Here is a 57671-nt window from a genome sequence, read left to right as displayed (position 1 = left end):
AGCAGAAGTAGATGACACCCTCATAGAAGTGCGCCCGCGTTTCCTTCGTCGTTCGCGTTTCGCCGAACTCCCCGACCGTTTCGACGTACTGCTCGATCAGGTCGAGCGCGTCAGCGACTTCCTGCGGGTCATCCGGGAGTGGAGCTGATAATTCGAGGACTGAGTCGTCAACCCGCAACCCGACCGTCTTCTCTTTCTTATCGACGTTGAGGTCGGGATACCCGGTGAAGGTCTCTTTGTACCGTGCGATACCGGCGGGTGTCGCTACGATTTCCCCGTCGTTGATACGGATGTTATTGGCGGACAGCGTGTCGTCCAGATTCGAGATAGCGTCTTCGAGACCCTGCGGAGAGAGGCGCACACGCTTGTCCGGACTGATCTCTGTTGGGTCGGTATCCGTATCTTCGGCAGCGAACACCGCCTTCTCTGCTTCTTCGGCGTCGGTGACGACGTTGTACGTGTTGACTTGGTCGTCGTCAACCGCTTCGTCGAGCCGGGCGTTCAGCTCGGCGACCGGGTCGTCACTGAACTCGTCCCCGCCCAGCCAAATGTCGTAGATCTTCGCCTCTTCTTCTGCCGTGTCAGCGTCCTCGATCTCCTCGGTGAGGTCCTCCATGAACGGCGTCGCGTAGTCCTTGTGGAACGCGTAGAGCCGTTCGAACCACTCGTCGACAGGCGTGTCCCCGTCGGTACGCCAGGCCATGTTGACGTTGGTTTGTTTGCTCCCTTGCCAGGCCTGCTTGGAGAGATTCGCCGACCCACAGATGAGTGTACGAGACCCGTCCTGATTCTCGACGATGTAGAGCTTCGTGTGGAGGAGGACGCGCGCGGAATCGACGGTGTGGATGAGGAGATCGCCGTCTCGTCGCAGTGATTCCAGTTGCGCGGCGATTTTCTTCGCGTTGTTCGTGTTCTTCAGCGACCGCCGGTAGTCATCGTGCTGATTGTCCCCGACGATGACCTCCAGTGAGTCTACTGCGAGGTCCTGGTTCTGAAACATCTTGTAAATGAATGCAGGGGACTGACTGTACGTGACGCAGTAGACGTGCTGGGCGTCACCGAAGTAGTTCAGGAAGCTGTCCCATGATTTGTCGGCAGCCATCTCCAGGTCGGCGGTGCTGCCGTCATCGAACTCGACCGTTGCTTCAAATTCAGTCTTGGTCATGCGAGGGTTACCGGTGTGTCGACGGATGCGTGAGTGGTTGGGGGGGATCTGTGCTGGCGCATGGTCAGATGTACGGGACGCCGCGGATGACGCTCCCCTTGGTGAGATAGCCCTTCATGGCGAAGTCGGCGCACTTGTCGGCATAGTACGTGGTGATGGGAAGCCGGGTGGAGCGGCTCAGCGACCCGACGTGCGCCTCAGACAGCCAGTAGGTTTGCTCCGCGAGCGTGTCGAGGTCTGTCGATCCGTGGCGTTTCACGATCTGTAACGGCCGCGGCGTGCCTGGACTGCCCTCCTTCCCACCGGTCGTGGTCAGGTAGGAATGGTCGCCGTTGTGGACGTGGAAGGCGACGCCTTTGTCCGCGATGTCGAACCGTGATTTCGATTCGTCGTACTCGGCGATGCGGGGGTTCCCGGATTTCCGGATCTCGACGAGGTCGAACCGCTGGATGAGATCGCGGGCTTTGTCGAGACGGTTGATGAGGCTCTCGACGTCGAGGTAGAACTTCCCGTCCCGATGGATGACCACGTGCCGGGGCGGTCGGCCTTCCTCTTCGGCGAAGATTTCCAGGACGTGCTTGATGACGTTCGCTACGTCGTCCTCGTCGAACGTCTCGCCAGCCTGCTTCGTGACGGCCTCGGACGCGAGGATGGTTCCGTCGGCCATGATGACGTTCGCGGCCGCGCCGAGGTGTTGCTTGGTCGCGTGGTCGTAGGTCACGTCGAGGCCGACGAACGCGTCAACGTCCCCCGGGACGTCGTCGATTCGCCACGGCACGCCGCCCGCTTTCCCGATGAGAGACGAGCAGATGTTCCCGCGGTAGTTGTCGTTGCCGAGATTGTCGACGGAGATCATCTGACTCGGCACGCCGAGTTGTCCGAGCCGCCGTTTGAACTCGGGGTACGGGTCGTCGTAGTCCGCTGCTGCGGCCTCGTCTGCATCCGGCACGACGATCAGTGCGGCATCGTAGTCACTCGCTTTCTGCGCGTGCTGGGAGTAATGGAACTCCGAGCCGAGTTCATACGTCTCTTCGTCGAATGCTGTCGGACTCGCGCCGTAGTCTGCGAGTTTATTGAGCAGCGTGAGGACGTACCGGTGAGCCGGATCTTTCTCTTCCTCGGGATACAGCGCGATGATGTCGAACGACTTCGGGGGCTTGTACACGCCGTACCCCTTTCGTTCGAGCCCCCCGGCACCGTAGAATCCGGTCCGTCCATCCCCGAAGCGAAGATTCGGTCGGTTCCGTATCTGGTGTTCTCGGTACCCGGTGTTCGTGGGCTGGGTGACCGGGTCGAAGCCGAAGTACGGGGTCGGGCCGAGCAGGTCGACAAACGATGTGACGACGTTGAACCGTTCTTCGGGTTTCATCCGGCTCTCGTTGTGGATGACGTCCAGGAACGCGTCATCGACGCGGCCTAACTGGTCGAACGTCGGGATGACCTTGCAGTACGCCAGGAGTTGCGGGAAGATCGAATCCTCGCCGCTTCCGTACTGCAGATCAGCGATGATCGGGTCGCCGGCCCGCATCGAGTCGATGACCTCCTGCTCGACGTACTTCTCGTGGTACTCCGACATCGGGACCCCTGGCCCGTCCAGCACATCGTCGTAGTCCATATCGATGATCTCCTTGACCGTCGCCGTGCGAGCACTGTCGTACAGATCCGTGTCGTGCTCGACAGTCACCTCGGCGATATCGTGTCCACGCCGCACCCACTCGGCCGCAGAGAATGTCGATTCTAGATGGTACGCGACGTTCACGCCGCAAATCACGGTCCCGTCAGCATCGACGCGAATCCGGCACTTGTACTTCCGATAGGCTTCGAACAACCCGCTGTTCGCGGTTCGCTGCGGGGTGGGCTCGATGATCGAATCGATCCCGGACACCTCGAAGCGACCAGCAACGGCTCGTTTCACGTCCTGCTTGACGAACTCCTGGAGTGGTCCGTCGTCCGTGTACGAACGCGCTTCCAGTGTCGTCTCGCCTTGGTGCACCGGCTTGACGGTGTACCCGTGAATCGAGATCGTACCGTGGAGTTTCTCGGTCGCGTAGATACGCCGCCGGGACGTATCGGCCGTCGTCACAGGACTCCCTGTCCGTGACTGGTAGTAGTTCGCCGCTTTCGCCGTGAACCCCTCAATCCCGTTCGTGAAATCGTCAGGGTCGATCCCGCCACTCCCAGTCGCCCGGAGTTCGTACTCGTGGACCGGTAGCTCCGGCAGCGACCCGAGTTCGAACTGCAGCAAGTAGTTTCCGTCCGAGAGCGGCTGTTGATGCAGGAGCTCACCGCCACCATCAGCCGTCGGGCGCGAACTACCATCGACCTCGCTTCCGCGAACGAATTCCTCGTGATCGGACGCATCCGATGTCGCCGCGGCAGCACCACTCGGACTCCTCTCCGTTGCCTGCTCGACCGGTTCTTCCGAGGGTACACTACCGGGAGACTCGTCGTTCCCGGCAGTTGCGGGAGGGTCGTCTAACAGCGTGACGGTGAGGTCATACCCCGGATTGAGTTGCATCTCGCCCCGGAACTCGTTCCCGACGACGTTTCCTAGGAGATACCACTCCCCGATCTCCCACTCGAAGTCCGCGACGTCGTTATTGTGGAATACTGTCAGATCTACTGCTGCGCCGTCGACGTCCTCCAGATGGATTTTCCGAGCGATGGCATCGTGCTCCCACTCGTCAATCCCCGTGACGCGCAGCGCGATGTCGATCTCTTTCCCATCCTCGATATCGGCCTTGACTGCCATCTACGCCCACCAACGGACGCCCAGAATAAATAGGTTTCCACTAGGCGAATCTCAAACACGGTAAATCAACTTTAGCGGTAATGAACTCCAAGAAAGCGTCCCGGGCGTGCCAATGAGGCATTTCTGAGGGAGTATCGGACGACACCGAGGATCGGAATTCTGCTACACTGGGTCTGAGAGACAGCAAAACTATAGTAGAATCTGAATAGCGACATTGGGATGCGTGAATATTTGTACTAGCCCATATTAATCGTCTCTATGCTTGGGACAGGGAGCGCAGAAGAGTTCATCGACGACGCCGAACACCACAACCAGTGGTGGAGTGACGGCACCTCTCCAGAACTCTCACAAGCCACAGACCTTACTCCTCGATCTGATTTCCACCGCGTTCTTAAAACGACGAATACCCACTACACTGACGGCGTTGAGAGCCTCGTCTACGCAATTCATGGCCAGACCGGTATCGGCAAAACCACCCTTCTTCACCAACTCGTCGCAGCGCTCCTCAACACGACCGACTTCCCCCAGCAAAACACAGACCTCGAACTCACCTCCGCAATCGAACCGCGGCAAATACTCTATATCCCCTTAGAAGACTCCCTTTACCAGCTCGAACGCGCAGGCGACGGCATCAAACGTCTCAGCCAGGTCATCGACTACTTCCAGACGCACGTCGCACCCCGTCAAGGACATAAGTTCATCCTCCTTGACGATGTCCAAGCCCTTGACCTCGACGAGGATCGGAAAGCGGAGCTACTCGACGTCGTCGACGAGGATACGTATCTATTTCTGACCGGTATCGTCGCATCTCAAGTTAATCTCTCCACGACCAAATCCGCCGACACCGTCGAGGAATTCGAATTGTGGCCGATTCTCCCGATGAAATTCATCGACACTGTTCAAATCGGCGCAGGCCTCGGCGTCGATCTCGATGACGAATTCCGAACCCGGCTCGAACAGTACCAGTCATCAGACTTAGATGGGCCATCGCCGATCAAGACGATTCGAACCGGGCTGTCCGGAAGAGATTCCGAAATCAGTCTCGACACTGCAGTTGAGACTCTCTCAGAACTCTGCTTCGGCATCTTCGACGCGGACGACTGCGATAATCTTCACGACGCCGCGCGCGCATACCTGCGCACGGGCGGCACTCTCCATCAGACAGACGACCTAACGATTCGGAACGAACTCTCCAAATCTCACTTCCTACTCTTCCTGTATAAAGAGCTCGCCAAGTACCGGTCCATCCAACAACCCGAAAACCTCCACCGCCTCAGCGCTATCGCTGCCACCAACGCCGGTGAAGAACTCCAGTACACAGCCCTCAGCGACCAGATCGGCGTCGACAGGCGAACCGTCGATAGCTACCTCGATGTTCTTGATGAGGGGATCGCTGTCACTGAATCGCACGACTACTCCCTGCGACGCTACCGCCGCACCCGATTGTACCTCCGGAACCCACGTCACCTCGTCCTTCTCTCCCAACGACAGGAACACCACGGCTTCGAAGGCTACGATCAGCAAGACACGCTCAACCACGAATTCGAGTACAAACTCGCCCGCACTGTCGCGTTCGACCACGCCAAACGCCTCGCATACACCGTCGGAGCATACGACGTCGAATACACAGAAACCGAATCCGGTCTCGTCGACTACATCCTTCACCGCAACGGACACGTCCTCCCCTTCATCCTCTCCTACCATCCACATACTGGCAACGCCGAAACAATCGCCAAAGACTTCGATCCTGACTCCGGCCAGCATACCGAATCCGCCAGCGAAGATCTTCGAGACTTGGACTACCAGGCACCGTACCGGTTCGTCATCACCGACAGTCTACCAAAGACTATCAGAGAAAACCAGTCATTGGTAGTCAAGACGGACGATACTACTCTTTGCTATCTGCCGTTCTGGTTGTTCTTACTCATTTGCTGAGTCCCGAAATAGTCTCTTGGCCAAAAATCTATATTCTATCAATGTTACGACTAACGCACCACCGACTAATGGAATCGACTATCTCCTGGCTGGATACCACGACCGAGCAACAGGAAAACACACTCGACTTACTGGACAAATTTCGCCGGCGGGACACGAGGGATGAACTCGGGTTTGGTCGCATCCGAGACTCGTTTTCGAACCTGTTCTTCCCAGGAACATCAACAATTCAGACCCGGGTTCGGTATTTTCTATTTATACCCTGGATCTACGCTGAGGTTCAGCAACGAGATCCACCGCCAGATGAGTTCCCCGACACGATTCGTCGGTACGAACAACGCCTGATTCGAGGGCTCCTCCGAGGCGGCGAAGCCGAAGGCGTGATCGGTAGAGAAGCAAAAGAAGACCTCAGTCGGATGCCTAGTACCATCTACTGGGGAGGGTTACGCAGCTGGGATATTCTTCGATTTAACGGCTCGAAATCAGAGTACCATGCCCGCATCCGACGCAACAAAACCAGCGGGTCGGATGTGCGTACACTACTCGAATCGAACTCTGCAATACAGGAATCGGCGTGGCACAAAGGACTTCCAGATGCACCAGAATCATTCCCCCAAGAGGCATCGTTCAACCTACGCGAAACGGAAGCGAATTACCTCCACGACCGCATCATTGAGAGTCACCCCGACTCGCTACTGGCACGACTGTTACGACTAGGCGAACCGCTTCCCAACGTCGATTTCCCCTGGGAAGCGCCCCAGTTTACCGATCTTAGTGACAGGCACCAGGTCTACTTGCTGCATGCACAGAACTTCTCGGAAATCAGCCACGGAGCGGTTCTCCTCTACAACCTGATGCTGGCAGAGAAAAGCGAGGCAGACGACTTACAACAGGAATATATGACTGACCTCTCCGAGTGGCGAGAAATGATAACCGCTCGCAACACGGCGTTTCAGGACTGGTCTCTCAACGAATTCTGGTCAATCGTCGAACAGACGGCTGGGCAAATACCGCAGCGAACTCGGTCGTTTGTCACGGAGTGGATCAAGATCATTCGTGAGAACCCGACAGAGCTGTGGGATCAGTCTGAGGCCCGCCGACTCATTAGTCGGCGTGAGTTACAGTTGAAAGGTCGACGCGCCCGACTCCATCACGCGGACGCGCTCCGGCTTTGGAACGACGGGGCTGGACTGGGCCGGCTCGGATACCGGTGGCCCGTGGCTCGAAGCCACCTCAACGATATCATCAGCAACATGGAGGTCCGATAATTGCTTTCCCCGCAGAATCGTCTGGTCCTCCATGATGCAATCCAACCCCCCCAGGGATTCGAGTTAGCGGCCCTTATCGGGACGACGTACACGCTCGATTTAGGTGCATTGCTGTCTCTCCCGCTCGCATTCGTCTCACACGGATCTGATGACAACTACGACCCGACTGAGGAGAACAGTGTCGATATTCTACATGCGCTTTGGGACACTATGGACCGGATCTATGTCTTTTGCGAGCAGGGACGCATCAAAGGACCGCAAAGTGCCAGCGACCTCTATGGATACGCTGAAGACAGTATTATTGAAGTAGCTCCGCCTACTAACGGGTCATTCCACCCGAAGGTCTGGGTAGCGAAGTACACTGCTCCGAATCAACCAGCCCGCTACCGATTTCTCTGTCTTAGCCGGAACTTGACGTTCGATAGTTCTTGGGATGTGATCTTAAATCTCAACGGCGAACTCACCGATCGTCAGTATGCCTTCGCAGATCAGCATTCGCTCGGCGAATTCTGGGACCAACTCCCCGACTTCGCAGCAACGACGGTTCCAGCGGCACTGGAAGACACGATTGATGAAATAGCACACGAAATTCGCCGGGTTCGATTCGAATCACCAGCCGACGTCGAAGAGGTACAGTTCCACCCCTTGATCGAAGGTGATACCTCACCTTTCCCGGAGTCATACTCTGACATCGCAGTCGTTTCCCCATTCCTCTCACCGAGTCGATTAGAAAAATTGGAACAATCGAGTCGTGACTCAATCTTGGTGTCTCGCCTCAACGAATTAGACACTCTTGACCGAAGTACGATTGATGCGTGGTCGTCAGTATACGGTCTCGCAGCTGGTGCCATCCCTGAGAAGGCTGACGGTGCTCCGGAAGACGAACCAGCCCTCGTGGAAGAATGGTCCGTTACTGACCGCACCGAACTCATGGGCCTACACGCGAAGATTTTCGCTCTAGATCAAGGGTGGGATACAAGTCTATTCATCGGATCGGCGAATGCGACTGCGGCCGCGTTCAGACATAACATCGAGTTTCTCACCGAACTCAAAGGCAAAAAACACGATCTTGGTACACCGGCATTATTCCCCGATGACGCAATAACCGACGCGGATGGATCAACGTCAGGAACACCTGACAAATTCATCGAATTACTCGTCGAATACGACCCCGAAGAAGAGGAAGAGACTGACACGGACGAAACCACACTCGAACATCACTTGGAACATATCCGTACCGCTATCCTCGATATGACGATAGACGTCCAGGCTCAGCACTGTGACGATGGATACTACCTCTCACTCACGACCCCGGAACCTTTGGATATTGAGACTGGGGTCGGCGACGTGGAAGTCGTTTGCTGGCCGCTCTCGGTGCAGAACACGCAGAAGCAGATTTCCGTCACGGAACCGGTTGAAATGGAATTCGGACCACTCGCCAAGCATTCACTGACTCAACTGTTTGCATTCCAGTTGCGTGTCACGGACGGAGACGAGACAAGACAGACGCGATTCGCTCTCAAAGTCCCGATAACAGGACTGCCTGAAGATCGGAATCAAGCAATTATGCAGGACATCCTCTCAGACCCGGAGCGATTTCTTCGACTCCTTTCCCTGCTCCTAGACTGGGACTCCCCAACCGATATTACAGACACTGGTGAACACTTTTGGAACGACGACTCAAATTACACATCGACATCAGGAGCAGGCCCGCCATTGTTGGAACTCCTCGTCGAAACATTGGAGAAAAATCCATCCCGGATCACCCAGCTAGAACAACTGCTCAGGGACTTAGAAACGGACGAGACATCACTCCCATCCGAGTTGAACTCGCTGTTGGAAACTGTACTCGCTGCGCATCGGAGGTTGCAACCGGATGACTGACCAGAACCGCCCGGATCCAACAGAGGTCCTCTCGACGCTCAAGGACTTCCAATCGAAGACGACGAAATACGCGTTTCAACGTCTCTACGAGGATGATGATTCGAGCGGCCGGTTCCTCGTGGCTGACGAAGTCGGGCTCGGGAAAACACTCGTCGCCCGTGGTGTGATTGCGCTGGCGATTGACCATCTGTGGAGCGACCTCGATCAAATCAACATCGTCTACATCTGCTCAAACAGTGATATCGCTCGCCAAAACATCGACCGACTTGCCTTGACCGAGCGAACAGAATTGGCAGGCCGGCTCACACTCCACCCTCTCTACGCTCACAAATTCCGAGAGCAGAAAGTCAACTTCTTCTCGTTCACACCTGGCACATCACTAGACCTAAAATCGAGCCTCGGCCGCATGGAAGAACGAGTTCTTCTGTATCACTTGCTTCAGGATCCGTGGGAGTTCAGTGGGAAAGCCCCAATGAATGTTCTTCAAGGATACGCCTCGGTGGATCGGTTCCGTCGTGCAATCCGGAATTTCAACGACCATATCGACGAGACAATCCACCAGCAGTTCATCGACCGCCTCGCTGAACGGACAGCCCTCCACGAGGAATTCGAAGCACTATGTGACGTATTCAGCCAATACAACAGCCGAGTCACCGACTCGCAACGACAGCGACGCGCCGAGTTAGTCGGCGAACTGAGAGCATTACTCGCCGAGTTGTGCGTACAGGACTTACAGCCCAACCTAATCATTCTTGACGAATTCCAGCGGTTCCGACACCTGCTCGAATCAGGTGAGGACGAACATGAACTCGCTCGCCGACTCTTCAACTACAGCGACGGCCGATCAGAAGCCAAGCTCCTCTTACTCTCTGCCACTCCGTACAAGATGTACACGACGTACGACGAACCGGATGAAGACCATTACAAGGAATTTCTGCAAACAATCGAGTTTCTCGCCACTGAGGAGAACTACGAGCGGATTAATGACTTGCTCACCGAGTACCGACGTGGGCTCTATTATGTGGATCAGGAGGGAACAGACGCCGTTCTCGACGTCAAAGACGAACTTCAGAACCGTCTCTGCCGAGTGATGGCGCGAACCGAACGGTTAGCACAGTCGCAGGATCGGAACGGCATGCTTACGGAAATCCGTTCAACGTCACCGACGATTCTCCCCCAGGACATTGAGGCGTATGTAAAAACACAGCATCTCAGCCGCCAGGTCGGTGGGCAAAACACCCTCAACTACTGGAAATCCGCGCCGTACCTCCTCAACTTCATGGACGACTACAAAGTGCGTGATCAACTTGATGACGCACTCGCCTCGTCAAATCTGGATCAGGATGTCACTCGCAAACTCGCTGAGACTACACCGTACCTCCTTGACTGGGACGACATCCACCACTACAACGAACTTGACGCGCAGAATTCCCGACTCCGGTATTTATGGAATGACGTTATTGACACCGGCCTGTGGAAGTTGCTCTGGCTTCCCCCGTCGATCCCGTACTACACGTTCGGCACTCCGTTTGATGACCCTGGGCTTCAGGCTACCACGAAACGACTTATTTTCTCCCACTGGAGAGTCGTCCCGAAAACTATCGCTTCACTAACGAGCTACGAAGCCGAACGCCGCATCACGACAGCCGCTCACCCAGACGCGACCTACGACTCCAATAACCGAAGTACTCGCGGGAACCTCCTTCGAATCACTGAGGACTCCGACGACCGACTGACCGGACTACCACTGTTCACCCATCTCTACCCGAGTACTGTTCTTGCGACAACTGCCGATCCCCTCGACCTCTCACGTAACCACCATAACGATGATACCCAACCACTATCAGTCGTACTCAACAAAGTTCGCACACAAGTCGAGACCCAGCTCGAACCCATTCTTGACAATGTATCCCCGGATCCCGAAGACGCCGTAGACGAACGATGGTACTGGATAGCCCCCCTTCTTCTGGACCGAGAACATCATCCGGATGCCGCGGACTGGATCCACCAAGAATCACTCGTAGATGATTGGATGCCAAACTCACTCGTCACTGGTGACACGGCCCCAGAGTACTGGGCAGACCACGTCGAAGCCTTCCGCGACCTCTCCACGACCTCCGAGTCCCTTGGTACACCACCTGATGACTTACCACATGTCCTCGCACAGACCGCACTCGGCAGTCCTGGCATCTGTAGTCTGCGTGCGCTCTCTCGCGTCGTTGACGACGAATCCGTCAAAAATCCATCTATCCGAACCACTGCCTCACGCGTCGCCTGGGCCTTTAGGTCACTCTTCAACCTACCTGAAACCACGAGCCTCCTCCGTTACCTTATCGACAACCAATCCTACTGGCGGCAGGTCCTCGAATATAGCGTTCATGGAAATCTCCAAGCGGTTCTCGACGAATACGCACACCTCCTCTTTGACATAGGGTACGAAGAGTTATCACCGGCGACCGCAGCAGAGAAAGTCGGAGAGCGTATAATCACCGCCGTCGGGCTACGGACTACGACGACTGCTCTCGACCAGTTCCATGTTAACGACGGCGAAGCAACGACGACACGCAAACGTCTTCGAACCAGATTCGCCTTGCGGTTCGGTGACGCTCCTGCGGCTGATGTTTCTGAAACTACGCGTGAAGACGACGTTCGAGAAGCGTTTAATTCCCCATTCTGGCCGCACGTTCTCGTCTCAACCTCAATTGGCCAGGAAGGTCTCGACTTTCATCCATACTGCCACGCCGTCGTGCACTGGAACCTCCCACGTAACCCCGTAGATCTAGAACAGCGGGAAGGCCGCGTCCACCGATTTAAAGGCCATGCCGTCCGCAAGAACCTCGCATCTACCTACCACACAGCTGGCCTTACCACAGAACGAGGTGATCCCTGGCAATCGATGTTCTCCCACGCTGCAGCTGACCACGAATCAGATCACTCAGCCGTCGTTCCATATTGGATTTTCAATGGTGACGGCGTCGCACAAATCGAGCGACATCTTCCTTTCCTCCCCTATACCAGTGAAGCGCAAACAGTCGACCACCTGAAACGAAGTCTCGTCATTTACCGAATGGCTTTCGGCCAACCCCGACAAGAGGACTTAATCGAGTTCCTTGGTAACCGACTTTCAGCAGATCAAATCGAAACACTCGCCGACGACCTGATTCTGAACTTAGAACCACCACGGTAGTGCACCGTCTCGATGAACGGCCTCAACCAAGAAATCGACTTAAGCCAGGTTTCTATGGGTCGTAGTTCTGGCGGTAAAGACTCTGGTTGTCTCACTCTTCACCTGACTTACTCACCTCGGTGATGAGATTCCCGAACCGTCTGAGCAAGACTTCTGCATTCTCCTTACTTGTCGTCGGCTGGTACTGGCCATCTTCATACTCTGCCAGTTGGATGCTTGGGTGAGCCAATAGATGGAGTGACTGTTCAATGACGTGCTGTTCCGGAACACGCTCCTCAACGTACATACCTTTCAAAATCAACCGGAGGCGGTCAGCGGTTCCTTCTTCTGGATCTGCTCGTTGAAGTGCTTCCATCACGGCAAGCAAGTCCTCAGTACCACCAAGTCGAGTCCGTAGTTCATCATCGATCTGATCAAGTCGGTCATCTTGGAACGCACCCGGTTCGGTGAGATGCGTTGAGAGTGCTTCCGGCGGAATCCCATAGGCATCACGCCGCTCTAAGAGCGCCTGGAGGTGATCGGTTGCAAGGAGGACGATTCCTTGTCGGTCCGCATCTTCAATTGCTGCCGGGGTGAAGCCAGGTGCAACAACAATCGCTTGGTCGGCTGAGTGTCGCTCTTTATGCCCCTGAATTCGTGTTGCGTCCGGTGAGGCCAACGTCCCACTGCTTCGCGCCTTCACCTCGATGACCGCGTGAATTGGAGCCGTGATTTCAACGTCCGTATCATCTCCGCCTTCAATCCATCGCGCTTCAAACCCTAACCGAGAGAACGCCTTGGCGACCAGCTCTTCCAACTCCTCATATTGGTCACCATCCCGACTCGCCGCAACAATACGCTCTCCCAGATTTAGTTCTTGTTCCTCTTCAGACTCCTCCTGCGACGGCTCCTCATCGAACTCATGAACCCGGACACCGCTCCCCGTCAACTCATTAATCGCGGTTTCAACGGACTCATACGCATCCTCTATGTCGCGGATACGCGAATCCGACACACGACTGAACCCCTGCGGGATATAATTGTCTTGGTACCCCGCGAGCTCGTTGAATGACTCAACATCCACATCAATCTCCTCCACACCAGTCAGGAACACCAAATACCGCCACGGACTCTCGGGATCCCACGGATTTCCTTCAGTACGCCAGAGATGCTCCGCCAAGTCAAGATCATCACGGGTCCGAACCACCGTTGCCTGCGCGATGTACCGTCCACCCCGGTAGATTAACGCGATGTCCCCGCCCTCCACGAATTGCCATTTGGAATCAACTGTTGTCCCCCAGAGATGCACCTTTCCAGTCTCTGAATCCGTCACAGCATCAATTTCGGCGTCAGAAAGATACCCTTCAAACTCTGCCGGGTCATGCCCCCCCTTCACAGACTGTAGATAATCCTGATAGGCGTCCTCACGTCCAGCTGTGATAATGGCAATCCCCGTCATTCGTAAGTAAGTGAACAACTACCCGGTCAGGAGAAAAATCATTGGGATAGATAGGGATGCTATCGGTTACTCTGTGGTCTGGATTTCGGTAGGAATGTCAGAATTGCTCATTCCTGAAGTATCGGACTCTGGAGCAGCATCCACAACAAACATGCTACTGTCCGACCCGCATTACGTCTAGGAGGTCTGTTAAGATGGGCACACTTGTCATCGACATTGAAACCGCGAGCCCGTTCGAAGAGCCACCCGACAACTCGAACGACACTCAGTATTTTGAATTCTTTGCCGTCAGCCTCGCATACGCGGATGACCTGGACGACACACCAGAAACCGATGTGTTGTTTCGGAGCGGCGACTGGGACGACCAGTATACGATTGACCTCTACGAGCGCCTCTTCGAGTGGTGTGGTGACCGCAGCGTAGATCTCCTCCTCACGTACAACGGCACCTGGTTCGACGGCACGCACTTGCTGAACTGGGCCCGCGATATCGACGATAGTGCTGACCAAGACTTCTTGACACGCACAGAGACCTTGTTCGAGAACCACGTTGATGTCGCGCTCGCGGCCGCCGACGAGTACGAATCCGAGCTCTGGGACGACCAGCACGTCCTTCCTGACTGGAAGGTCTACGACCTTGCTGGGATCGACAACGACAGCGTCTGGTACGACGACTACGATTTCCCTGACACCTATCTCTCTGAGATCGAGGGGAAAGCCGTCCAAGGCAAGCACATCGGGCAAGTCCTCGGCGACACATACGTGCAAAACGTCAAAGCCGGCATCGAACACACCAGCGTCCACCGCGAACTCACACAACTCCTCAAAGACTACTGCATTAGCGACGTCGCGGATCTCATCAACCTTTACACCGCACTCGGTGGTCTCAGACTCGACGACACCTACCGTCGGACCGCCGCCGACATCGCCTGACCTCTCTTCACCCTCGTATTTTGATGTTCAGAACTACTGGAACGGTTTTGAATCGAGGCGCTCCGAGTCCGTTTTCTCACTCGGTTCAGAATTCGCCGAAATTCGATTAAAAAGTCTGTCTGGGGCCGTTGCCCAGGTGGCCGGTTCCATCCCGTATTGAGATGTGTATCAACCATTGCTGACCGGATTTGGTCGGTCGGTCGCAATCTGTACGATTCACTACTCACACCCACTCAAGCGCCGCGTTGTGCTGCGCAACATACTGCGGCTTCAAGCCATCATCCGGAATCGAGATCCGTTCCCCTGCACGGTCGATGATCGTCCGTTGGAGCAGGTCACTTCGAGTATCGAAGTTCGGATTCACGCACAACCGGTAGTCCTGATCGATAGTGAATAGCTCTCGGTCGAAGGCTGCGTGATGCGTCTTACTGAGCGCCAACACGTTCGAGAGATCAGCCCTGTATTCCGGGTAATCACTCCACGACAGGATATGCGCCACGTCCAACAGGCCGGGATGATCCACCCCGGAAACTGGACACGTCCGGTCGTGCCGGGACAGTACAGTCGCACGGAACTCCGGATCGACTGACCGGGCCTGAACCGTCGTTTCGTACGTCCCAGCACGCATCCCAGCATCGCTCACCGACGGTGTCCAGTCCGAATCAGCCCACTCCTCCACCGCGCTCTCAACAAACTGTAGGCCATCATCCGTCAACGCGTACTCGTCGCCACGCTTCTCAACGAGCCCCATACTCCGCAGCCAATTCACCCGCTGCTTCGCCATGTCCGTCTCCCCGCGGCTCCACCCTAACTCCGGATGCGTATCGAGCTGCTGTTCACTCACCTCTGCGAGCGTCATCGGACCAGCAGCCAACGCATACATGAGACTCCGAAGCCCAACGTTCCGATCACACATAATTCGCAGCAGCGTCGCCACATCACCCTGCTCAACGTACTTCCGACCAGCAGCACCGAGTTCCCAATGGTCATTCGTCTGGCGGAGAAATCCAACCTGCTGTAAGTAACTCACCCGTCGCATAATCGAATCTCGACTGGACACGTTCGGGAATGAACCACGGTGCCACCCTACGAGTTCATCTGACGTTGGCTGATGAACTTCAACGAACTCAAGAATTGCATCCAGCGTCTCGACGTACCGCGTCCCACCACCAAACATCGGAACGATACTACGGAGTCGATCCGGAGGCATGAAGAAACAGTGACAGAGCCGGATGATGATCCTTTCCCCGATAGATCCCTCCTGAAACTGGTCAGAGCTGTTGGGGACTATTCTTGTGAGGAGTCGTTGATCGGCGGTCGCAAGTCACGCCACCGGAAGTCGGCTGTCTCACCTGAATCAAACGCGACCCGGTAGAGCTGCGCATCCCGCTCGTCAGCAGTAATTGAATCCGCATCATCACTCAACACGACAACGACCTGCCCGTGTTCCCCGTGATACTCCTGATGATCGGGATCCGTCTCATCAGGAATATCGACCCGGACGCGATCTCCCTCAGAGAAGCGCTGCATTATCGGATCAGACGACGGTGATGGTTATCAGCACTTGGGTACCGATAAGATCTCGTATCACAAAGACAGTATTAATCAAACCAAGCGCTGAGTTTGAGAAGTAGGGAAACAAGCTGGGTTAGGATGTGTTTACTGCTGTCAGCGTAACCTACATTACTCGGTAGGAGTTACCATACCGGAAGGAACTCCTCTCGGGATATACTATGGGACGTAACATTGACGATCTCGTGGACGACCGGGCACTAGGCATCCAGTCCACGGGTGAACTCTATCACGACGAATTTCTACTCAAACGACCTAAAACGGAGTGGTCACCATATATTGACGAGACAGCGAAGGATCTTCGAGCAGGTATCCAGATCAGCGATCTCGCTCTCTCAAAAGATGATTTCGGTCGGGAATTAGGAACCTATTACCGCCGTGGATTGAAGAAAACGGCCGGGCGGTACGCTGACCTGCCTGCGGTGTTGGAGGAGAAAGTTAGTGATGAGAAACTTGGGCTTCTTGCGTACCAGCTCAATGAACTCAGTTACGACATTTCGACGACTGACCTCGGTATCGATGATGTGGAAAAGGCTACTGAGGCAGTCATTGAGAAGATTCTCACGCGACATGTCGGAGAGGATCTGAGCGTCTCGTTCGATTTGTCCGGTGTAACGGTTTCCGACATCACGACGCAACTGTTCAACAACGAGGCTATCGCATCGAACGTCGATCTCCTGTTAACTGAATTCGAGAACAGCGCATCACAGGGGCTCCTATCGCTCTTGGATAAACCCCAGATGATGACGCCACTATGGGCACACCAGCGGGATGCGCTCCAAAAGTGGTGGGAACACGACCAGCGTGGCTACGTGGACATGGCGACGGCCACCGGGAAAACCGTTCTCGGACTCAGCGCAATTGCACTCCAGTACGGCGAGCTCCACCCGGACGACCAGTCCATCGGTGGATTAACTGATACCACTGATTCGAGCGGCAGCGACGATGTGCTCATCGTCGCTCACAGTGACCTGATCCTCGAACAGTGGCGGCGAGAGTTCGAAAGACATCTCAATATCCCACAAGAGCGAACGACGGGAAGCAACGATATCACGCTCGAATGGGGAACGATTCATTTCCGAACGCCGCAGTCTCTCGTCAACGAAGACCGAGTCGCGTATGATCTGGTCCTTCTTGACGAAGCCCATCACTACGCAACTGGTAGTGAGTGGGGGGCACTTCTCGACGAATTTGACGGCGATGTCCTGGCAATGTCCGGGTCCGTCGACGACGCCGGAAGCGACAGTGAGCGCATCAAGGAACGCCTTTCAAATAGTATCGGTCCTGAGATCAAACGGTACACAATCACGGACGCGAGAGCAGATGGCGTTATCCCGTCGTTTGATTGGGAAGTACACTATGCGCCCTACGACGTCGTCGGAGATGACTTAGAGAAAACCGCAACGCGTGCTGAACGATCTTTCCGTGAGTTCCGGAATCGTCTCACACAGGGCGAATTGACCCTCGATACAGAACGCCGGCTCAGGACGTACGAAGACGTCCGTCGGTTCTCCCACACGAAGGAAGGGAACACGCTCAAACAACAGGATGAGGACTTCCGTGATCTCGTCACTCGATTGTTCTCGCGGCGAACGAAGCAGTGGAACCTGTCGCCAGTGTTGGACGCAGTGGTAGATCTCGTTATCGAACACCACACGACAGAGAAAGTCGTCGTTCTCGCAGATAGCAACGCACAAGTCGAGGAATTAGAATCCCGCCTCAATGACGTGGTCGCCAATCCGTCGTCCGTGTATCTCGTCTCGGGTTCCCAGAGCCGTGAGGAACAACGAGAAACTATCGATGAATTCGACGAGCCGGAAAGTGCGGGGATTCTCATCGGGACCGGTGACCTGCTCGGCGAGGGCGTCGACATGCAGCACGCGTCGGTAGCGATCAATATGGCTACCGGCGGCGTCAATCAGGAACTCGTTCAGCGCATCGGGCGTGTGCTCCGGAATCCGGCCGACACTCCAAAGCATGCCCTGTTCTACAACGTCGTCGGTGTCCCCCCGACGGAAGCTGCAGCGGTTCCGCGGGAAGATGGCAAACAACTCATCGAGCAGGCGGCAGGGTTCTGCTCTCTTGGACGGCGTTTCAACAAGCTACCCGGATTTGCGACCTCCACATCGCTGGACGGCGACGTTGCCGAGACGCTGCTGGGTGAGGGAGCACAGTTCATTGACTCACTCGACGCGGACGGGGACTACGACTGGAACAAAGAGATCATCAACCAAACTGATCTCACCGCACTCCACAACGCTGTGCAAAACAACCCGGGAGATCTGGAGACGATCCTGGGCGAGTGGGAAGAGTACGCGTGGGAGCACAGCGAGGAACTCGACGAAGAAACGGATGTGGCAGAGTCGGACGAATCGAGCGACGCTCCTGATGTTGAGGAAGACGCGCCGAGTTCTGTACCGGATGACGAGGAGACGTTGACCGCGACAAAGCGGGACCGTATTGAAGATCTCGTTCGCCTCCAACCTACGAAGAACGCAACGCTCCAGGATCGATGGGAGCTGGCGTCTGGCAGTGATGTTCACGAGTACCTACAGACTGAACTCGCAGACTATCACTTCCGTGATGGTGATAGTCTCATCTGGGCGAGTGATGATGCCGAAGCCCTCGTGAATGGTGACGCGTCGGATCGGGGGAAAACATTGGAGTTAGAGGACGGTTCCGATTCCGGTACAGGATCGACTCAGCGTCCGCATCGGAATACCGAGACTGAAAAACCCGGTGCTGAAACGCTTGAAGATTACTTTGACAGCGTTGGGGCTCCCAATCAAGCGAAAGAACAATCCCTCGAAGCAGCAGCCAACGGATTTGAGCGAGTTGAACAACTCCTCGATGTGTATCACGAGGGGAACTTATCGATTGCGCCTGACCAATCTGGTGTCGATACGTTAGCGGGCAAAATACAGGACACACTCGAAAAAACACAATCGACGATAGCCGATATTGTCGGCCACCACAACGGAACAAGTGTCGCGGAGCCAAGTCTCAAATCCATCATTGAACTGGGACAGCGCAACCGCTCGCAGATTGAGGAGACAATTGCACTCCGGGATGGAGAAGTCAAGCTGACGCTCGAAACAGACGACTCAGTCGACGACCCGCAATCCGGTGAGGGAACCACACAGTCGAAGTTTAGAACTGAATCAGACACAACACGCGATCCAGAGCAAGAGGGCCCCACCGAGAGTGAATTACTTGATGAAATTCGTCGTCTGCGGACCACTCTCGGCGACGTTCCTACGAAAATTGAGATGGCGAACCAAGGAGACTATTCTGTTAGCCAATACGAGAACACCTTCGGCTCGTGGTCCGATGCGATTCGAGAAGCAGGGTACGATCCGCAAGGTTCCAAGCAGCGCAAGTACACTCGTGACGATGTCCTCGCTGGTCTTCGTGAAGTCGCATCGACCCTCAACAAACCCCCGTCAGTAAACGACATCAACGAGCACGCACCGTTCAGCGCAACCGTCGTGTACAACTACTTCGGCTCGATTGGTGAAGCGCGGCGCGCTGCGGGTGTCGATCAAGTGGACGACCGTGAGGACGCGACGACCGATGAAGTGGACAGTTCCTCAGTCGCACCGAATGAACTCGCCGAATACTACGAACTCTTCCGGACTTTCGCATCGCTCCTCGAACGCCTGATTGAATCCGACCAGACCGCGTATCGCGCCAGTGGCGACCATCCGATAAACCAGTGGCGAGCCGAGGTCAACGACATCGTATTCGGCAGCGGGCCGACTGAGGACAGCCCGAATTACGGCGAACAGCAGAGATCTCGCAATCTGCACACGATGTCGGAGTACCGCGAAGCCTTCGGTAACGGTGAGACAGTAACGCAGTACCAGTCTGTTCAAGCCGAGCAACTGAGCGGCGACGATGCCGCGGTGCTCATCGAACAGCAAGTCATTGACCCCGACGAACACGTCTTCCTCCCAGTCGCACCCGACTCCGGTATCCCACTTCCACTTGTCGTCTCTTCAGAAGAAGAGTTAGACGAGGCTTCAGCGCTGCTCCAAGAGTTCCCTCCAGAACCCGATCCTGCCGGTGAGCAGTCCAGCGTACAGTCATCGTCCATCACTAGCGAAGATGAAACCTCGTCTGAAGCAACTGGAACCGGTGAAACTGACGAACCCACTTCAGAGCACGACGAACACGACGAAGACTCAGAGCTAGGTGCTGAAACTGGCGGTGGCACGGTGGAACAAACCTTCTTCTGGGATCGAGACGCCGAGTCGATAACAGAGTTCGAAGATGGCGAATCGGTCGGTGACTCGTCTCCCACGAACGGCGACGAACTAGACAGCAAGATCGACGAGTGGAAGTCCCAGTTACTCGATCTCACCCGGCGGAACAAGCTCGTCTCGTTCAAGCCGACGAAAACCAAGTCCCTCCCATTTGAGGAGACGGACCCGACCACTATCGCCGCAGAACTCGACGACGACGACGGGGAGCTCTACCTCCGAAAACAACCGACAGACGATACCGAAGACGAACAACCAGACCTCGCGTCGAACGAACTCCTGCCAACTCGGTCACCAACTGAAGCGGCGAACTCGCTGTCCCAGATCGAGCGCAGAAATAAGCAATACCTCCGAGAGCGCGGGGTGGATTCGCTGTACCTGTCGCTCGGAATGCTACGCTGGTTCAGTGTTGACCACACTGACGACGCAAATCGCTCACCACTGTTCCTCGCGCCCGTTGAACTGGAAGAAAAAACGATCCAGGACGGCGAGAAACATGATTACGTTCTCAAGCCGAAAGCAGAAGGGCTCCGGTTGAACCCCGCCTTGCGAAAGAAGCTCGCGGCCGAACGGGACATTAGCCTCCCAGCAGACACTGCCCTCTCGCTGACGGAGATTGATGCTGCCTTCGAGACGGTGTACGAGACGCTACGTGGCTTCGACCGGTGGACGGTTCAACCGGATGTCGTTCTAGGTATCTTCGATTTCACGAAATTCAGTCTCTACACCGACCTAGAACGTAATAGAACGACCATCAAGAACAATCCGATCATCCAAGCTCTCAACGGCGACATGGAGCCGATACGAGAAGCCGAAGGTGACATCACGACGCCAGCAGCGTCGGAGCTCGACGACGTCGTCGATCCCATCGACACCTACCAAGTTCTTGATGCCGACTCCAGTCAACAGGAAGCAATCGAAGCCGCGAAACGCGGGAAAAGCTTCGTTCTTCAAGGCCCACCCGGAACCGGGAAGAGCCAGACGATCTCGAACATCATCGCGGAGAAACTCGCTGCCGGCGAGCGCGTCCTGTTCGTGAGCGAAAAACAGGCAGCACTCGACGTGGTGAAAAACCGGCTTGATGACGTCGGACTCGGGCGATTCTGTCTCGAAGTCCACGGGGAGAAAGCAACCAATACGGACGTGCTCGGAAGCCTCGAAACTGAACTGAAAGCGCCACAGATCAAGCCCGCAGACGACCGCGCAAAACGACTGCGGAAACTCCGAGAACGGCGAGAGACGATCAACCAGTACGGCCAGCACCTGTTCTTCTCTCCGACGGGGTGGGATCTGACGGCGTACCAAGCGTTCGGCATCGTGAGCAACCATACGGACGTACCACGGATCGACATCGGCATCACGGAGCCACTATCCGTGGGACAGGAAACCCTGGAAACCGCCGTTGACGAATTAGAGACGCTGGCACGCTTCGACGACGAACTCGACACGTACAAAACGAGCCCGTGGCGACGCACGACGCTCCGCCAGTGGGGCGTCGATACAGGCGATTCGATGCGCGACACATTAGACCAGCAGCTCGAAGCCATCGAGACACTACAAACGGTTGCGGACGACGTCGAGTCCGAACTAGGCGTCCGCCCAACTTCACTCGCGGACCTCCGCGAGGTCCGCCAATTGTTACAGCACGTCTCGAACCGACCGGATATCGTGTGGCAAGAAGTGTTCTTCGACGGCTCACTCGGACAAGACGGCGGCCGGTTCGATGAACTCGCAGATCTCGAACAGGAACGTGAATCGCTCATCAACCACCTCTCAGAGTACTACCAGCGGAGCTTCTTCTCCGCTAACGGTGCAGAACTCAACAACGAACTCGCCGCCTACGGGATGCTCAAGTCCCTCAAGCCGAGTTATCGCTCGCTCAAACGAAAGGTAACGAATCACGCCCACGACGACTACGACCCAGGTCACGATCAGTTACTCGAAGACACACGCAAACTCGCCGAAATACAACGCATCGAAGACCGGAGAGAAGACTTCCGCGGCATCATTCAGCGCCTCGGACCGTTGTACCAAGGCGGTGAGACGGACTGGGACACTCTGACGCAGGCACAAGCCTGGGTATCCGAACTTGACGAATACGACTCCACCTACACGGACCCGATAACAACAGCGCTCATCGACGGCTCACTTCCGCTCGTAGACGAGCTGTTAGGCCAGGTACAAGACGCGCTCTCAGACTATGACGACGCAGCTGCATTCTTCCAGGACGCGATGGCTGTCGAACAGATGCGCGTCAACAGCACGTCGTTCCAACGGGCTCCGTTCCCTGAACTGACGGAGAAATTACAAGATCTCCGCGAGCAGGTCCCGGCCTTACAGCGCCGCGTCCAATTCGAATCACAACTGGATACCGTCCGTGAAACGATCTGTGAAGACTACGTCGAGCGGTTCCTCAACGGAGACTACAGTGCCGAACATCTCATCCCCGCCTTCGAGAAACGGTTCTACACAAAGTGGCTCAACAGCGTATACGAGCAAACGGACCTCGGCTCGTTCAACGCCGACGAAATGAAACGGTACGTCGAGGAGTTCCGCCGATTAGACCAAGAACAACAGGAACTGGCCAAGGTCGAAGTCCAGCACGAAGTCACCAAGCACCGACCCACGTTGAACTTGGAGCACGCGTCCAGCTCGGAACAGGTGCTCGTCCGTCGAGAAACCGAAAAACAACGCCGACACAAACCGCTGCGTGAACTGTTCGACGAAGCAGGCTCGTTCATCACGCAACTGACGCCGTGCTTCATGATGAGCCCGCTGTCGGTCGCCCAGTACCTCAAAGCGGACTCGATCCAGTTCGACACCGTCGTGTTCGACGAGGCATCACAGATTATGCCGCAAGACGCCGTGAGTAGCCTCATCCGCGCCGACCAAGCAGTGATCGCAGGCGACACGAAACAGCTCCCTCCAACGTCGTTCTTCCAGTCCGACGTGGAAACAACGGAAGACGTCAGAGAAGACCTCGACAGCATCTTAGAGGAAACAGCGTCGGTACTCCCCGAGAAAAACCTCCGGTGGCACTACCGCAGCCGAACGGAAGAACTCATCCAATTCTCGAACCACCATTACTACAACAACAGTCTCCGGACGTTCCCCGAGAACGACCCTGACGTCGAAACCGGCGTCTCATTCGAATACGTCGAAGACGGCGTCTACGACCGCGGCGGCTCACGGCAAAACGAGGTCGAAGCCGAACGCGTCATCGACCTGATCGAAGACCACGCAGAAGAACGCAGCGACAAGAGCCTCGGCGTCGTCGCCTTCAGCAGCGCCCAAGAACAAGCGATCAGGGACGCCCTCGCCGAGCGCCGCGAAGAAAACCCCGTGCTGAACGCGTTCGTCAGCCAAGACGACGTGCTCGATGAGTTCTTCATCAAGAACCTCGAAATGGTCCAAGGTGACGAACGCGACCGGATGATCTTCAGCGTCGGGTACGGCCCCGCACAGGACGGCACGATATCGACGAACTTCGGCCCAATCAACAAAAGCGGCGGTGAACGCCGACTCAACGTCGCGGTGACCCGAGCGAAAGAACAAGTCACGGTCGTCTGCTCGATGCTCCCCGGTGACATCGACCTCTCCGGATCCAACAGCACCGGTGCGAAACACTTCAAGAACTACCTCGAATACGCCCGGAAAGGCGAACAGGCTCTCGCCCGAAACGACCACGTCACCGACACGCTCGACTTCGACTCCCAATTCGAGGAAGCAGTCTACGACGCCCTCGAAGCCAAAGGCCACGACGTCGTCTCCCAAGTCAAAAGCTCCGGGTACAGCATCGACTTGGCGATCAAGCATCCGGAACAGCCGGGGAAATTCGTCCTCGGGATCGAATGCGACGGAGCCGCATACCACTCCTCGAAAACAGCCCGGGACCGGGACCGTACCCGGCAGATGGTGCTTGAAAACTTAGGCTGGATGATTCACCGGATCTGGTCGCCAGACTGGGCCTCGAATCAAGAAGCGCAGATCCAGGCGATTAACGACAAAGTGGACTCGCTCCTCGACGGGAACTCGACATCCACGAGCACAACGGACGTCCCGACTCACGAACCGGACGCCGTCCCGAGCAAATCAAAACTCGACCACGAGGCACTGACGGAATTCATTGAGCCGTCCTTAGAGTGGAACGACCGGTACTCAGTCGACAAGCACGGACAGAAAACTGCCAATCGAAACTCGATCCACGACACAGTCAAACAGAACGGACCGATCCAGTACGACACCGCGATTCAAACGTACCTCGATGTGTGGGCACAATCACGGGCAGGGAAGAAGGTACGACGAGCGTTCAAAAGCGGTGTACAGGCGCTCAAGAAACAAAACAAGATCTACCAGCACGGTGATTTCCTGTGGCCTGAGCGGCAAAACCTCGATTTCAAGGTGCGAGTGAATACCGAATCGGCGACCAGATCCATCGACGAAGTCCCGAAAGAAGAGATTGCGAAGGCCATCACCGTGCTGCTGGAAGAAGGCGGCAGCATGACCCGAGGCGACGTGATTCTAGAGACCACCCGACTCATCGGCTACAAACGCCGGGGAAAACGGATCAAAAAGAGAGTCGGCGACGCAATCGACATCCTCGACGATGTGGGTGCAATCGAATTCGACGAGGACGAGAAGATCAACCTCCAGTCCGACGTACAGATCGATGAAGTGTTACTCAACCGGATTTACTAACGGGAGTGCGTCTCACAGTTTCGGTCCGCAATCAGGGTAGTAGTTCGGGTCTGCGTACGGGGTGAGGTTAGAGCCGCATCCGGGACAGCGTTCTTGTCCGGTGTTACGATCATCCTTGGCTGATCGGAGTGATATAGTATATCTCCACAACTCGTATTTAATCGGAATGACGGTAGAAGTCACTCAATTCTACGGCCCACCTACGGAAGATGTCCACCGTTTACGTAGAGGTATTTGGAGGGGTGGCCAAATCTCGCTACGAAGGGGGTCGGATTGAGTTGATAGCCGATCCGGAGTATATCTATTATTGGCATAACGGCGTTGATGTGATGATCCTCACCTATTCGGAGATGACCGTGAGCGGTCCGGTTTCTCATATTGCCATCGGCGGTCTCCCCGGTTTTCTCGTTGTAGGCGTACTCGATGTATTCTTGAAACTCCGCTCCGGTGTGCGACCCGATCTGAGAAATAAGGGTTCCGAGTGTTCTTGTACCGGTGCCGCCGTCCATTTGTCGGACGACGTCGTCACCAAGGGCGTTGAGAAGTTCATAGAGAGTTGATTCGAGTCGAGGGACGCTGATATGGATGGATGCAGCGTATTCTTTGTCGAATAGGTGGTTGATTGCATCTGTCAGGTACCAGAGAGTGTGGTTAGAGAGCCCAGGAATCAGGTTTATGAGTCGGAAGAAGTCTCGCTCCCGAAGCCATCCATCTTCAATCAGCGTGATGACTGCACCGGAAATTACTACGTGGGATTGCAGCAAATCCTGAGCGTAGTCTTGAGTGATGTCGTCGTCAGGACCAACCTGGGTGAGGTGACCTGAAAGATTCGGATGAAGATTGTTGACGTGATCAATGATCAAGTGATGTTTCGGGTCCTGCACTCCGAACGGTGGAAGTAATTCAAACTCGTTCACAAGCCAATAGAGTGTCTTCGTCGGATTATCGTAAACGGCGACATTCTTGAATATGCTCTGAAGGGTTTCTGACCGTTCCTTCAGGGTGCCTGGAGGGGCCTTCTGGATTTTATTCCCGGAGTGCTTCAGTTCCCGACCACCTTTCCTGATCGCATCCTGCATCTCGTTTTTCCACTCCTCCTTCTCATCATCGCCCAGCGTTGCGGATACGACCGGATCACGGAGCGCATCATCGATTAAATCCCCTTTCAACAAGGAATCTCGTTCCCCTTGCGCTTCGATGTATCGCCAGTACTCCTCTGTGTATCGTCGCTTAACACCCGTGGTATCGATATCAAGCGCCTCTCCGATCTGGATAGCTTTTCCTATGAAATCACGGCACGCATCTTGATCCGAAACATTGCCCTTGAGTTCGTGATCCTCTTGTCTGTACCTATTCGCACGGACGATACAGATCACGAAGAGTCGCTGTAGTAACCCCCGGTCAAAGGGTTTTCCTGGGTCAGTATGATTGACGACGAGGTCAATTATTTCCCTGAATCCAGTTCTTGCACCCTTCTCCATTTCGTAGTATCTGTCATCTAGGAATTCAACGGCGGTAGAGAGTTCGTCTGAGTTGTCGTGAGAGAGTTTGGCTTGGAGAGCAACAAGCTCCAGAAGTGATCTGACGATGACGGAATCATGTTCTTTGTCCAGTCCCAATTGAAGAGATTCGTTGAGGAGGTGTTTCGCGGCCCGTGCGTGTTCGTATCCTCCGTCAGTGATCTTCCACTGACGCAGTGCTTCGACCGCTGCAATCAAAGGATGGATATGAGAGATCGGACCCAAGTTTTCGGGGATTTGCTCGTTCGCTATTTCCGGATTGTCATCGATAAACCTGGTAAATGTCTCTAAGTCGGAGGTAAAGTGGTACGCTTCTCGGGGATCTTCTTTAGCCTCCTCCCAGTGGTCCTGAATTGTATCCGTAGAAGGCACGTAAACATACATAAGCGCTTACTTGGTGTTATTCTCCTCGTAGAGGTTTAATGCTCGGTACCGTGGTCATTTCCACATAATGAAACTATGGGAGCTTCGTAGACCCTTGGGGCGAGTCGCAAAAGGTCAGGTGCAAGTCCGTACAAATCACAACCCAGATCGTTCCGGCCCTCCGCGTCTCGAAACCGTAGTACTTGTCTCTATCACTGCAGGCAGCTACCCTCGTTCGGCTACCGACAAGTACAGCGCATAATTATCGGTCAATTCACCAGTATCCCGGTCTTCAGTCCGCTGAAGATTGATTTCCAATCTCGTTTCTTCGCCTTCGAGCTGCAACAGGGGCTTGAATAGACTCCCGATCGTCTCCACAAACTCGGGTGCCCCCGTGATACGAATATCTGACACCTCGGTTGCGTATTTACTCCCAGAGAAGTCCTTGGGCTTCGCAACCACAGAATCTCGAATCTCCTTCGCAGTAGCTTCATCGAGGCCTTTCAACCACTCAGTCGCATGTCGTTTGACGACGTGCCCAGAATCGGTCGTGGGGAGTTGCTCTAACTGACTCACACAACCAAGTTGCGCGTACTGGTATTTGAACCTCAGCGCGGTGCAAGACGATCTACTCTTCGCCTTTCAAGTACATCCCCGCGACGACGTGCGGAGGCTCCTCCTGTTCTTCAGCCCACTCCTGGCGTTCTTCGTATTTCTCTTGCAGATTGTACCGAGAGATAATCTCCCGAACAGCCCCCACAAGCTCTTCACCCGTGATTTCTTCGTTACGGAGGTCTCTGAACTCGTCGAGAATCTGATCTGCCGACACCGTCTCAACAATATCCTGGAACTGTGCCAGTGTCCGCTGTTGATCAGTGTTTTCTACAGACGACGCGACCTCTCCGAGTTCATCAACCACATAGTCACGGTCGATACTCGCACCTTGTCGAGCCTCCCGCTGGAACTGACGACGCTTACCCATGTCATCGCCGAACTCCGTCCGCGCCACCTGTACAGCCCGTTCGTAGCGACTGTCGAACGTCTCTGCATCAACGGAGACGACTGGCTCATCGACGGGACACGAGATGGTTTCGACAATAGTGTCCTTCTCTTGTGAAGCGAGGTCTTGGCCGCCTTCACTCGGGAATGTCACGAGGTACGGGGTCGTATAATCGCCTTGCCGGTAGACGATGACGACGCCGTCGTACTCTCGATCCCACTCCATTGCACTTCGAATTCCGTCGCGGTCTTCCAACCAACTAAGCAGATCCGGATACTTCTGTTTGAGATCCTGGAGGCTACTTGCTGGGCCAATAAGATCGTCGCTCCCGATGATCTCATTCACGTCGTCTTCCACCTTTTCGATGTCCTCCTCGGCGTAGATATCCTCCATGTACGACCGGTTCACGTTGTCCTCCGGACTCAGTATCTCCCCGTCTTCACCGAGGACGTTACTGATCTCTTGTACCCGAGACTCAACCCGGTCCACGATACCGAGCTCTTCTTCCAATTCCGTCTCCGGCAGAAAGTTGAGCGCATATATGTGGTCGTGACCACTCCCGAGACGGTCAACACGACCGATCCGCTGAATCAGTTTAAGCGGATTCCAGTGCAGATCGTAGTTGATGACTAAATTCGCATCCTGAAGATTGACCCCCTCTCCCGCCACGTCGGTTGCAAATAACACGTCAATCTCATCACTCGGTTCGATTTTGTCCCGCGCATCATTCGCCTCAGGGGCGAAGTGCTGAATGATCTTTTCGACGTTCGAGGTATCACTGGTGGCACTGGCAAACCGAACGTCACCAGAAAGCAACTCCCGCTCTTGGAACTGCTCAAATGCCGCTTCCAGATACTTCACCGTGTCTGTGAACTGCGTGAACACAATCAGCTTCTCAGCCCGATCACCACGCTGAAGAATGTCATGGGTTCCTACTCGGAGATTTCCAAGGAGTCCCCGGAGCTGTTCGACCTTGTCATCCATCGCGTAGTCGTCTTGGATGTCCTGATGGAACGGCTCCAACGTGGCTTGGAGATCAGAGAGGAGCTGAATGTCGGTCTCAAGATCGCGCTTGAGGTCGTCAAGATGGAAGGCTTCCGTTTGGTACGCCGCGTACTCCCCATCCTCGACCATTTCGTCGATCTCCTCAAGGATATAATCGATCTGCTCACCACTGTTGATGAGTTCGGAGACATCGCTCCCAACAGCCACCGTTCCTTCGTCAAGGAGATCCCGGAACATCCGGTAACTCCGAAGCATCCGGGTAAGCGACGTGTAGAAGGCATGAACACTGCTCTCCAACCGTTTCAGCAGATTGGACTTCATCAAGCCACGTATGCTCCGCCCCATTGAGGAGAGATTCTGATACGGATCCTGATTCGCGTACCCCGTCTTCAGGTACTCTTCTTGGCCCAGCGAGTACCGGGCGAATGTAAGGTCCTCCAGCGTCTCCACAATCGCATCGTACAATGAATCATTGACGCCGTCCGCTGTCGAATACGTCTCATGCAGATTGTAATCGACCGTCTGTAAGTGCCGATCCGGGAGGTACCGACGCTCACCACCCATTTGGAGGTACAGCCGGCCATCCTCGTCTTCTTCGCCGTATTGGTCGATGATGTCTTGGCGAGTCCGACGGACCATTACGTGACTTAGGAGATTTGAGAGGTCAGTCTCGTCGTTATCCGCCATCTCCGTGAAGTCATAGAGGTTCGGCGGTGTAATTGGAATCTGCGTGAGGTCCTCAATGTGGAAGAGCTTGATCTGATTATACACGTCCCACGCGCTTTTCGTATACGGCGTCGCAGTCAGGAGGATCGTCTGATTGACCGTCGGAAGGAACGCTTGAAGATTGTTGTACCGATGCGTGTCGTCGTTCCTGAAGTGGTGCGCCTCGTCGACGAGACATACCGACGCGTCGTCGTGCTCTTCCAGAAGCGTCTCGTGGTAATCTTCCTTCGACACCATCCCCAAGCTGATCACCTCCGCGTTGAAATTATAGCGCTGATTGACCATCCGCTCCCACATCGGCTGGAGATGCTTCGGCGAGATGATCAACATCTTCCCCTTGTTGCCACGCAGCCGATTCCGCGCGTGGAAGTGTTCGAGTAGACCGAGGCCGACGAAGGTCTTCCCCATCCCGACGACGTCGGAGACGAGAACCCCGTCGTATTTGTTGGCGATTCGGATGCCTCGATTCACCGCCCACTGCTGGAACTCGTAGAGGTCCTCATATACGTCGAATGACTGGAGGTAGTCCTCGGCGGTCTCTAATGTCTCCTTGTAGAGCTCGTACAGGATTTTCGCGTACACCAAGTACGGTGCAGGGAGCCCGGTTCCCGCACTGACCTCTCGGAGTGTTTCTGTCGTGTCGTCTGGAAGTGACTCTCTTGGAAGTGCCGGTGGTTCGTCGTCCGTTGAGACGTGCCCAGGGTTGTTTGAAACCCAAGAGTCTTCGAACGCATCCAAGAGGTCGGCGTCGAATTCGACGGCGTCGTCCCACAAATCGTCGAACCAATCCTTGAGTTGGGTGACCTTCTCGTTGTAGACTGGAGCGTTGAGTTCCGTATTACTGTGGAGGCCGCTGAGGCTGAGGTTCGACGAACCGACGACGCCGACATCCTTGGGCGTAAAAATGTCTCCTTCGTCTTTCTCGAAGAGGTACGCCTTCGCGTGGAACCGCTCCTGAAGATACAACTTAGGCTGGATACGTCCCTGTTCCAGCCAGTCGATCAGCTTCGTGAAGAAAGCCTGATTCTCCGCAGTGGGGTTTTCGTAGAGCAGTTGGTTCGAGTAGTTGTTCGCAGTTTCGGCACGAATTTCCGGCCGCTCACTCCATTTGACGTTCTGTGACTGCTTAAATTTCGTGCCGGTGAGACGGAGATTCTGGTGAGCCTCTATGAGTTCGTCCAACCCTTGCTGGTCTGGATTCCCCATTAAAACTTGGAGTGTACCTCCATTGTCGAGGAACTCATCTAACACTGGGCGGAGTCGCTTCAAGCCGCTCATGTAGAGGTATCCGACAGCGATTCGAATCCGGTCAACACCCTCGCTGTCGAGCCCTGACTTTAGGACCTCGTCAAGATGGGAGTAGCGACGGTTGTCGATGATCCCAATTGAATTGTCGTTACTCATGGTTCAGATTTTCTTGGGAGAAGGCCCCGTTTATACGCCGAGTATCACAAACTGTGTGTGAGAGTGACGGAGACATGTACTACACTGGAACTACCCACCTCAAAAAGTTTCACCGTAGCCCGACGAGCATTTGTCTTAGCCAATCGGATTCGAGAGTAATGAAGATTGTAAGTATCATGGGGAGTGGCTCATTAGGCAAGGAGGTAGACTTGGAAACTCTTGTTGATGAACTTAGGAATGAAGTCGGGGAGAGTCTAGACGCAAATTTTCAAAGCCCTGGGATTGTAACCGTGAAACTTGGGGAGAATAGTCCCGCCTTCAGCATTTATCGGACTGGATCGTTTCAAATCCGTGGGGCTCTAGGACACGAAGAATTGAACGAGACAGTGAACCAACTGCTCCAATTATTTGCTAATATCGGCTTTGAGACTAGTGACGTTGATTTTGAGGAGAAGACGGCTGTTTTTATGGATGAAGTGAACCAAGGATTGGAGCTGGAAACACTCGCCGTTCGTCTTGGTTTAGAGTACACAGAGTATGAGCCTGAACAATTTCCAGGACTTGTATACCGACCCCCGGAATATGAGGCAACTCTTCTGATTTTCTCAAGTGGAAAGGTGTTAGTTGTTGGCACAGCCAAACAAGAAGTCGCCCGTTCTGCACTCCAATCCTTAGACGAGACCCTCGAAAATACTGCGTAATCACTTAGCGGGAATAATCGTACTGTGGGTTGTGTTCAGCGATTGTTTCGCATAGTGAGGGATTTTCGTCTGGCTGGCGCATCAATCGGTCTCGTGCGGATCGGATCAGGTCCCGATAAATCTCCTCACGGGTCTCCTGGTTTAAATTCAAGAAATCAAAAAATAGACTGTCAAGTGAAAACCGATCCTTGTTTACCGATCCCAGACTCAAGTTTTCTGGATTGTATGCCCCAAGCTCTTCAAAGATAATGCCAGTATCTCGTTCCATTAGGTCCTCCAATCGTTCTTCAACGCTGTTCTGAAGATTATCATCCGCAACCAATATTGGGAATTGTAGATAATCTGGCTTATTAAATTCTAGTGTATTCCCCCGAGATTTACCCATTATTTCCTCCATAAACCACCCTAGAGTCGAATTTAGATATCCTGCAACGTAACCTGGCGAGAGATCTCCACTAACTGACTGGTAGTAGAACCGGTCAGAGATCTTGTGACCACAGGGATTATAGTGATATTGATATTGGGCATTAATATTACGAAGCAGAAGTATATATGGGTCCTCAGGGGTAGATTGTTTATACCACGGAGTGCGTGCACTGCAGGTTGACCTATCTGATAGAGCTTTGTTTGTCCGTCCCCACCGGTCTTCTTCCCCAAATTCAACGTACTTCTCTACTGTTAACCCTGACAACTCGTTTCTAGACCTTTCAATATTTATATGAACGTGACTAAGATGCTCTGGTTCAATGGGACTCGTCTTTATTTCCCGGTTTCTTACAAGTACAAGATCTGGGACTAGTGTTTGACCGTCATCACGGAGGTATGTACAGTCATATTGATCCCGGAATTTTTTGGGAATCTCATCGAGTGGTCTCATCCAAAACTCAGGTTCGATACGGAATTCGCGCCCGCTGTCTTTGTGAGTTAGTACCAGTTTCCCTTCTGATGCGTCGAAATCTGCTGAAAAAGTGGAGTTATCTTCGCCGGGCCTTGGGACAAAAAAGAACTTATTAGCCCCACTGGTAGTGCCTCTGGCAAAGTCTCCATAATTTCCGAGCAGATCAAATGCTTCACTATGGTCACGCCACAGTTCAAAATACAGGGTTGGGGCATCTAGGTACGGACCCCACCTTCCCTGACTATAACTTCCAGTGGGTATATCAACGGAGGAATCCTCGGTTGGCAGGCTATCCCCGCTTACACTAATCCCTGTCTCCATAGAGAATGTGTCAGTATCCTTCCCACCTACGATCTCCCTCGTACTACCACCACCAAGCCGCCACAAGCTGTCGTGTGGAACAGAGATAGTTCGTATAGAATCATTCTTGCCAAACTCCAACATCTCCTCATCCACCACAAATTGATCGGAGGTGAGATTACTAGTTATTGCGGGTGCAAAATCCGTGACAAGGTTGATGTCCTCATAAGGATAATCAACTCGGACAAAGTTTGTACTTCCCCTCAGTAGCCCATTATCTGCCCGCGTACAACTTGTGATATATGTGTTTATGTCCGCTTCTTCAAAGCTTGTTTTGGACACGTTGCCTACTATATAATCAAGAGATGTATGTTGGAGTAACCCCTCTTGTAGCCGACTGCCGAACCCGCTATCCAGCCATGAATTGGAAGTGATAAGTGACACGGTACCACCTTGTCGAAGAAGATCTACACCTTTGAAATAGAAATATACGTATATATCACTTCTCTTATATGGTTTTAGATCAAACGTAGTTTCAACAAAATTCACTAGGTCGTTCTTGTACTCCTTCTTTAATTGTTTCACCTCGCTATCTGACATCTCGTTTAGACGGTCAGGATGAATCCCTTGGTCAATAATGTCTTCCTGTTGAACATACGGTGGATTTCCAATGACAACATCGAATCCACCCTCCACCATTACATCAGAGAAATCGATGTCCCACATAAAGAACCCCGCAGCACCGGCCTTATCAATCGCATCACGAGTCTCTTTGAGGTCATCAATCCGCTCTTCGACGTCGTCATCGATTTGATCGTCCTTTGTGTCCCCGAAGAGAGTTTGCTGAGACCCATTATTAGAGAGATTGTCGATGAGGCCATCGATGTGGTTTTTGAGGAGTTCAACCTGCTTCTCTTCGATCTCCTGAGTTCGGTCAGCCTCACCTTCGAAGTGTTCGCGCTTTAGCTCTTTCAGTTCCGTGAGGAGCCCAGCAGTATCCCCATCGAGCGTTCGCGTGAGCGTATCCAGTGAAATGAATTCTCCATCGAGCTTCTGAATCAGGCTGTCACCAACCTTGAGCTTGAAGGAGAAATTCGGCAGCACTGGACGCTGGTCTGGAAGTTGGTCCTCGCCCTCAACGAGCGAAAGCCAAAGGCGGAACTCAGCAACCCGGACGGCCCAGTCTTTGATATCGACGCCGTACAGGTTTTCGTTTATGATCTGCTCTTTGAGGTGGTAATCCGGGGTCGTACCGAGCTTCCGGTACAGTTCGGTGACCACTTGCTTCATCCCCACCAGGAACGCACCGCTACCACAGGCAGGGTCAACGATACGAAGTTCGTGGAGTATGTTCTCCAGTTGCTCTGTTTCACCGGTACTCTCTGCGTCCCAGTCCTGTGGTTCGCTGAAGATGAACTCAACAATCCGCTGTTTCCCTTCAGCATCGAGATCGTTTGCGTGGTCACAGAACTGTTCGTACAGTGCCATCCGGCACATCAGGTCCACCTCAACACGAGGCGTGTAGAAGATGCCAGCTTCGCCGCGTTCTTGCTCGGCAATCAGGGACTCGTAGATCTTTCCGAGCATCGCCGGATCGACTGCGACGTCAATGTCGTAGGGACTCTCCTCGGTGACGGTGAAGTTGTATTGTTCGAGGAACTCTTCGGTCACCGACTTCAGCGCGGAGTCAGATAGGAAAGTGTTGCTTTCGTCCTCTTCCGTCGGCTGGAAGAGCCCACCGTTCATGTACGGGAGTCCCGAAATCGCGGTCTCAACGTCGGAAGGGAGATCAGCGTCGATCTCTCCGCCTTCCGGGCTGTTCATACCCTCGAAGAACAGTGCCGAGAGCCACTTCTCGTGGAACACGTCCTCTTCGTCGGACTCCTCGTACTGCTCGTGGAACCACCGGACGAAGTCCTTCCGATCACCAATCCAGCCCTTCTTCTGGAGGTAGTAGAAGAACATCAACCGGTTGAGCGTCATATGTGCGTACCGGTCGGCGTCTTCGATCTCCAGGCCCTTCCGGCGTAGTTCCTTACTGAGCGTATCGAAGGCGCTCTTGTAGTTCTCGTAGAAATCCTCGGTAACGGGCTTGACTCGGAACGCCTCGTCGATGCGTTCTGCCAGCCGTTCCTTGCTGGCATCCATATTCGACAACGCGTTGGCAACGGTGCGGTGGGTCTCGCCTTCACCTAGTGTGTACCTGCGCAGCACTGGGCGACCAGTCGTGATGTCGTCGGTGCCCTCCTCGTAGGGGGTGACGAGGTGCCAGACGTCCTCGTCTGGCGCATGGAACACAGTCAGGAAGGAACCATCGATAGCCCAGCCGCTCGTTTTGTCCGACCGAGTGAGACTCTGGATGGCGTTCCGCTCTGCTGTCCGGGTCAGTTTCTCCAGTTCGACGTAAATAACGCGGAAGTTCCCCGATTCGGCTAAAAGCCGAGCGGCATTCGCCCGAGCTGTATTCGGCCATTCATGAACGGCGATATCTTGCCACGTAGCGTCACCGAGGGCAGATACCGTCTCTTCGAAGTTGAGTACCTGAACGAAGAGGTCTTGGAAGAACTGGGTTGCCGCCTCTCCGGTGGAGCGGTAATCGCGTTCAAACTCATCGAGTGACAAGTCCTCGTCTAATCGTCGCCGAATCTCCTTGGTTTGTTCTTCAGTCATGGATATCGAATATGGAGGGGGCGTTATCTTCGAGGTAAATGAGCATACAGCACTATGCTCGGTCACCTGTCTTAAAAGTTGATTTGAGACTCTCGCCTTACCGAGTTTGTGGCCGAGATGAGAGTCGAATAGGCCGCCTCTTAGAGAACTGGCGATTCAGTCGGTGACGCTCCAGAGTAGAGAGTTCCCGACTTTTCTACTGGTTACCTGACCTTCGGATTCGATTGCTTGAAGGCGAGTATACGCTGTCCGCCGGGTACAGCCGACAGTTTCAGCTATCTCCGAGGTACCTGCCATCCCACCAAGTGTCTGAATGGCATCGATGAAATCAGAATCTGGGTAGCTCGTCGTATATCTCCCAGATTCTTCCTCTCGATCTTTCCCCGGCACAGTACTCGATTCGTGGACATCGCCTATGTAGGTGATGGGTTACCGTCCATCTCCTTAGCCGGAGATGGCAAACACTTATACCATTACACAATATAGGAGATGGTGTGGAGGCTCAGTCCCCAAGGGGCGTGGATTCGCCGAAAACGCCCGAGTGCTAGGACACTCGGACTGGGTTTCACACTGCACGTGATAACCCATGGAAAAATCAAATCCGTCGAAGCAAGAGGTTGTCGGTGACCAGCTAATTGAAGATATATCACAATTAAAACAAATTTCGCTCGGGGAAGGGGCCGCGGCGTGTCAAGCGTGCGGTTCTCCTCTTTACGAGGGTGAGTCAGTCGTTGTGTACGTGTTCCGGCCGGCTGGTGAGGTGATGTTTCAGGTCGGTTACGTGGTGTGCGGTGATGGAGTTCACGAGCTGCCGGAGGAGTACACGTTGGGTGTGCGTGAATTGGTGGTTGAGGGCCGTGTAGGGTGGTGTTCTGATGGGGCGACGCAGTCGTCGTGGCCTGTGCTGTTGGATCCCGTGGTGGTGGCGGTGAGTGCGGCGGCGACGAAGTCGGTTCGGAAGATCCCAGATGGTGGTGGTGGTTTGTCTGCGAACGTTGCGTCTGGTGTCGAGAAACCAGAAACGCCCGAGGCGTCGGCGAAGGTGTCTTTGGGAGAGGCGCGGCGTCGTGCGAGCCGTCCGGACGATGATGTGGTCCGCGGGTTGTTCTGGGGTGATGTGGAGCGATGACGGCGGGTGAGTCGGCGCTCGTGGATTCGCATCTCGATGTCGAGGTGGAGCTGCCGCGGTCGGTGGAGGAGATGTTGCTGCCGGACGTGTACGTCGGGCTCGAAATCGACCTGCTGTCTCCTGGTGATGGGATCGTCACGGACCGGCATCATGCGTCGGCGGAGAGGTACGAGGCGGACGATGCGATGAATCAGATTGAGGGGCAGATCTCGCCGTTCACCTTGTCGGGGTGGTTGCGGCACGGTTGTGAGCAAGTCGTCCAGGTTGCCGGGGCGACGGCGTGCCATCCTGGTGAGCCGGATGGGGATTACATGCGCGCGAACGTGTACGAGCGCGACCTCGACTCGGGTTATCACGAGAAGGGCGCGTGCCTCGACGACCACGATGACGGGTGTGTCATCTACGACCTGTTCGGTGGGTTCGGCTCGCAACCTGGGAAGTTGCTGCGTCGCCCGGTGTCGTTTTCGCCGATTCGGAGACAGGTGGATGTCCTGGACAGTGAGGCGGAAGCGCACTACAGACAACTCTCGAATCAGGTGCGGTCGCGGAACGAGGAAGACGGTGGGCTGCCGCTCCGTCAGGCGGACCGGGACGTCCTCGGCAACGTCGAGGGGACGTGGCTGCTGACGCTTCGGGAGTTGAAGCCGGAGTTCGTCGGGTTGCTGTTGGAGGCCGTGTCGTTCCTCGACGCACATAGTGATCAGTTCGAGTTCCAGCTCGGTGGCGCACGGAATTTCGGTGCTGGAATCGCTGATGTGTGGGTGATTAATCCGCTGTACAGTAAGCGGGAGGTGCGGCGCGTGTTCAATCGCGCGCAGGACGCGACTGCTGCGATGGCGGAGAAGGATGAGGTGTGGGAGTCGGAGTGCCGGCCGGAGTTCGTCAGGGCGTTGCAGGCGCGGACGGCGTCGCGTGACGGTGATTTACCGATGTCTGACGGTGAGTCGGGAGGTGAGTCTGCGTGACGGGTGCTGGTGATCCCGGCGACGAGTTGGACGAGTTGCAGCCACCCTCGACGGGGATTCGACCGATCATTGAACAGGAGGCTGACGCTGGTGAGGCCTCGTCGCCGACCGCAGTTGGTGGATCAGCGTCGGTGAAGACTGATGCGGACGTGTCGATGCTGTCGGTGTACCGGCACGATGTACACAAGTCGCGTGGCCGGTCGCATGAGGAGGCGGCGGCGGAGTTCGCTGGCGTGCCGGTGAACGAGCCAGTGCCGATGGGCGCTGACGGTGATTCGGCGTTACTGAGTCGGCCGCGCGGTGAGCCGGTGCAGTCAGTGAAGAACCACATCTCGCCGTTCCGGTTGTCGCTCGTGACGGGTGAGGCGGCGACGTCGGCGGGCCGGGTCGAAGGCGGGATTCGGAGTGCGTTGGCGGAGCTGGTGCAGATTGAGGATCCGGTTGAGATGCACGCGGCGTGGCTGGAGTCGTCGGTGGCGTCGATCTTCAACGAATCCGTGTACTACCCGTACACCTCGTTGAAGTTCCACACGTTGCTGACAGCTGCCTTGGTGGATAACTACCGGGCGGGGTACGGGTTCGACGAGTTATACCTCCTGGTGGATGAGGCCGAAGATAGAGAGACCGATCCGCGTGTGGTGCCGCATCGAACGGTGTTGGTGATGCCGTCGTTCGCGCTGCGGATTACTGGAGAGCCGGGTGAGCAGTCGGCGGCGCGGCTCGGTGCTGCGCCGGCTATGTCGTGGGCTGATGTGTGGACCCGGTTGCCGGAGCATCCGTTCGATGTCGATGACGAGCGGATGTGGCGTGTGGTGGATGCGCAGTTGCGGCGGATCCGGTCGTGGTCGACGGCGTTGCAGTTCATCGAGGAGAGTTACGCGTGGTGGCGGACGATGCAGCGCCGCTCTCGGCTTGGAGGTGATGAACAGTGACGGTGATTCAGCAGGTGCTGCTGGAGCTGGACGAAGATTACCTAGGGCGTCCGTACTACGTGTCTGGGAACGCGTTGTACCGGGCGATTGCCCGGCGTGTGGATGCGTCGACGCGGCGGTCGGTAGCGGTGAGTCACGGCGTGTTCGTCCCGGGTGAGCACGGCGGGTACCTGGCTGAGCACTCGCAGTCTGGTGGTGCGCCGTACTTCGGGGCTGGGTTACGGCCGGTCGAGTCGTACGAGGACCTGTTCCTCTTCCGGGGGGCGGCGCAGCGGTGGTTGTCGGCGTCGCGGCCGCGAGACGCGCACAACACGTTCGATCTGCACGTGCACGGTGGGCGCGTGGCGTTCTCGCCGACCGTCCGGTTTGGGTTACCCAGGGAGTCGCGGAATTCGAAGCGAACGATGACGTGGTACGTGCACTTCTACGTGCACGACGACACTGGGGGTAGCGACGTCGTCCCGCTCGACGAGGACGTACTGGACGGGCTGCGGCTTGGCGGAGCGCGGAATTACGGGCTGGGGGAGACGAGTCTGAAGGAAACGCAGACGGTCGATCTGGATGCGCTCGATTACGCCACGCTGGAGGACGCTGCGGGGTCGTTCGAGTTGGAGTTGGTGTCGCCGTATGTGACGGCGAGTGAGTACCCTGGGGCAGATGACCAGTCGGTGCCGTGGTGGTGGACGCCGCGTCCGGGCGGGCTGCGTCGACGCGAGGAACGGCTCGTTGAGGCCGGTGACGTCTACGAGCTGGAGACGATTGACCACGGGCAGGTCGTCGGGTACGGCGGGCCGAGTCCAGTCGAGACGGCGAAGAGTGGCGTGTTGCGGGTCGGGACGCACGCCAGGTACGGGTTCGGTGAGTTCCGGCTGCGGCCGGTCAATGAGGACCGCGTGCCCGAGCGCGCGGCTGTTAAATCTGGAGGTGAGGCGTAGTGGTACTGGAACAGGTTGCGTTCGATATCGAGACGACCGGATTCGCTGCTGTCGACGAAGTCACGGTGATCGGGTTTTCGTTGCCGATGGGTGTGCAGGTGTTTCTGCAGACCGACGGGCGGTCAGCAGAGACCGTGACTGATGCAGTGGAGGCGGCGATGCCAGCGGACACGCTGGTAAACGTATCGTCGCACACGTCCGAGCAAGGACTGCTTGCTGGGGTGTCTGGATTCGTAGAGGAGCGGCTCAGTGACGCGGACGTACTGCTCGTCGCGTACAACGGGGAGCGGTGGAACGGTGGGTTTGACGTGCCGTTCCTCCGGACGCGATACGCACAGTTGGATGTCGCCTGGCCGTTCGTGGACGTGCCGTACGCGGACGTGATGCCGCTCGTGACAGACCGGTTCAACACGACGGTGGATGGCGACGAGCGCGGTGACCTCGCGGCTGCGTACGAAGTGCTTTGCGATGGGTCGTACAGTGATTTGGACCCGTTCGCGGAGAGTCAAGAAGCTGTTTCGGCGTTCCGAGACGGTCGGTTCGATGCGCTCGTGCTCCACAACGTAGCGGATGTATTGAGAACACGAGCGCTGGGCCGGGTTGCTGAGCGGTACTGTTCGAAGTCAGAGTTTCGCGTGAAATCGTTGACACCGACGAGGTCGATCTGAGATGCGGGTGGATCGAGTCTACGCACTACGTGTGCGGTGTGGGCCGGCGCATGACTGGGTGGTGCCGCCGGATTCGGTCGGGTGAGTGCCGCGGAAAGTTGAGCAGATGCTGCGGTTGCGGATTGAAGCGATAATCCATATGGATCTGTGAGATGTGCCGGCGAGAAAACGACCCACACGCTACACGAACATGGCAGAATCAGAGCCACGAAATCACGACGAAGCGAGCAGACCGAACGGATCGAGCGGCGCAAACACAGAGAGCGACGAGTCCGGGGTGACCAGTCCCCGAGAGTGTCACGAAACAGTGGATCCAGAGACGCGAGATGACGTACTAACGGAGTATCGGCACCGCTGCCAGGCCTGCGGACGGCGCGGCCCGCAGAAGGGCGGCTTGGCGACGCTGCACGTCCATCACATCGAGCGCGATCCGGACGGGATGGACGAGCACGACCTAGAGAATTTGACGCTCCTGTGCCGGTCGTGTCACAGCTGGTTCCACCAGCAGAGCACGCCGGACGACTCGCCAGTCGAGATCACTGAGGAAGATCAGAGCGTGCTGCTCCCGCAAGACATCGAGATCCTGCGGTACTTAGCAGAGAACGGTCCGGCTCGAACGGGGGACATTGCGGCCGGGTTGCCGAGCGATCATTCAGTGTCAGCGGTTCGTGAGCGGCTGTGGGTGCTCATGGGCCTCGACAACCTCGTCGAGACGAGAGACCGGCAGATCGTGGACAAAGACATCGAAACCGGCGAATGGGGGCTCACGGAGCAGATCGAGAACTCGGCCCGCGGCCACATTCCAGATGACCCGCAGCTACTACTCCAGCGGATGGAAGACGAGCAAGTCAGGCAGGCACTCGACCGCGGGTGTGATCGCAGCGACATCATCGACGTGCTCGGCATCTCGCGCCGAACCACGTTCAACAAGCGGAAGAGAGCCTGCGCGTACGACTTCCCGCTGTCCGCGTTCAACCGCGGTGGACGGCCGACCGACGCAGAACGGTCGGAGCGAAATACAGCTGGGACTGACACAGCAACCGAAGATGATGAACAGCAGCGACTTGACGCGGTTGCAGACCAGAGTGCGGAGTCGCTGGGTCGGACGGAAACGTGGGGGACGACTGAGACGACCCACGAAACGAGTTCCTCGAACGGGAGCGTGGAGAGTACTGATCAGGCGGTGAATGAGAACGGTGCCGATGACGATTTGCGCGTACATTTACAGCAAGCAATCGACGCGCTACAGGAGGTGAATGCGGCGTTGTAATTTGGCTGTCTGACTGATCGAAAATCCGACTGTACTGATTCGTATGGAGAATGCAGGGTAACGTGCTGTGTTCGAGTCAGGCGATATCCGTCGTGTCAGTCGATAGCCCTTGTCTCTCTTTCGTAGCCTGGCCCGAGATGAGCTGGAGTGTAGCGACTGTGCTCTCTGTTGCGGACAGAGGAACACTTTCACCATGGTTGGCTGGATTTTAAGGAAATTGCCTCCGTATTGACTATATAGAGGATAGAGCAGGCCACCACTACAATAACCGCTCAGCGCAGAGATACCGGTGCGAAATCGGTCAACGGAAGATAGATCGGACTCGAAAGTGAGGACGCCAAGTATGCCTTCAAATCGTGTATCGTCAATGCTCGGGTTCATATCTGGTGGTAAAGATTTATTTCACGAGCAAGAGTCGAACCCAGGTAGTAAGCAGAAGCGGATAGTTACTGAACGACTACAATGTATGGATTAGGGGAGAGCTCCGATTTAGGAGCGTATTCAGATTGCTCGCTATCGCAGATCCGACGCGGTATCGAGTCATATCTGAAAGAAAACCCTCGCTCGTCGGTCAGCTTCAAATCCATCGTCGCTCACGAAAATCCTATCCACCAATTCGAGTTCCTGAACACTCGATTCAACAAAAGCCACGTTGATATCGTTGATCACGGCGATCATTACGAAGTAAACGTAACCCGGGAAATCAAGAGATCGGGCCGGACTGTGGACGGTTCCTTCGCTATTTTCAACCACGAGGATACCCAGGTTTGGACGGCGTTGACCGCCCACGGAGCAGATTTCTTTGAACGTGGCTTGGGCTGGGTGATCAGTAAATGTGAACCGCACATCTCCGAGTTCTACGCCACGTCGAGAGATTTAGAGACAGTCCTTGACCTGTTCAGTGAGGCTGCTGACTTCAATTCGAAGATCATCGTTACTCAAGCGGTCGCCTACTCTCATCGAGAGGAGGGGGAGATCTCCTACAAGACACGGCCCTACCCTGAAGTCTTCCGTGCCGCTCGTGAAGGCGGTAACTACGTCGACTCGGTTCTGTTCAAGTCGATGTCGGAATCCGAGGTCGATTTAGAAGCTACCATCACTCGGGACGGAACGACAAAACTGTCCTCCGGCAACGTCGAGTTGTTCTTTAATTATCTACTTGAGGACTACGTCAGCTTCGGCCAGGAAAAAGCTGAGCTCTTCACTGACAAAGAGAGGTCACGTGACACCGGTGACATCCAGGAGATAGAGGTCAAGTTCGCTAACCCGGTTTTCCAATCTACTAAAGACAACAAGGACCTGATTGACGCACTCGCCGATCTGTCTCGGTCAAGCGTAACAGTGTATCACAAGAATCCGTACGCCCACATTTCAGTCCTTGATTTCAACGATGGTTCTAGCTGTGACGTCTTCGTAACCGACTCTAAGACGATTAAGATCGTCCCGAGTTACAGAGGTTCGACCAATTTCCTGATGCGAATCTCCGACAAGCTATACCGGGACTTGGATGAGAGTGCCGTTGAATTGACGGAACAGGCCAGTTATGGAGTGGAAGATTTCGTCGGAGGTTGAGCAGTCGTGTCTTCAGATAGTCGAGAAGAACTGCTGAAAGAGTTCAGTGTCTACGACAAGGCAGTTGACATCGTTTCTTGCTGGGAATCCTCACTGAATTACATCTATACAGAAGAATTTGACAGATTCTACTTCGACAGGTTTCCCTCCTTAAATTCAGGCGAGAAGACGTTAACACCGGATTTCACAGTGTTCTTCGACGAGTCATACGGTCTTATTGGGGAGATCAAACGGACGTTTCCGGATGACCGGCAGGCCATTCTTTCAGAACTACAACAAATAGCCAACTACGACGACGAACTTGCGATCAAACATGCGGAAGATGGCTACACTGTCCCTGATACCTGCGACATCGTCATCATAATTGAAGGATCGTCGGCCCCGCAGATCGGAACACGGCTTCAACGGATGATTGCAGAGGAGAACGAATACAATTTCATCAGCAACCCGGTCCTGATACGGTACCATTTCAACCAGGACGCGTTGATGTCGCGGTATGAGTTCCAGCGAGTAACCCAACTGGAGTTTGAGTTTCAAGATGATGATCTTGACGCAGCCGATTCACTGAGCTATGTTCTAGGAGCAGAAGGGGAATATCAAACGCTGAGTGTCTACCCGAAACATTTCAGCTCGTTCAAGGTACGGAAGCCGATTTGTAACGATGCCCCGCCAGGACAGTACCTTGCGACGTTTCTATGGCATAAGATCTTCCCGGAGTACCTGAATGAGGATCAGTACGAGATGTGGCAGGCAACGAACGGGCAGAAGGAAATCACGGTTGAAGTGTCAGTTGATGAGTTGACTGAACGGGTCAACGGCTACATGCATAATGGTACAGTGAAACAGGTATGGGTTCGTCGTGCTCTAGACTTCCTTTGCGGCGCTGACCTAGCTGATGCGGACGATGAAGGCGAGTATAGTATTCGGTTTATGGGTTTTGTCCAGGATGTTGGTGAAGATAATATCCAAGAGGGATCGCAGCAACTGGATCAGACTCGGGAGTTGGCGAATATCTTCATCCGACGATATTGCGAGAGCGTAACAGAGGAAGAAGAGGCCCGGATGGAAGAGTACGAGGAAGAGGAAGATGATGACTCGACTGAGCAAAGTGGTTTAGGAGATTTCGCGTGACGCGCGAATTGTGAATTCCAACGGTTCTACCGGGTTAGGAACCAGTTTGAGAGGGAAAATCTCGTCAAACAGGTAGACTGCGAACTGGTTAACACGGAAGGAAGGACACGCAGAGACACGGGTTGCCGAGTGAGCACCGGTTTTGAATGGCGTATGGTCAGCCATCACTCTGGAGACAAATCGGAAGTGGGGGTGTCTGAGGCATGTTGTGTTGTGGTTCCCGGATCGTACCCTGCGTCTTGAAGGTTCGAGAGGACGTCGTGAATGGTTTCGAGCGTGTTGTAGAGGTTTTCTGTGGTGCGGCCGCTGCTGAGGAACTCGTTGCTGTCCGTGTTCTCGACGAGGAGGTTGGCGTGGGCGACGTCGTTGCGGAGGTCAGTGACTTCGTGGAGCCGGGAGTCTGCACCGCCTTTCGTGGAGAATCCGCAGGTTTGCCAGCAGGCTTCGACGCTGGTGACGATGGTTTCGAGTGTGGAGAACTGTGCGTAGTGGAGTTCGTCTAACGCGACGTTGGCGGCTTGTGCGTCATCGTATCGTTTTTCGATGTCGTCGAGTTCGTCTGCGGTGACGGGCGTGGTTTTCCAGTCTGGTTTCGTGTCGATGATGAGTTCGCGGAGGTGTTCTTCGAGGTAGGTGATGCGGTCGAAGAGGTAGATGCGCGCTGGAGCGGTGTTGAGATCGGCGCGGGTGAGGATGCCGGTGACGTGGTTGTGGCCGCCGAGAAAGTAGACGGGTTGCTCAATAAGTGCGGATAGGACGTCTGTGAACGATGAGTCGCCGCTGATCAAGTAGTCGATGGTCAGCGGGGTGAGATGGTTGTCAAGGGTGTCGCCGTCGTCGTCGGTTGTGACGTCGTCTTTGTGGATGAATCCGATTGGGTCGTCGTTCGCGTAGACCGGGGCGGCGTCGTAGCCATTCTCGGCGAGCCACTCGGCAGCGGTGCTTGGTGGCGTGTCGTGTTGGAGGTGTTCGACGGAGTGGGTGGCGAGTTCGGCCGCGGTGCAGTCGTAGAGGTCGCGGGACATACTCCTTGGTGGGAGTGGGGGATAGTCAAACTGGGGACCCGGCTTGTATGATTCGTGAATCTAGGTCATTGGTGAAATCGATAATAATTGGTAGTACTTGCGTGCGCGATACAGAAGTGCTGCTCAACACCCGGACGATACGTTTTCCTTTCCAGCATCTGTAGGTACTGGTATGTCAACGACTGTTGTAACTCCCGACGCGGAGGAGACATGTGTGTACTGTGAGTCGCGTATCTTCGACCACGACCCGATTTGTGTCCGCGATTGTGACGACGACTGTGGGTCTCCGCTGTACTTCTGTAACTACGCTTGTCTCTCAGCGCACATCGACGAGAACGACCTTACGACAGGCAATTCGTGCGAGTGGACCCCAAACGTAACCGACTGTTGCTAATCGACAAATTCAGTAGATTGGTCTCCTGAGTGTCCTACAACGTGCGTTTGTTCGCGTTCTAAGCTCCTGAAGCACACTATATCTGAGTCGGTCACTCTCTCAGGTCGTCGTTCGGCGATACCCTTCGTACACTGCTGGTAATCCGAGGGGGAGTGCCAAGATTCCAAACCCGAGAAGAGCGACCCCGTCTGCGTTCTGGTTTCGTACGGCGAGCAGCGTTGCGACAATACCGAACAGCGCGATCAGATACGCGGTGTTACTCCAAACCACATTGTACGAGGAGCAGTACAACCAGCAGATCAGCGTATAGGAGGGAGCGTTCCAAGTCGGTGGATGGAGTTTCGGCCAGAAGAATCGACAGTAAGTCGTCCACCCGAGCATCGCCAGCGTCGGAAGGCCAGCAAGCCACAACGTCGAGCCGAACGGCGTCCGCGTTCCGAATCGTCGGTAGCCAGCAAGGAACAGCGCCGGGAACCCGAGGATCCACAGCCAGATGCCGATTGTGTACGTTACTGGCCAGTGCTCGATTCGTGGCTGCTCGAAGGGAAATCGAAGCGACTCCGGTAGCGTCGCCCACGGGAACGAGGGGTCAGGCACCGGATTCGTGACAAACGCAACCAGACAGAGTCCGATTCCAACGAGGAGTCCATACAGCCCCAACGTCGTGTACCGGTCGAGCCACGCTGGGAGCGACGGTTGCGTCGTGTGACGATGATCGGATGTCACCCTCATCACCCAGATTAGTCTTACCGTGATTCCGTGTCTTGTTCAAGTGCCTCTCGTCGCTGCTCGTATTCTTCGTCGGTTAACTCGCCGCGAGCGTACGCGAGCCGGAGTTCTTCGAGTGCTTGGTCTGAACCACTCTCACTGCCCGCGACCACCCTGTAGATGAGGTAACCACCGCCGATAATGGCAGCCAGGAATAGGAGTTGCATCACGATGCCGACGATGAACATCCAGCCCGAGATCGTTCCGTCGCCCCACATTCCACCGCCCCACATACCGCCCATCATCGATCCGAATCCCATCATCCCGAACCCCATGAATAACATCGGGAAGATGATGACCGCACCGATGATAATGAGGATGATCGTGACCAGCCGTGTGTCATCCGTATTTTTTGGCATTTGAGTTCACTCCGTAAGACCGTCTCTAGTGTCACGTACGTGGTTACAGTTCAATGCGATTTCGACTTAGAACCATCTGGAATCGAACTTAGTAACTTTTGAATCCATAGTTGAGAGTTCTTAGAAGGGCAGTATCTTAAGGAAAACTGCAATAGATGATCCTTACGTTGGTACAACCATGCAGGTGACGATGATTGAGGGGATCTTCGAAGCCCTCCGAATCGGTGTTGGATTTCTCTGGACGGCGGCGTGGGCGATCATCATGGGTCTCACGATCACGAGTCTCGTTCAAGTCTACGTCTCCAAAGAGCGGATGGCTCAAGTCCTGGGTGATGGTGATCTGAGCGGCCTCACCAAGGCGACCGCGTTCGGCGCGGCGAGCAGTGGGTGTAGTTTCGGGGCCGTCGCTATCGGGAAGGGGTTGTTCAAGAAGGGGGCGCACGCGGTGAACTTCCTGGCGTTCATGTTTGCGTCGACGAATCTCATCGTCGAACTCGGGTTGATGATCCTGATTCTGCTGGGCTGGGAGTTCCTGCTCGCAGAATTGCTGGGCGGGCTCATCCTCATCGCAGTCATGGCTGTCATCGTCCACCTCACACTCCCCGAGACCCTCTTCGATGAGGTCCGGGAGACGCTCAACGAACGTGATCGGGAATCGGGCATCACGGAGGACCCCACGTGCGGAATGGAGGGCAAAGACGAGTATGCCCTCACGACAGATGGCGGAGAGACGCTGAAATTCTGCTCGGAAGGCTGTATGGAGACCTACCGCCAGGAGACGTCGAGTCGCGGCGGGTGGCGCGACGAACTGCTGTCGTGGGGCGGCTGGTACAAGATCGCCAATCAGTACCGCAAGGAGTGGTCGATGATTTGGAAGGACATCATCGCGGGGTTTCTCATCTCCGGGTTCGTCATCGTCTTCGTCCCACAATGGGTGTGGAACACCCTGTTTATCCAGGGCGATGGCCTGCTTGTAACGGCCGAGAACGCGATCATGGGTGTCATCATCGCTGTCCTCAGTTTCGTTGGTAGTATGGGTAATGTTCCGTTTGCCGTCGCGCTGTGGGGCGGTGGGGTCAGCTTCGCCGGTATCATTGCGTTCGTCTACGCCGACCTCATCACGATCCCCGTGTTGAACGTCTACCGGAAGTACTACGGCTGGAAGATTATGCTGTACATCCTTGGCGTCTTCTTTGTGACGATGGCGTTCACCGGCTTCCTCATGGAGCTGCTGTTCGACGCCCTCGGCATCGTCCCGGATCTGGCTGGTGGAGAGACGGCGACCGAGCAGACGTACTTCGAACTCAACTACACCTTCTATCTCAACCTCATCGCCTTCGCGCTCTCCGGATTCCTCCTGTACGTCTATCGGCGGGGACTCGGCGCACCAGGTCAGTATCGTGATCCGGTGTGCGGTATGCGGACTGACGACGACGGTCCGAGCGCGTCTCACGACGGGACGACGTACTACTTCTGCTCGAAGGCCTGCAAGCGCACGTTCGAAGAAGATCCGATGAAGTTTGCTGATCACAGCCCACAGATCTCAAGTCACGATCACGACCATGACCACTGATGCCTGTAACGTGACCCATCTGTTATGAAGGACTGCAGCATCGCAGTTACAATCCGCAATTGTCACACCTGTCGCGCCCACATTGACGGTATGAATAGTCAGACCTCGCTATCCGGGGCCGGCATATGAACCGGCGTCGAGCGGATACTGTGGTTGGTATGCTCCTCGGGTTTGTCCTTTTAGCCGGCGGGGTACTCAGCTGGCAGGCGTATCAACAGCGTCGTGCCTTCGAGCAGTCGATGGGGTCGATGATGGATTCATCCATGGGGACGATGCACGGACCGGATCCACTCTGGTACATGGTCGGAACCCTTCTGGTGGCAGGCCTTATCGGTGGCGTCTATTTCGTCGCTCGGGAGGAACTTACCGATTCGAAAGGGGCCGGCTCGGCGGAGTCTGTTGATTCCGATCAGACATCGGCAGCAATGACTACGCCGACATCTGGTGAAGACTCGCAAGCGAGATCTATCAATCCTGAATCGGATCCGCAGGCACGTGTTCTTGATCTCTTACCGGACGGTGAACGCCGCGTCCTCGAACCGGTCCTGAATTCTCCCGGGATTACGCAGATCGAACTCCGGGATCGGTCTGATTTCTCGAAGAGCAAGGTGAGTCAGACCGTGAGCTCACTCGAAGAGCGCGGTCTGCTGTACCGGGAACGACAAGGTCGGACCTATCGCGTGTATCCGAGTGATGAGCTTCGACAGCAACAGCCAGGAGACTAGCGGCTAATCGGTGCAGTCTCTTCCGCTCGAATTCGACGGGTATGAACGGTCTTCGTGGAACGAAACGGTTAGATGGCGTTATAGACGTTCTCGAACGGTCTCCTGTTTGGGTTCACACCCGCGGAGATAACTCCGTATCCCCTGTAGGACTACTTGAGGCGAAGGACAATGACCAACAGAAACCTTGGACGGTGGCTGCTCGTGGCGCTCGCGCTCGTCGGACTCGCGTTCGCCGCCCCGGTAGTCAGCGCACACGGTGACGAACCAACGCAGGGGAACGAGACGGCGGCTGATGGTGATGCAGCGGACTGGGCGGTCTGGATGGAAGGTCACATGACTGACCACATGGGACCGGACGCCGTTGACGAGATGGAAGCGCACATGGGTGTGACTGTCGATGAGATGGCCCAGGATATGGCGGGCGACGATCACACCACTGCCGGGATGAACGGACAGGGGCACGGCTGCTAACGATCCCTGTCCGGAACACTCGTTCAGCACGATAGACACTCGAATCACCCAAGAGACGATCACAATGACATACTACATAAGCACCCTCGGACGGACAGCTCGTCGAATCGCTATGCTCGGCATTCCGCTGTTGGTTGCAGCAACGGGCACCGCTGTCGCTCACGGTGGCGGAGGATACGACGGTGGGATGATGGGTGGTGGCGGTTGGGGGCTCTTCGGCGGTGGAATGGGCCTCTGGGGCCTCCTTTGGATGGGGCTTCTGATAGCTGTCCCGCTCTATCTCGGCTATGCGCTCCTCAACCGAGGATCCGGTGGGAACGAAGAGCAGTCGCTGTCGGTTCTCCGTGAGCGCTACGCCCGCGGGGAGCTCTCGGATGACGAATTCGATCGACGGCGAAAACAGCTGGAACGTACCGGATGACCGGATTCGGTGTTGTTCCAGCCGATACATCACACTCCCAACGCCCACCGTTGGGGCACCCAACCGTTAACCCCGTGGACGGGGTATGTAATTCATGAACTATACAATACAAACAGCAGTAACCGGAGAATTCGACGACGTTGTCGACACGACGATCGCAGCGCTCGAAGACGAAGGATTCGGCGTCCTCTGTGACATCGACATCCAGGCGACGCTCAAGGAGAAACTCGGCGAAGAATTCCGCCAGTATCGCATTCTCGGTGCGTGTAACCCTCCGCTGGCGTACGACGGCTTGATCGAGGAAATCGAACTCGGCGCGCTCTTACCCTGTAACGTCATCGTCTACGAGAACGATGATGGCGACATCGTCGTGAGTGCGGTTGACCCGGAACAGTTAGTCGGGATCGCGGATAACGACGCGCTTGACTCCATCGCAACCGAGGTCACCGAGCGATTCGAACGTGTCCTGGCTGCCGTCGACGGAACCGAGGTGGTCTGAAATGTCAGAGAAACGGAGTGACCTCACGACAGTCCTACTCGTCGTTCTCGGGATCCTCGTCCTCTGGCCGCTTCTGATGATGGGGTTTGGCGGAATGGGGATGATGGGATACGGCGGGATGATGAGTGGGCCCTACAGCGACGGTGGATACAGCATCGTCGGCGTCGTCCTCCAGCTCGTGTTCGTGATCGTTCTTCTCGGAGGCGGCTATCTACTCGCCCGCCGACTCATCGGTCACCAGGAGTCCCGAGACGAAGCACTTGAGGAGCTTCGAGTGGCCTACGCTCGTGGCGATCTCTCGGACGAGGCGTTTGAAACCCGACGGGAAAGGCTCAAAAGGGACGAGTGATCACTGCGATGGCATCCATACGCCGTCGTGGATTTTTGTCAGCTACTGGGGGTGCGGTCGCTGCGCTTTCCGGATGTGTGTCTAACGGGCTCTCCGGTGGTCGGAGAGCATTCGATACCACAGTGTATGTCGGGTCGTATCACTGGGGGTTCATTCTGCTGGACGACACCGGAACTGAACACGATCGCATCGTCTTCGATCGCGGAGACTCCGTCGAAATCGTCGCGTTCAATACGAGCGCGGAGACTGCCCTGGAGAAACTGCCGTCTACCGTCAGGGAGGCAATTCCGGATCACGAAACGCTCGAAGAGCGTAACGAAGAGCGCATTCCATCGCCGCGGAACCGCGACTTCCACGACGTGCTCAACGAGGCAAACGAGAACTACCCGGACCACAGCCTCGCCGTCATACCGTCGGGGCAGAATATGGGCCACATGGGCGAGGGAGACATGATGCTCCACCCCATCCCGCTCCCGGCCGACGCGACGTCGACGACGACGGCACGACTCTCCGCGTCCGAGCGCGGTGACTACACGCCGATCTGTCACAGAGAGTGTGGGTACGGCCACGAGTACATGTATCTCGACGGAGCGTTCGTCGTCGAGTGACCTACCATCGAGAGTCCTAATGTGAGAGAGACACCTCTCATCGGGTTGGCGTCCTATTGCTCCTTTCGCTCCAGTTTTTGGCCAGCCCGCTCGCTCGTCGTATCATGGGTCAGGAACCGATAGGTTTCATCGATTTTACCGTTATCCCCGTGTTCTTCGTCGTTGTCGGCCTCGGCGTCGCGCTCTTCCTTTGGGAACCCGATCGGGAGTGAATCGTACGGTACAGTTTTGATCCAAAGTGACACTTTCGAAACCGGCGGTTTAGAGTCGGGATAACATTGGATTCCAAGCAGAAAACCACATAGAAGTTCCCCTCCTATCTACGAGTGAATATGAGCCAGACCATCACTGTCAAAGGGATGAGTTGTGAACACTGCGAGGAGACCGTCGAAGAGGCCCTACAAGAAGTAGACGGCGTCACTTCTGCAAGTGCGGATCGGGACTCGGAATCCGCAACGGTTGAGGGATCCGCTGAACGGGATGAGCTCGTGACTGTAGTCGAAGACGCTGGATACGATGTCTCCGCGTAACAAATCTCGATTCTTGTCGAATCGGATTCAGGGAGAGTTTGATATGATTGCCAATCACATATGTAGATACTATGACTGATACACTTCCATTCGATGCTGTCCGCGAACTTGACGTCGACGGGACGACGTACAAGATGGCCAACCTTCGAGCTCTCGACGAACAGGGGCTCTGCGATCTCGACTCGCTCCCGGTGAGTATCCGGATCCTCCTGGAGTCGGTACTCCGGAACGTCGACGGCGAGACTGTGACCGAAGCGGATGTCAGGAACGCTGCTGGTTGGGAACCGGATGTTCCGGATGCAGAGGTACCGTTCTCGCCGTCTCGGGTCGTCTTGCAGGACCTAACCGGCGTGCCCGCAGTCGTTGACCTGGCAGCCCTTCGCTCCGAAGTCGATCGCAAAGACCGGGATCCGACCCTGGTCGAACCGGAAATTCCCTGTGACCTCGTGATCGACCACAGCGTCCAGGTCGACTATTTCGACTCCGAAGACGCCTACGAGAAAAACGTCGGACTGGAGTACGAGCGAAACTCCGAGCGGTATCGCGCGATCAAGTGGGCACAGAACGCCTTTGAGAATTTCAACGTCGTTCCGCCGGGGACCGGCATCGTCCACCAGGTGAATCTCGAACATCTCGGCCGTGTCGTCCACGCCCGCGAACAGGACGGCGAGGACTGGATCTTGCCGGACACGCTCGTCGGGACGGACAGCCACACGCCGATGATCGGCGGTATCGGCGTCGTCGGCTGGGGCGTTGGCGGCATCGAAGCGGAAGCGGCGATGCTCGGCCAGCCGATCACGATGAAGCTCCCAGAGGTCGTCGGGGTCCGCCTGGTGGGCGAATTGCCCGAGGGTGCGACGGCCACGGATCTCGTGTTACACATCACCGAACGGCTCCGCGAGGTCGGCGTCGTCGATCGGTTCGTCGAGTTCTTCGGCCCCGGTGTACAGAACCTCACGGTCCCCGACCGAGCGACGATCGCCAATATGGCACCGGAACAGGGCTCGACGATCAGTATGTTCCCGGTCGACGAGCAGACGCTCGACTATCTCGAACTCACCGGACGCGACCCCGAACACATCGATCTCGTCCGCGAGTACCTTGAAGCACAAGGCTTGTTCGGGGAACAAGAACCGGAGTACACCGAGGTCGTCGAGTTCGACCTCGGGACCGTCGAGCCGAGTCTGGCTGGGCACAAGCGGCCACAGGACCGGATCCCGATGGGAGACGTGAAGCGGAGCTTCCGGGAGCTTCTCCACGGGGAGTTCGAAGACGATCTCGATGACGTCGACGAGGACGCCTTGCAGCGGTGGCTTGGTGAGGGTGGCGCAGCCGGTGCGGAGACCGATGGTGGCGTTCAAGTCGAGACCGAATCCGAGTTGAGTCCGCTGACGAAACGCGTCGAGGTTGACCTCGACGGTGAGACGGTGGAAATCGGGCACGGAGACGTCCTCGTCAGCGCCATCACCAGTTGTACGAACACGTCGAACCCGTCGGTGATGATCGCCGCGGGTCTGCTTGCCCGGAACGCCATCGAGAAAGGCTTGGATGTCCCGCCGTACGTCAAAACGAGTCTCGCGCCGGGGAGCCGCGTGGTAACGCAGTATCTCGAAGAGTCAGAGTTGCTTCCGTATCTCGAAGAGCTCGGATACGCCGTCGTCGGTTACGGCTGTACCACCTGTATCGGGAATGCCGGGCCGCTTCCGGACCCAATAGAGCAGGCGATCGACGACCACGACCTGTGGACGACGAGCGTCCTCTCGGGGAACCGTAACTTCGAGGCGCGGATCCATCCGAAGATCCGGGCGAACTACCTCGCAAGTCCGCCGCTCGTGGTCGCCTACGGGCTCGCGGGCCGAATGGATATCGACCTCGAACACGAGCCGCTGGGCACCGATGCGGATGGTGCCTCGGTCTATTTGACTGACATCTGGCCTGATACAGAGGACGTACAGGCAGCGATTCACGAGAACGTCTCTCCTGAGATGTTCGCGGAGAAGTACGCGTCCGTGTTCGAGGGTGATGAGCGGTGGGCTGCTCTCAATGTGCCAAGTGGTGATGTCTACGAGTGGGACGAGGATTCGACGTACATCCGCGAACCGCCGTTCTTCCAGGACTTCCCGTTAGAGAAACCAGGGGTCGCTGATATCGAGGGCGCGCGTAGTCTACTGATGCTCGGTGATACCGTTACTACCGACCACATCAGTCCAGCTGGCCCGTTCGGGCCCGATCTCCCTGCCGGTCAGTGGCTGCTCGATCACGGTGTTGAGGCATACGAGTTCAACACCTACGGCGCACGTCGGGGCAATCACGAGGTAATGATGCGGGGGACGTTCGCCAACGTCCGCATCGAAAACGAGATGCTCGACGGTGTCGAGGGCGGTTACACGGTCCATCACCCGACCGATGAACAAACTACCGTATTCGAAGCCAGTCGCCGCTACCGAGACGAGGGGACGCCGCTCGTCGTGATGGCTGGCGAGGAGTTCGGGACTGGGTCCAGTCGGGACTGGGCGGCGAAAGGAACGGATCTGCTTGGCGTCCGTGCGACGATCGCTGAGAGTTACGAGCGCATTTACCGTGACAACCTCGTCGGCATGGGTGTGCTCCCCTTACAGTTCGATGACGGTGACTCGTGGGGGGCTCTCGGACTGGATGGATCGGAGACCTTCACAATTCACGGTCTTGATGACGGGCTCAACGTGATGGATGAGTTGACCGTTATCGCCGAACGTGCGGACGGTTCGACCATCGAGTTCCCGGTAACGGCGCAGGTCGGAACGCCGACGGCCGTGACGTATATCGAACACGGTGGCATACTCCACTACGTCCTGAGACAACGACTCACGCAGTGAACTACCCCGCCCTACTCGCTCACAGCTGACGCCGTTCGCTCCTTGAGGAAGGGGACTTAGCACCTCATTTCAGTTAAATACGTACCTGTCGTTCAGTAACGTATGTTACGGATGTTCATTGGTGTCCTCGGAGCCGTTACAACACTGTTTCCGGACGAGATCGTTGCGCTCTTTGAGAGACTCGCTATCGCTAACCCTGGTGAAGGAACTCTGAGAGTGTGGATCAACCCAGCTATACGATTTGAGGGGGTTCTGGTGGCCGTGGTCTCCCTTCTTGGGGGCCGGTCGTATGCGTGGATGATGAACCTCACCGGGGTGTTCGGCGCAGTCATCCTCGTGTTCCCAAACCTGTATCGTAAGTTTGCTTCCACGCTCCTCTATGAACGCCCAGATTCTATCGACTGGAATGAGCAATTCACTACGGCCGTACGGATCATCGGTGCAATATACGTCTTTTTAGCGATCAAAACGTACAGAGACCGTCGAACAGAGACGTAGGATCATCTCCGACCGTATCAACCCCGTGCGTATTTCGCAGGTTTCCCGCCTGTTCAGAGGACATAGCAGTTTACAGTGGCCTTCACGTTGAAGCACCCCTGGAGTCAATCACTTCGTAATGGACGACGAATCCCAAAGAGCGACTGACGAGACTGACCCTACGCATCAGAGCGGGGACTCACACAGTGAACACAATGAGTCCCGTACTGAGGGGCGGAGTGAAAGATCGCAGATATCGGAAGCTGACCGCGGGCCGTCTCACGAAGCGGACCACGGTACAAACAGCCAGCACGACGCCCATGACGATCACGGTGGGATGCACGAGGGCCACGAGCAGATGTTCCGCCGGCGCTTTGTCGTCTCGACACTCCTGTCGATTCCTGTTCTTCTCTACAGCCCGACCCTGCAGGAGTGGCTGGGCTTTTCTGTCCCGGCGTTCCCCGGTAGCGAATGGATCAACCCCGTGTTCGCAGTGATCGTGTTCGCCTACGGTGGCATCCCCTTCCTGAAGATGGCGGTCCCCGAACTGCAAGACCGTGCGCCCGGGATGATGACGCTCATCTCTATGGCCATTACCGTCGCGTTCGTTTACAGCCTAGCGAGTGTCGTGTTCCCGGCGCAGTCGGCGTTCTTCTGGGAACTGGTGACGCTCATTGACATCATGCTGTTGGGTCACTGGATCGAGATGCGGTCGGTCCGCCGGGCTTCCAGCGCACTCGACGAATTAGCGAAGCTGATGCCCGACACCGCAGAGCGACTCACTGAATCAGGGAAAACCGAGGAGGTCCCCGTGAACCAACTCGGAGAGGGAGATCTTGTGCTCGTCCGTCCTGGGGCGAGCGTCCCAGCAGACGGTGTGGTCGAAGAAGGCGATTCCGACGTGAATGAGGCGATGATCACCGGCGAATCTCGCCCCGTCTCGAAGGCACCAGGTGACGAGGTGATCGGTGGTACAGTGAACGGTGACGGCAGTCTTCGGGTTCGAATCGACGCGACCGGCGACGAGACGACGTTGGCTGGCATTATGCGGCTCGTCGAAGACGCCCAGCAGAGTAAGTCCAAGACACAGATGCTCGCCGACCGGGCAGCAGGGTGGCTATTCTACGTCGCGCTCGGTGCGGCCGTCGTGACCGCTATCGCGTGGACACTTGCGGTTCAGTTCAACGCAACAGTAATCGAGCGGGTGGTCACCGTCCTCGTTATCGCTTGTCCGCACGCGCTCGGGCTGGCAATTCCGCTCGTCGTCGCCATCAACACCTCGATGGCCGCACGAAACGGAATGCTCATCCGCGACCGAATTGCCATGGAACAGGCGCGAGATCTCGATACAATCGTGTTCGACAAAACGGGGACGCTCACGAAAGGCGAACACGGGGTCGTTGGCGTCGAGACAACCGAAGCCATCACTGAGGACGAAGCGCTCGCGCTGGCCGCCGGGGTCGAGGGCGATTCCGAACACATGATCGCCCAAGCTGTCCGTAAGGAGGCTGATGAGAGGGAAGTCACCGCACCGAACGCCACGAACTTCGAGGCGCTCAAAGGACGCGGTGTGCGGGCGACGGTTGCGGACGAAACCGTCCACGTGGGCGGGCCGAACCTCCTCGAACATCTCGACAGCGATGTCCCGACTTCCCTCCAGGCGTTCGCTGACGAGGCTGGTGCGAACGCCCAAACAGTCGTCTATCTCGTCCGCGACGGCTCGCCCGTCGCGGCGTTCGCAATGGCGGACGTCGTCCGTGAGGAGAGCTACCGGGTCGTTGAAGCGCTCCACGACCTCGGTATCGAAGTGGCGATGCTCACGGGGGACTCTGCGGACGTGGCTCATGCCGTCGCCGAGGACCTCGGCATCGACACCGTATTCGCGGAGGTCCTTCCCGAAGACAAAGACAAGAAGGTGACTGAACTGCAGGACCAAGGCAAACTCGTTGGGATGGTCGGTGACGGCGTTAACGACGCACCGGCACTCACCCGGGCGGACATCGGGATCGCTATCGGAAGCGGAACTGACGTTGCGGTCCAGTCGGCGGACATCATTCTGGTACAGAACAATCCGATGGACGTGGTCCGACTCGTCAAGTTAAGCCGAGCGAGCTACAAGAAGATGCGAGAAAATCTCGTCTGGGCGGCCGGCTACAACGTCTTCGCCATCCCGCTGGCAGCGGGCATCCTCTTCCCGTGGGGGATTCTGCTGTCCCCGGCCGTCGGGGCGCTACTGATGTCCTTGAGCACGGTTATTGTTGCTATCAATGCCCAGTTCCTTCGGCGAGCCGATCTCACAGTTCTGAGCCTTTCCGAGGTGTCGTCGCCAGCCGAT

General features: G+C 55.8%; 39 protein-coding genes (2 of these 39 running past the window's edge). 27 read left to right on the top strand and 12 right to left on the bottom strand.

The window, feature by feature from the left end; all coding sequences use genetic code 11:
- Together HWX69_RS02415 and HWX69_RS02410 are read right to left on the bottom strand one after the other, a co-directional pair.
- Positions 1-1165: the 5' portion of a phospholipase D-like domain-containing protein gene (locus HWX69_RS02415; protein ID WP_178915490.1), read on the bottom strand. Its footprint begins 956 nt before the window's first position; the window shows 1165 of its 2121 coding nt (coding positions 1-1165); its start codon is at positions 1163-1165; the stop codon falls past the left edge of the window.
- Between the two features lie 64 nt (positions 1166-1229).
- Positions 1230-3917: a Piwi domain-containing protein gene (locus HWX69_RS02410; protein ID WP_178915489.1), complete on the bottom strand. Its 2688-nt coding sequence runs from the start codon at positions 3915-3917 to the stop codon at positions 1230-1232.
- A 258-nt stretch (positions 3918-4175) separates the two neighbouring features.
- Between HWX69_RS02410 and HWX69_RS02405 the strand changes: the two genes are divergently transcribed.
- The 4 genes from HWX69_RS02405 (at position 4176) to HWX69_RS02390 (ending at position 12191) form a co-directional block, all read left to right on the top strand.
- On the top strand, positions 4176-5852 hold the full coding sequence (locus HWX69_RS02405) for an AAA family ATPase (protein ID WP_178915488.1): 1677 nt from the start codon (positions 4176-4178) through the stop codon (positions 5850-5852).
- Positions 5853-5920: 68 nt separating this feature from the next.
- The gene (locus tag HWX69_RS02400; protein ID WP_178915486.1) at positions 5921-7120 is read left to right on the top strand and encodes a DUF6361 family protein; all 1200 of its coding nucleotides are present in this window, start codon (positions 5921-5923) and stop codon (positions 7118-7120) included.
- Between the two features lie 210 nt (positions 7121-7330).
- Positions 7331-9004 (top strand): phospholipase D family protein, encoded by a 1674-nt coding sequence (locus tag HWX69_RS02395; protein ID WP_178915485.1) that lies wholly within the window; start codon positions 7331-7333, stop codon positions 9002-9004.
- Positions 8997-12191, top strand: coding sequence for a C-terminal helicase domain-containing protein (locus HWX69_RS02390; RefSeq protein ID WP_178915484.1), 3195 nt, complete (start codon positions 8997-8999; stop codon positions 12189-12191). The genes HWX69_RS02395 and HWX69_RS02390 overlap by 8 nt, the downstream gene beginning before the upstream one ends.
- A gap of 91 nt (positions 12192-12282) precedes the next feature.
- Here the strand turns inward: HWX69_RS02390 and HWX69_RS02385 are convergent, their stop codons facing one another.
- The gene (locus HWX69_RS02385; protein WP_178915483.1) at positions 12283-13629 is read right to left on the bottom strand and encodes a restriction endonuclease; all 1347 of its coding nucleotides are present in this window, start codon (positions 13627-13629) and stop codon (positions 12283-12285) included.
- A gap of 194 nt (positions 13630-13823) precedes the next feature.
- Between HWX69_RS02385 and HWX69_RS02380 the strand changes: the two genes are divergently transcribed.
- Entirely contained in the window at positions 13824-14561 is a 738-nt protein-coding gene (locus tag HWX69_RS02380; RefSeq protein ID WP_178915481.1) for a hypothetical protein, read from the top strand.
- Between the two features lie 223 nt (positions 14562-14784).
- Here the strand turns inward: HWX69_RS02380 and HWX69_RS18100 are convergent, their stop codons facing one another.
- Positions 14785-15420, bottom strand: a complete 636-nt coding sequence (locus tag HWX69_RS18100; protein WP_246286401.1) for an HNH endonuclease — start codon at positions 15418-15420, stop codon at positions 14785-14787.
- A 428-nt stretch (positions 15421-15848) separates the two neighbouring features.
- Complete coding sequence (locus tag HWX69_RS02370) at positions 15849-16091, bottom strand: hypothetical protein (RefSeq protein ID WP_178915480.1); 243 nt, start codon at positions 16089-16091, stop codon at positions 15849-15851.
- Positions 16092-16318: 227 nt separating this feature from the next.
- On the opposite strand from HWX69_RS02370, the gene HWX69_RS02365 reads away from it, so the two are divergent.
- Entirely contained in the window at positions 16319-25093 is an 8775-nt protein-coding gene (locus HWX69_RS02365; RefSeq protein WP_178915479.1) for a DUF5797 family protein, read from the top strand.
- Between the two features lie 200 nt (positions 25094-25293).
- On the opposite strand, the gene HWX69_RS02360 is transcribed toward HWX69_RS02365, so the two are convergent.
- The 3 genes from HWX69_RS02360 to HWX69_RS02350 form a co-directional block, all read right to left on the bottom strand.
- Positions 25294-26997, bottom strand: coding sequence for a hypothetical protein (locus HWX69_RS02360; RefSeq protein ID WP_178915477.1), 1704 nt, complete (start codon positions 26995-26997; stop codon positions 25294-25296).
- Between the two features lie 204 nt (positions 26998-27201).
- On the bottom strand, positions 27202-27552 hold the full coding sequence (locus tag HWX69_RS02355) for a hypothetical protein (RefSeq protein WP_178915475.1): 351 nt from the start codon (positions 27550-27552) through the stop codon (positions 27202-27204).
- A gap of 52 nt (positions 27553-27604) precedes the next feature.
- Positions 27605-31111, bottom strand: a complete 3507-nt coding sequence (locus HWX69_RS02350; RefSeq protein WP_178915473.1) for a helicase-related protein — start codon at positions 31109-31111, stop codon at positions 27605-27607.
- A 158-nt stretch (positions 31112-31269) separates the two neighbouring features.
- Here HWX69_RS02350 and HWX69_RS02345 point away from each other — a divergent pair, with 158 nt between their 5' ends.
- Positions 31270-31812, top strand: a complete 543-nt coding sequence (locus HWX69_RS02345) for a TATA-box-binding protein (RefSeq protein ID WP_178915472.1) — start codon at positions 31270-31272, stop codon at positions 31810-31812.
- A gap of 4 nt (positions 31813-31816) precedes the next feature.
- On the opposite strand, the gene HWX69_RS02340 is transcribed toward HWX69_RS02345, so the two are convergent.
- Positions 31817-35680, bottom strand: a complete 3864-nt coding sequence (locus HWX69_RS02340; protein WP_178915470.1) for an Eco57I restriction-modification methylase domain-containing protein — start codon at positions 35678-35680, stop codon at positions 31817-31819.
- Positions 35681-36266: 586 nt separating this feature from the next.
- Here HWX69_RS02340 and HWX69_RS02335 point away from each other — a divergent pair.
- From HWX69_RS02335 to HWX69_RS02300, 8 genes are all read left to right on the top strand, one after another.
- Positions 36267-36809, top strand: a complete 543-nt coding sequence (locus HWX69_RS02335) for a hypothetical protein (RefSeq protein WP_178915469.1) — start codon at positions 36267-36269, stop codon at positions 36807-36809.
- Positions 36806-37774 (top strand): hypothetical protein, encoded by a 969-nt coding sequence (locus tag HWX69_RS02330; protein ID WP_178915468.1) that lies wholly within the window; start codon positions 36806-36808, stop codon positions 37772-37774. The genes HWX69_RS02335 and HWX69_RS02330 overlap by 4 nt, the downstream gene beginning before the upstream one ends.
- Positions 37771-38706, top strand: a complete 936-nt coding sequence (locus tag HWX69_RS02325) for a hypothetical protein (protein ID WP_348642969.1) — start codon at positions 37771-37773, stop codon at positions 38704-38706. Before HWX69_RS02330 ends, HWX69_RS02325 begins: the two co-directional genes overlap by 4 nt.
- Complete coding sequence (locus tag HWX69_RS02320; RefSeq protein WP_178915467.1) at positions 38703-39641, top strand: hypothetical protein; 939 nt, start codon at positions 38703-38705, stop codon at positions 39639-39641. The genes HWX69_RS02325 and HWX69_RS02320 overlap by 4 nt, the downstream gene beginning before the upstream one ends.
- Positions 39641-40309 carry a hypothetical protein gene (locus HWX69_RS02315; protein ID WP_178915465.1) on the top strand — a complete coding sequence of 223 codons (669 nt, stop codon included), beginning with the start codon at positions 39641-39643 and terminating at the stop codon, positions 40307-40309. The genes HWX69_RS02320 and HWX69_RS02315 overlap by 1 nt, the downstream gene beginning before the upstream one ends.
- A gap of 190 nt (positions 40310-40499) precedes the next feature.
- Positions 40500-41579 carry an HNH endonuclease gene (locus HWX69_RS02310; protein WP_178915464.1) on the top strand — a complete coding sequence of 360 codons (1080 nt, stop codon included), beginning with the start codon at positions 40500-40502 and terminating at the stop codon, positions 41577-41579.
- Positions 41580-42041: 462 nt separating this feature from the next.
- Positions 42042-43151 (top strand): hypothetical protein, encoded by a 1110-nt coding sequence (locus HWX69_RS02305; RefSeq protein ID WP_178915463.1) that lies wholly within the window; start codon positions 42042-42044, stop codon positions 43149-43151.
- 6 nt (positions 43152-43157) lie between these two features.
- Complete coding sequence (locus tag HWX69_RS02300) at positions 43158-44282, top strand: hypothetical protein (RefSeq protein ID WP_178915462.1); 1125 nt, start codon at positions 43158-43160, stop codon at positions 44280-44282.
- Positions 44283-44446: 164 nt separating this feature from the next.
- Here HWX69_RS02300 and HWX69_RS02295 read toward each other — a convergent pair whose 3' ends face one another.
- Complete coding sequence (locus HWX69_RS02295) at positions 44447-45307, bottom strand: CBS domain-containing protein (RefSeq protein ID WP_178915460.1); 861 nt, start codon at positions 45305-45307, stop codon at positions 44447-44449.
- Positions 45308-45479: 172 nt separating this feature from the next.
- On the opposite strand from HWX69_RS02295, the gene HWX69_RS18095 reads away from it, so the two are divergent.
- Entirely contained in the window at positions 45480-45701 is a 222-nt protein-coding gene (locus HWX69_RS18095; protein ID WP_246286400.1) for a hypothetical protein, read from the top strand.
- 99 nt (positions 45702-45800) lie between these two features.
- Here the strand turns inward: HWX69_RS18095 and HWX69_RS02290 are convergent, their stop codons facing one another.
- Both HWX69_RS02290 and HWX69_RS02285 read right to left on the bottom strand, forming a co-directional pair.
- On the bottom strand, positions 45801-46298 hold the full coding sequence (locus HWX69_RS02290; protein WP_246286398.1) for a hypothetical protein: 498 nt from the start codon (positions 46296-46298) through the stop codon (positions 45801-45803).
- A gap of 149 nt (positions 46299-46447) precedes the next feature.
- Complete coding sequence (locus HWX69_RS02285) at positions 46448-46828, bottom strand: SHOCT domain-containing protein (protein ID WP_178915457.1); 381 nt, start codon at positions 46826-46828, stop codon at positions 46448-46450.
- 178 nt (positions 46829-47006) lie between these two features.
- Here HWX69_RS02285 and HWX69_RS02280 point away from each other — a divergent pair, with 178 nt between their 5' ends.
- The 11 genes from HWX69_RS02280 to HWX69_RS02230 form a co-directional block, all read left to right on the top strand.
- Positions 47007-48401: a permease gene (locus tag HWX69_RS02280; protein ID WP_178915455.1), complete on the top strand. Its 1395-nt coding sequence runs from the start codon at positions 47007-47009 to the stop codon at positions 48399-48401.
- A 125-nt stretch (positions 48402-48526) separates the two neighbouring features.
- The gene (locus tag HWX69_RS02275; protein WP_178915453.1) at positions 48527-49126 is read left to right on the top strand and encodes a MarR family transcriptional regulator; all 600 of its coding nucleotides are present in this window, start codon (positions 48527-48529) and stop codon (positions 49124-49126) included.
- Between the two features lie 168 nt (positions 49127-49294).
- Positions 49295-49597, top strand: a complete 303-nt coding sequence (locus tag HWX69_RS02270) for a hypothetical protein (protein ID WP_178915451.1) — start codon at positions 49295-49297, stop codon at positions 49595-49597.
- 112 nt (positions 49598-49709) lie between these two features.
- Entirely contained in the window at positions 49710-50018 is a 309-nt protein-coding gene (locus tag HWX69_RS02265; protein WP_246286394.1) for an SHOCT domain-containing protein, read from the top strand.
- Positions 50019-50112: 94 nt separating this feature from the next.
- Entirely contained in the window at positions 50113-50517 is a 405-nt protein-coding gene (locus tag HWX69_RS02260; RefSeq protein ID WP_178915447.1) for a DUF302 domain-containing protein, read from the top strand.
- A 1-nt stretch (position 50518) separates the two neighbouring features.
- Entirely contained in the window at positions 50519-50866 is a 348-nt protein-coding gene (locus HWX69_RS02255; protein ID WP_178915446.1) for an SHOCT domain-containing protein, read from the top strand.
- A 122-nt stretch (positions 50867-50988) separates the two neighbouring features.
- A complete protein-coding gene (locus HWX69_RS02250; protein WP_178915445.1) occupies positions 50989-51474 on the top strand; it encodes a cupredoxin domain-containing protein in 486 nt (161 codons plus the stop codon).
- A gap of 332 nt (positions 51475-51806) precedes the next feature.
- The gene (locus HWX69_RS02245; protein ID WP_178915443.1) at positions 51807-52004 is read left to right on the top strand and encodes a heavy-metal-associated domain-containing protein; all 198 of its coding nucleotides are present in this window, start codon (positions 51807-51809) and stop codon (positions 52002-52004) included.
- Between the two features lie 71 nt (positions 52005-52075).
- A complete protein-coding gene (gene acnA, locus HWX69_RS02240) occupies positions 52076-54859 on the top strand; it encodes an aconitate hydratase AcnA (RefSeq protein WP_178915441.1) in 2784 nt (927 codons plus the stop codon).
- A gap of 102 nt (positions 54860-54961) precedes the next feature.
- On the top strand, positions 54962-55357 hold the full coding sequence (locus HWX69_RS02235; RefSeq protein WP_178915440.1) for a hypothetical protein: 396 nt from the start codon (positions 54962-54964) through the stop codon (positions 55355-55357).
- A gap of 316 nt (positions 55358-55673) precedes the next feature.
- Positions 55674-57671, top strand: the 5' portion of a protein-coding gene (locus tag HWX69_RS02230) for a copper-translocating P-type ATPase (RefSeq protein ID WP_348642968.1). The gene runs 18 nt beyond the window's last position; the window shows 1998 of its 2016 coding nt (coding positions 1-1998); the start codon lies at positions 55674-55676; its stop codon lies off the right edge, out of view.

Source organism: Natronomonas gomsonensis (assembly GCF_013391635.1).
GTDB classification, from domain to species: domain Archaea; phylum Halobacteriota; class Halobacteria; order Halobacteriales; family Haloarculaceae; genus Natronomonas; species Natronomonas gomsonensis_A.
The sequence above is the reverse complement of the archived record's forward strand: the minus strand, read 5'-3'. Positions and strand labels throughout refer to the sequence as shown.

Coding starts and splice junctions, on each gene's coding strand:
- HWX69_RS02255 (WP_178915446.1), top strand. CDS start 50,519: ATGTCAGAGAAACGGAGTGACCTCACGACAGTCCTACTCGTCGTTCTC.
- HWX69_RS02285 (WP_178915457.1), bottom strand. CDS start 46,828: ATGCCAAAAAATACGGATGACACACGGCTGGTCACGATCATCCTCATT.
- HWX69_RS02235 (WP_178915440.1), top strand. CDS start 54,962: ATGTTACGGATGTTCATTGGTGTCCTCGGAGCCGTTACAACACTGTTT.
- HWX69_RS02360 (WP_178915477.1), bottom strand. CDS start 26,997: ATGTATGTTTACGTGCCTTCTACGGATACAATTCAGGACCACTGGGAG.
- HWX69_RS02370 (WP_178915480.1), bottom strand. CDS start 16,091: ATGCAGCGCTTCTCTGAGGGAGATCGCGTCCGGGTCGATATTCCTGAT.
- HWX69_RS02280 (WP_178915455.1), top strand. CDS start 47,007: ATGCAGGTGACGATGATTGAGGGGATCTTCGAAGCCCTCCGAATCGGT.
- HWX69_RS02245 (WP_178915443.1), top strand. CDS start 51,807: ATGAGCCAGACCATCACTGTCAAAGGGATGAGTTGTGAACACTGCGAG.
- HWX69_RS02310 (WP_178915464.1), top strand. CDS start 40,500: ATGGCAGAATCAGAGCCACGAAATCACGACGAAGCGAGCAGACCGAAC.
- HWX69_RS02295 (WP_178915460.1), bottom strand. CDS start 45,307: ATGTCCCGCGACCTCTACGACTGCACCGCGGCCGAACTCGCCACCCAC.
- HWX69_RS02340 (WP_178915470.1), bottom strand. CDS start 35,680: ATGACTGAAGAACAAACCAAGGAGATTCGGCGACGATTAGACGAGGAC.
- HWX69_RS02260 (WP_178915447.1), top strand. CDS start 50,113: ATGAACTATACAATACAAACAGCAGTAACCGGAGAATTCGACGACGTT.
- HWX69_RS02395 (WP_178915485.1), top strand. CDS start 7,331: ATGGACCGGATCTATGTCTTTTGCGAGCAGGGACGCATCAAAGGACCG.
- HWX69_RS02390 (WP_178915484.1), top strand. CDS start 8,997: ATGACTGACCAGAACCGCCCGGATCCAACAGAGGTCCTCTCGACGCTC.
- HWX69_RS02410 (WP_178915489.1), bottom strand. CDS start 3,917: ATGGCAGTCAAGGCCGATATCGAGGATGGGAAAGAGATCGACATCGCG.
- HWX69_RS18095 (WP_246286400.1), top strand. CDS start 45,480: ATGTCAACGACTGTTGTAACTCCCGACGCGGAGGAGACATGTGTGTAC.
- HWX69_RS18100 (WP_246286401.1), bottom strand. CDS start 15,420: ATGACGCTCGCAGAGGTGAGTGAACAGCAGCTCGATACGCATCCGGAG.
- HWX69_RS02275 (WP_178915453.1), top strand. CDS start 48,527: ATGAACCGGCGTCGAGCGGATACTGTGGTTGGTATGCTCCTCGGGTTT.
- HWX69_RS02265 (WP_246286394.1), top strand. CDS start 49,710: ATGCTCGGCATTCCGCTGTTGGTTGCAGCAACGGGCACCGCTGTCGCT.
- HWX69_RS02380 (WP_178915481.1), top strand. CDS start 13,824: ATGGGCACACTTGTCATCGACATTGAAACCGCGAGCCCGTTCGAAGAG.
- HWX69_RS02345 (WP_178915472.1), top strand. CDS start 31,270: ATGAAGATTGTAAGTATCATGGGGAGTGGCTCATTAGGCAAGGAGGTA.
- HWX69_RS02350 (WP_178915473.1), bottom strand. CDS start 31,111: ATGAGTAACGACAATTCAATTGGGATCATCGACAACCGTCGCTACTCC.
- HWX69_RS02330 (WP_178915468.1), top strand. CDS start 36,806: ATGACGGCGGGTGAGTCGGCGCTCGTGGATTCGCATCTCGATGTCGAG.
- HWX69_RS02400 (WP_178915486.1), top strand. CDS start 5,921: ATGGAATCGACTATCTCCTGGCTGGATACCACGACCGAGCAACAGGAA.
- HWX69_RS02335 (WP_178915469.1), top strand. CDS start 36,267: ATGGAAAAATCAAATCCGTCGAAGCAAGAGGTTGTCGGTGACCAGCTA.
- HWX69_RS02405 (WP_178915488.1), top strand. CDS start 4,176: ATGCTTGGGACAGGGAGCGCAGAAGAGTTCATCGACGACGCCGAACAC.
- acnA (WP_178915441.1), top strand. CDS start 52,076: ATGACTGATACACTTCCATTCGATGCTGTCCGCGAACTTGACGTCGAC.
- HWX69_RS02270 (WP_178915451.1), top strand. CDS start 49,295: ATGACCAACAGAAACCTTGGACGGTGGCTGCTCGTGGCGCTCGCGCTC.
- HWX69_RS02305 (WP_178915463.1), top strand. CDS start 42,042: ATGTATGGATTAGGGGAGAGCTCCGATTTAGGAGCGTATTCAGATTGC.
- HWX69_RS02385 (WP_178915483.1), bottom strand. CDS start 13,629: ATGACGGGGATTGCCATTATCACAGCTGGACGTGAGGACGCCTATCAG.